General features: G+C 73.0%; 37 protein-coding genes. 18 read left to right on the forward strand and 19 right to left on the reverse strand.

What is annotated here, in order from left to right; translation table 11 throughout:
* Together IEY71_RS10275 and IEY71_RS10280 are read right to left on the reverse strand one after the other, a co-directional pair.
* Positions 1 to 1527, reverse strand: a 1527-nt coding sequence (locus IEY71_RS10275; protein WP_189085254.1) for a glucoamylase family protein, incomplete at its 3' end; no start/stop codon positions are given.
* 132 nt (positions 1528 to 1659) lie between these two features.
* On the reverse strand, positions 1660 to 2325 hold the full coding sequence (locus IEY71_RS10280; RefSeq protein ID WP_189085255.1) for a TetR/AcrR family transcriptional regulator: 666 nt from the start codon (positions 2323 to 2325) through the stop codon (positions 1660 to 1662).
* Between the two features lie 170 nt (positions 2326 to 2495).
* Here IEY71_RS10280 and IEY71_RS10285 point away from each other — a divergent pair, with 170 nt between their 5' ends.
* The 6 genes from IEY71_RS10285 to IEY71_RS10310 all read left to right on the forward strand — a co-directional run bounded on the left by IEY71_RS10285 (position 2496) and on the right by IEY71_RS10310 (position 9250).
* Positions 2496 to 3770 carry a sugar ABC transporter substrate-binding protein gene (locus tag IEY71_RS10285; protein WP_229781665.1) on the forward strand — a complete coding sequence of 425 codons (1275 nt, stop codon included), beginning with the start codon at positions 2496 to 2498 and terminating at the stop codon, positions 3768 to 3770.
* Between the two features lie 7 nt (positions 3771 to 3777).
* Complete coding sequence (locus IEY71_RS10290; protein WP_229781666.1) at positions 3778 to 4701, forward strand: carbohydrate ABC transporter permease; 924 nt, start codon at positions 3778 to 3780, stop codon at positions 4699 to 4701.
* A gap of 1 nt (position 4702) precedes the next feature.
* Positions 4703 to 5632, forward strand: coding sequence for a carbohydrate ABC transporter permease (locus IEY71_RS10295; protein WP_189085257.1), 930 nt, complete (start codon positions 4703 to 4705; stop codon positions 5630 to 5632).
* 89 nt (positions 5633 to 5721) lie between these two features.
* Positions 5722 to 6885 carry a glycoside hydrolase family 1 protein gene (locus IEY71_RS10300; RefSeq protein WP_189085258.1) on the forward strand — a complete coding sequence of 388 codons (1164 nt, stop codon included), beginning with the start codon at positions 5722 to 5724 and terminating at the stop codon, positions 6883 to 6885.
* A gap of 143 nt (positions 6886 to 7028) precedes the next feature.
* Positions 7029 to 8501: a peptide MFS transporter gene (locus tag IEY71_RS10305; RefSeq protein ID WP_189085259.1), complete on the forward strand. Its 1473-nt coding sequence runs from the start codon at positions 7029 to 7031 to the stop codon at positions 8499 to 8501.
* A 29-nt stretch (positions 8502 to 8530) separates the two neighbouring features.
* Positions 8531 to 9250, forward strand: a complete 720-nt coding sequence (locus IEY71_RS10310; RefSeq protein WP_189085260.1) for a polyprenol monophosphomannose synthase — start codon at positions 8531 to 8533, stop codon at positions 9248 to 9250.
* 37 nt (positions 9251 to 9287) lie between these two features.
* On the opposite strand, the gene IEY71_RS10315 is transcribed toward IEY71_RS10310, so the two are convergent.
* Both IEY71_RS10315 and IEY71_RS10320 read right to left on the reverse strand, forming a co-directional pair.
* Entirely contained in the window at positions 9288 to 10898 is a 1611-nt protein-coding gene (locus IEY71_RS10315) for a carboxylesterase/lipase family protein (RefSeq protein ID WP_189085261.1), read from the reverse strand.
* Positions 10899 to 10907: 9 nt separating this feature from the next.
* Positions 10908 to 12218: an MFS transporter gene (locus IEY71_RS10320; protein ID WP_189085262.1), complete on the reverse strand. Its 1311-nt coding sequence runs from the start codon at positions 12216 to 12218 to the stop codon at positions 10908 to 10910.
* 154 nt (positions 12219 to 12372) lie between these two features.
* Between IEY71_RS10320 and IEY71_RS10325 the strand changes: the two genes are divergently transcribed.
* Positions 12373 to 13629: a lipase family protein gene (locus IEY71_RS10325; protein WP_229781667.1), complete on the forward strand. Its 1257-nt coding sequence runs from the start codon at positions 12373 to 12375 to the stop codon at positions 13627 to 13629.
* Between the two features lie 34 nt (positions 13630 to 13663).
* Here IEY71_RS10325 and IEY71_RS10330 read toward each other — a convergent pair whose 3' ends face one another.
* The 5 genes from IEY71_RS10330 to IEY71_RS10350 form a co-directional block, all read right to left on the reverse strand.
* Complete coding sequence (locus tag IEY71_RS10330) at positions 13664 to 14773, reverse strand: FtsX-like permease family protein (protein ID WP_229781668.1); 1110 nt, start codon at positions 14771 to 14773, stop codon at positions 13664 to 13666.
* Complete coding sequence (locus IEY71_RS10335) at positions 14770 to 15417, reverse strand: ABC transporter ATP-binding protein (RefSeq protein ID WP_189085264.1); 648 nt, start codon at positions 15415 to 15417, stop codon at positions 14770 to 14772. Before IEY71_RS10335 ends, IEY71_RS10330 begins: the two co-directional genes overlap by 4 nt.
* Positions 15414 to 16574 (reverse strand): peptidoglycan-binding domain-containing protein, encoded by a 1161-nt coding sequence (locus IEY71_RS10340; RefSeq protein ID WP_189085265.1) that lies wholly within the window; start codon positions 16572 to 16574, stop codon positions 15414 to 15416. Before IEY71_RS10340 ends, IEY71_RS10335 begins: the two co-directional genes overlap by 4 nt.
* A 131-nt stretch (positions 16575 to 16705) precedes the next feature.
* Positions 16706 to 17917, reverse strand: coding sequence for an ROK family transcriptional regulator (locus IEY71_RS10345; RefSeq protein ID WP_189085266.1), 1212 nt, complete (start codon positions 17915 to 17917; stop codon positions 16706 to 16708).
* Positions 17914 to 18510 (reverse strand): TetR/AcrR family transcriptional regulator, encoded by a 597-nt coding sequence (locus IEY71_RS10350; RefSeq protein ID WP_189085267.1) that lies wholly within the window; start codon positions 18508 to 18510, stop codon positions 17914 to 17916. Before IEY71_RS10350 ends, IEY71_RS10345 begins: the two co-directional genes overlap by 4 nt.
* Before the next feature lie 92 nt (positions 18511 to 18602).
* Between IEY71_RS10350 and IEY71_RS10355 the strand changes: the two genes are divergently transcribed.
* From IEY71_RS10355 to IEY71_RS10370, 4 genes are all read left to right on the forward strand, one after another.
* Positions 18603 to 19946 (forward strand): MFS transporter, encoded by a 1344-nt coding sequence (locus IEY71_RS10355; RefSeq protein ID WP_189085268.1) that lies wholly within the window; start codon positions 18603 to 18605, stop codon positions 19944 to 19946.
* A complete protein-coding gene (locus IEY71_RS10360) occupies positions 19943 to 20695 on the forward strand; it encodes a phosphatase PAP2 family protein (RefSeq protein ID WP_189085269.1) in 753 nt (250 codons plus the stop codon). The genes IEY71_RS10355 and IEY71_RS10360 overlap by 4 nt, the downstream gene beginning before the upstream one ends.
* Positions 20692 to 22974, forward strand: a complete 2283-nt coding sequence (locus tag IEY71_RS10365) for a glycoside hydrolase family 3 C-terminal domain-containing protein (RefSeq protein WP_189085270.1) — start codon at positions 20692 to 20694, stop codon at positions 22972 to 22974. The genes IEY71_RS10360 and IEY71_RS10365 overlap by 4 nt, the downstream gene beginning before the upstream one ends.
* Positions 22975 to 23168: 194 nt before the next feature.
* Positions 23169 to 23789: a DUF4190 domain-containing protein gene (locus IEY71_RS10370; RefSeq protein WP_189085271.1), complete on the forward strand. Its 621-nt coding sequence runs from the start codon at positions 23169 to 23171 to the stop codon at positions 23787 to 23789.
* Positions 23790 to 23867: 78 nt separating this feature from the next.
* Here IEY71_RS10370 and IEY71_RS10375 read toward each other — a convergent pair whose 3' ends face one another.
* Positions 23868 to 24902 carry an NAD(P)-dependent alcohol dehydrogenase gene (locus IEY71_RS10375; RefSeq protein ID WP_189085272.1) on the reverse strand — a complete coding sequence of 345 codons (1035 nt, stop codon included), beginning with the start codon at positions 24900 to 24902 and terminating at the stop codon, positions 23868 to 23870.
* A gap of 140 nt (positions 24903 to 25042) precedes the next feature.
* On the opposite strand from IEY71_RS10375, the gene IEY71_RS10380 reads away from it, so the two are divergent.
* The gene (locus IEY71_RS10380; RefSeq protein WP_189085273.1) at positions 25043 to 25681 is read left to right on the forward strand and encodes a VOC family protein; all 639 of its coding nucleotides are present in this window, start codon (positions 25043 to 25045) and stop codon (positions 25679 to 25681) included.
* An 83-nt stretch (positions 25682 to 25764) separates the two neighbouring features.
* Here IEY71_RS10380 and IEY71_RS10385 read toward each other — a convergent pair whose 3' ends face one another.
* Entirely contained in the window at positions 25765 to 26337 is a 573-nt protein-coding gene (locus IEY71_RS10385) for a TetR/AcrR family transcriptional regulator (RefSeq protein ID WP_189085274.1), read from the reverse strand.
* A 72-nt stretch (positions 26338 to 26409) separates the two neighbouring features.
* Between IEY71_RS10385 and IEY71_RS10390 the strand changes: the two genes are divergently transcribed.
* Positions 26410 to 26982, forward strand: a complete 573-nt coding sequence (locus IEY71_RS10390; protein ID WP_189085275.1) for a dihydrofolate reductase family protein — start codon at positions 26410 to 26412, stop codon at positions 26980 to 26982.
* 66 nt (positions 26983 to 27048) lie between these two features.
* Here IEY71_RS10390 and IEY71_RS10395 read toward each other — a convergent pair whose 3' ends face one another.
* The 4 genes from IEY71_RS10395 to IEY71_RS10410 all read right to left on the reverse strand — a co-directional run bounded on the left by IEY71_RS10395 (position 27049) and on the right by IEY71_RS10410 (position 30882).
* Positions 27049 to 27522, reverse strand: a complete 474-nt coding sequence (locus IEY71_RS10395; protein ID WP_189085276.1) for a peptidoglycan-binding domain-containing protein — start codon at positions 27520 to 27522, stop codon at positions 27049 to 27051.
* Positions 27523 to 27639: 117 nt separating this feature from the next.
* On the reverse strand, positions 27640 to 29022 hold the full coding sequence (locus IEY71_RS10400; protein WP_189085277.1) for an alpha-hydroxy acid oxidase: 1383 nt from the start codon (positions 29020 to 29022) through the stop codon (positions 27640 to 27642).
* Between the two features lie 9 nt (positions 29023 to 29031).
* Positions 29032 to 29751, reverse strand: coding sequence for a FadR/GntR family transcriptional regulator (locus IEY71_RS10405; RefSeq protein ID WP_229781669.1), 720 nt, complete (start codon positions 29749 to 29751; stop codon positions 29032 to 29034).
* Positions 29752 to 29829: 78 nt separating this feature from the next.
* Positions 29830 to 30882, reverse strand: a complete 1053-nt coding sequence (locus IEY71_RS10410) for an NYN domain-containing protein (RefSeq protein ID WP_189085278.1) — start codon at positions 30880 to 30882, stop codon at positions 29830 to 29832.
* Positions 30883 to 30948: 66 nt separating this feature from the next.
* Between IEY71_RS10410 and IEY71_RS10415 the strand changes: the two genes are divergently transcribed.
* On the forward strand, positions 30949 to 31944 hold the full coding sequence (locus IEY71_RS10415) for an aldo/keto reductase (protein WP_189085279.1): 996 nt from the start codon (positions 30949 to 30951) through the stop codon (positions 31942 to 31944).
* An 87-nt stretch (positions 31945 to 32031) separates the two neighbouring features.
* Entirely contained in the window at positions 32032 to 33666 is a 1635-nt protein-coding gene (locus tag IEY71_RS10420; RefSeq protein WP_189085280.1) for a serine hydrolase, read from the forward strand.
* Between the two features lie 24 nt (positions 33667 to 33690).
* Here IEY71_RS10420 and IEY71_RS10425 read toward each other — a convergent pair whose 3' ends face one another.
* Both IEY71_RS10425 and IEY71_RS10430 read right to left on the reverse strand, forming a co-directional pair.
* Complete coding sequence (locus IEY71_RS10425) at positions 33691 to 34668, reverse strand: serine hydrolase domain-containing protein (RefSeq protein WP_189085281.1); 978 nt, start codon at positions 34666 to 34668, stop codon at positions 33691 to 33693.
* A gap of 58 nt (positions 34669 to 34726) precedes the next feature.
* Entirely contained in the window at positions 34727 to 35665 is a 939-nt protein-coding gene (locus tag IEY71_RS10430; RefSeq protein WP_189085282.1) for a 2-hydroxyacid dehydrogenase, read from the reverse strand.
* Between the two features lie 74 nt (positions 35666 to 35739).
* Between IEY71_RS10430 and IEY71_RS10435 the strand changes: the two genes are divergently transcribed.
* The gene (locus tag IEY71_RS10435) at positions 35740 to 36246 is read left to right on the forward strand and encodes a hypothetical protein (protein ID WP_189085283.1); all 507 of its coding nucleotides are present in this window, start codon (positions 35740 to 35742) and stop codon (positions 36244 to 36246) included.
* A 151-nt stretch (positions 36247 to 36397) separates the two neighbouring features.
* Positions 36398 to 37759 carry an NADP-specific glutamate dehydrogenase gene (gene gdhA, locus IEY71_RS10440; protein ID WP_189085284.1) on the forward strand — a complete coding sequence of 454 codons (1362 nt, stop codon included), beginning with the start codon at positions 36398 to 36400 and terminating at the stop codon, positions 37757 to 37759.
* A gap of 53 nt (positions 37760 to 37812) precedes the next feature.
* Here the strand turns inward: gdhA and IEY71_RS10445 are convergent, their stop codons facing one another.
* Positions 37813 to 39258, reverse strand: a complete 1446-nt coding sequence (locus IEY71_RS10445) for an MFS transporter (RefSeq protein ID WP_189085285.1) — start codon at positions 39256 to 39258, stop codon at positions 37813 to 37815.
* Between the two features lie 5 nt (positions 39259 to 39263).
* Positions 39264 to 39746 (reverse strand): MarR family winged helix-turn-helix transcriptional regulator, encoded by a 483-nt coding sequence (locus IEY71_RS10450; protein ID WP_189085286.1) that lies wholly within the window; start codon positions 39744 to 39746, stop codon positions 39264 to 39266.
* Between the two features lie 91 nt (positions 39747 to 39837).
* Here IEY71_RS10450 and IEY71_RS10455 point away from each other — a divergent pair, with 91 nt between their 5' ends.
* Positions 39838 to 40686, forward strand: a complete 849-nt coding sequence (locus IEY71_RS10455) for an alpha/beta hydrolase (RefSeq protein ID WP_189085287.1) — start codon at positions 39838 to 39840, stop codon at positions 40684 to 40686.
* Positions 40687 to 40757 lie beyond the last annotated feature (71 nt).

Raw genomic sequence — 40757 nt, forward strand, 5'->3', positions numbered from 1 at the left:
CTCGGAGCCGAACTCCAGCGCCTCGACGAGGGGGCGCACGGCGCGCTCGAACTCGCGGTCGACGAAGTAGTCCTTCAGCCGGTCGCGCTGCAGCTCGTTGCCGATCGCGGCCATGATCATCGACTGGTCGAGGCTCAGGTACCGCTCGGCGACCGTGCCGCTGCCGACCGCGACCGCGTCGTAGAAGCCGCCGGGGCCGTAGGCGCCGAGCTCCTGCTCCAGGCCGGCCAGGTCGGCGAGCGTCTCGTCCTTCGCATAGGGCAGCGCGAGGAACGCCGCGTGCGGCGTGACCACCCCGTCGCCGAAGTCCGGCTCGGGGTTCGTCGCCTCTCGGCATCCCTCGTAGCCGGCGTCGACGTTCGTGCGCTCGACGTCGCTCGCGTAGCCGTCGGCGCTGATGCCGACCGCCTCGACGCCGTACTCGCGGTACTCGCCGAACGGATCCGAGCTGGGCGAGAAGCCCCAGTAGCCGTAGCCGGCCTCGTCCAGGCCGTGCTCGATCTGCGCGCGGACGGTCGCCTCGTGGTTCACCGCCCAGGAGTCCTCGCCCCAGTCGGCCTCGGGGATGAACAGATCGGGCATGAGCGCCTCGAACATGCTGCCGCCCCAGGCCGGCACGAGCTTCATGCCGCGGTACTCGTACACGCCCTCGTAGACGGGCACGCCGAGGTACTCGCGCCACTCGCCGGTGGGCTTCTGCTCCTGCCAGGCGTAGTCGCAGCCGCGCTCGGGCATGGTGCGGAACGTGCCGTAGTACGACTCCGCGGGGATCTGCCCGTTCGCGATGCCGAGGTACGTCGCGATGCGCGCCTCGCTCACGGTCGTGTCGTACCAGTGGCACGTGTAGTACACCTCGGGGCCGTCGTCGCCGTAGTTGCCGGGCACCGAGCAGCCGGGCGGCGGCTCGACCCAGAAGCCGCCGCGGTTGATGCCCGCCTCGGGGGTGGCCTCGAGGTCGTGGAACCAGCCGAAGTCCATGCTCGCGTAGAGCGCGTCGGCCTGCTTCGCGAGGCGCGGCTCGGCGGAGGCGACGACGCGCAGGGCGGCGGCGAGCCAGCCGTTGTCGACGGTGGACAGGAAGGGATGCACCGCGCTGCCGTCCGTGGGCCAGCTGGTGAGCTTCGAGCCGTCGACGGGGGAGTACCAGTTGTAGTACATGCCGCTCGGCTCGTGCCGTTCCATGGTGGCGAGGGTGTCGAGGGTGCGGGCCATCCGCTCGCGCGCCTCACTGCGGGAGACGAGCTTCAGGTCGCGCGCGACGACGGTGGACCAGAGCGAGCCGCCGATGTTCGTCGGGCTCGTGTAGCCGCTCGGCGTGCTCAGCGCGCCGTCGATGTGGTCGGCGACGAGCCCCGTGTCGTCGTCGGTCATCGCCGCCATCGACGTCCAGGTGTCGGCGGCGTAGCGCAGCAGCGTGTCGCGTTCGCCGCCGCCGCGGTCGCCCTGGCCGGCGTTCGCGGCGGTGGCGGGGGCGAGCAGCGCGAGCGCGAGCGCCCCGCCGAGCAGGGCGCGCAGTCTCGTTCGCATGGGAACTCCTTCGTTCGTGCGGATGGGACGAAGGCAGCCTCTCGTTAAAACCGAACAAGTGCAAGGTATTTGAGACGGATGGATGGCTCGGGGTCGCTGCGAGCGCCGATGTGCCGGCGCGGTGACGTGCGCTCAGGCGGTGGGCGGGGCGAGCAGGTAGCCGCGCACGAACTCGTCGAAGAGCGCGGTCATGTCGACCGAGTCGTCGAGCAGCCACTGCTGCTGCAGGCCGTCCATCACGGCCGAGATGAGCCGGGCGGCGCTCGTGGGGTCGATGTCCGCGCGGATCAGTCCGTCGCGCTGCGCGTCGGCGAGCACCCGACTCGAGGAGGCCTCGGACTCGGCGTAGCGGCGGGCGAACTCCTCGTGCGCGGGATGCTCGCTGTCGGTCGCCTCGGCCGAGATGACCGTGTAGAGCGAGGTGAGCCCTCGGGTGGTCTGGTTGTAGGCGACGACCTTGCGCACCTGCTCGAGCAACGTCGACTCCGAGACGTCGCCCGCGGCCGCCTGCACGTGCGCGTCGCGCTGGCGGAGCACCTCGGTGAAGAGCTCCTCCTTGCCGGAGAAGTGGTGCATGAGGCCGGCGGGGGTGAGGTTCACGCGCTTGGCGATCTCGCGGAGCGAGCCGCTGTGGTAGCCGCTGCGGCCGAAGACGACGAGGGCGGCGTCGACGATCTCCTGCCGCTTTGCCTGTCCCTTCGCGTAGCTGCCCCGCGCGCCGCGCGGGCGGGCGGGGGTGCCGGGATGCCCCGGGGTCGCGCCGGCGGCGGCTTCGCGCTGCACTTCGTCGTCCTGCATGGAGCGAATCTATCGCACCTTCATGCGAAAACCTATCGGATGTAAGGTTTTTGGGTTATGGTGGGCCGGTCGCGGCAGCACGCCCGACCGGATCCGGCGGAGCACACCCCCGTGCCGCGCGGACCACGACCGATGGAGGCCGAACGATGAATCGATGGAGATCACACCGGGTGGCGCGCCGCGCCCTGCTCGCGGGCGCCGTCATGGCGGTCGGCGCGACCGTGCTCGCCGGCTGCGGACGCAGCGACGGCGCCGACGGCGGCGCCGAGAGCAAGGGCGCCATCGACGAGCAGCCCGCGAAGGGCACCGTCGAGATCTGGGCGATGGGCAACGAGGGCGAGGTCCTCGGCGAGCTCGCCGAGAAGTTCGAGGAGGAGAACCCCGACGTCACGATCGATGTCACCGCCGTGCCCTGGGAGAGCGCGCACGACCGCATCGCCACTGCCATCGCCGGCGGCGAGACCCCCGACATCTCGATGCTCGGCACGACCTGGGTCGGCGAGTTCGCCGCCACCGGCGCCTTCGAGCCCACGCCCGAGGGCCTCGTCGACGAGGACAGCTTCTTCGACGGCTCCTGGGACACCACCGTCGTCGACGGCACCGCCTACGGCGTGCCCTGGTACGTCGACACCCGCGTGCTCTACTACCGCACCGACCTCGCCGCGGCCGCCGGGGTCGAGGCGCCCACCACCTGGGACGAGTACCACGCCTTCGCGAAGGCCCTGCAGGAGCAGGGCGCCGCTTCGGGCGTCTCGCTGCCGCCCGGCGGATTCGACTCCTGGCAGTACGTCGCACCGCTCGCCTGGCAGCAGGGCGGCGACATCCTCGCCGAGGACGGGGAGACCTTCACCCTCGACAGCCCGGAGTGGAAGGAGGCGTTCGAGTTCTACGCCAGCTTCTTCGAGGACGGCATCTCCGAGCCCGTGCGCCTCGAGGGCGGCGAGATCGAGCAGAAGTTCATCTCCGGCGAGGTCGGCTCCTTCTTCAGCGGGCCGTTCCACGTGAGCCTGCTCCTCGAGCAGGGCGGCGACGCGTTCGCCGAGCAGTTCGCCGTCGCGATGGTGCCCGGCGCCGACAGCCGCACGAGCTTCACCGGCGGCGGCAACCTCGCCGTCTTCGACGACAGCGACAACCGGGATGCCGCGTGGAAGTTCGTGCGCTGGCTGAGCCAGCCCGAGACGCAGATCGCCTGGTACGACGTCTCCACCGACCTGCCGAGCGTCGAGGCCGCCTGGGACGACCCGACCTTCGCCGACGACCCCTACCTGAGCGTCTTCGGCGAGCAGCTCACCGACTCGAAGGCCCCGCCCGCGATCCCCACCTGGGCGCAGGTCTCGGCCGTCATCGACCAGGAGCTCGAGAAGGTCACCCGCGGCGAGACGAGCGTCGACGACGCGCTGAAGTCGGTGCAGCAGCAGGCCGAGTCCATCGGCACGGGGCAGTGATCCGGTCGTGACCGCCCTGCCCACGCCGGCCCCGGCCCGCGCCCGTGCGGCGCGGCGCCGGAGCCGGCGCGCCACGCTCGTCGCCTGGGGCTTCGCCGCGCCGTTCGTCGTGCTCTTCCTCGTGTTCATGGCGGGCCCGATCGTGGCCTCGCTCGGGATGAGCTTCACCGACCTCACCACGCGCGACCTGCAGACCCCGTTCAACGTGAACCTCGTCGGCCTCGACAACTATCTGCGCCTCTTCGAGGACCCGCGCTTCGTGCGCTCGCTGCTGAACACCGGCATCTTCGTGCTCGTCGGGGTGCCCGTGACGATGGCGCTCGCGCTCGCCGTGGCGCTCGCGCTGAACACCGGCATCGCGAAGTTCCGCACGGTGTTCCGGGTCGGCTATTACGCCCCGGTCGTCACGAGCATCGTCGCGATCGCGATCGTCTGGCGGTTCATCCTGCAGCCCGACGGCCTGCTGAACGCCTTCCTCGGCTGGTTCGGCATCGAAGGCCCGAACTGGCTGCAGTCCACGAGCTGGGCGCTGCCCTCGCTCATCATGATGGCGGTCTGGCGCAATATCGGCACGCTCATGGTGATCTTCCTGGCCGGCCTGCAGGGCGTGCCGAAGGAGCACCACGAGGCGGCCATGGTCGACGGCGCGAACGCCTGGCAGCGCTTCGGCTCGATCACGCTGCCGGCGCTCCGGCCGACCCTGCTGTTCGCCGCCGTCATCACCGGCATCGGCTTCCTGCAGTTCTTCGAGGAGCCCTTCGTGATGACCCGCGGCGGCCCGCTCGACTCGACCCTCTCGACCGCGATGTACACGTACCAGCAGTTCGGCTTCGGCAACTACTCCTACGCCTCGGCCGCGAGCTACGTGCTGTTCCTCGCGATCGTCGCGCTCTCGCTCATCCAGTTCCGCTTCCTCGGACGGAAGGACTGACATGACCCAGCTCACCGACCCGCCCGCCGCGGCCGGCGCCGCGGCCGAGGCATCCGTCGTCCCGCCCGTCGGCGCCGCCGCGCCCCGCACGAGCGAGCGACCGCCCCGGCGACGCCGCGGCCCGCGCCGCTGGTGGCTCTACCTCGTGCTCGCCGCAGGCCTCGTCGCGATGGTCATGCCGTTCGTCTGGATGATCCTCGGCTCGTTCAAGACGAACGCCGAGATCCGGCAGCACCCGACGAACTTCTGGCCGATCGATCCGACGCTCGACAACTACGCGCAGCTGTTCGGCCGGCTCGACTTCGCGAACTACTTCGCGAACAGCCTGATCGTCGCGTTCTTCGTGACCGCGGGCAACATCGTGTTCTCGTCGATGGTGGGCTACGCGCTCGCGAAGCTCGAGTTCCGCGGCAAGCGGCTGCTCTTCGGCCTCGTGCTCGCGACCCTCATGGTGCCGGGCGTCGTGACCTTCGTGCCGCTGTTCGTGCTCACCGCGAACCTCGGCCTCGTGAACTCGTACCCGGGGCTCATCCTGCCGTTCCTGATCACCCCGCTCGGGGTGTTCCTGATGCGCCAGTTCATGCTCTCCCTGCCCGACGAGCTGATCGAGGCGGCGCGCATCGACGGGGCGAGCGAGTGGCGCATCTTCCTGCGGGTGATCATGCCGCTCTGCGGGCCGGCGGTCGCGACGCTCACGATCCTCACCTTCCTCGCCAGCTGGAACAACTTCCTCTGGCCGCTCGTCGTCGCCACGAGCGAGGACAAGTACACGCTGCCCGTGGCGCTCGCGCTCTACTCCGTCGGCCAGAACGCCGCGCAGTACGGCCTCATGATGGCCGGCGCCGTCGTGGTCGTCGTGCCCGTGCTCGCCGTCTTCGTGGTGCTGCAGCGCTACTTCGTGCAGGGCATCGCCCTCACCGGCATCAAGTGACCCCCGGTCGCCGACGGGGCATCCGGCGTGCGACCCCATCCGACCGATCCGACTCGACCGACTCGACCGACTGAGGAGACCAGCACCGCATGACAAACCCCGCCTTCCCCGACGGCTTCCTCTGGGGCGCCGCGACCGCGGCCCACCAGGTGGAGGGCAACAACGTGAACTCCGACTGGTGGCAGCGCGAGCACGGGCACCTGCCCGGGCCGCCCGTGGCCGAGCCCTCGGGCGACGCCGCCGACAGCTTCCACCGCTACCCGGAGGACATGGCGCTGCTCGCCGACGCCGGGCTGAACGCCTACCGCTTCAGCATCGAGTGGGCCAGGATCGAGCCCGAGCGTGGCTTCGTCTCGCGCGCCATGCTCGACCACTACCGGCGCATGGTCGACACCGCCCGCTCGCTCGGGCTCGAGCCCTCGGTGACGCTGCACCACTTCACGAACCCGATCTGGTTCGCGCGGGAGGGCGGCTGGCTGACGGATGCCTCGGTCGACCACTTCGCCCGCTTCGTCGAGGCGGCGCTGCCGATCCTCGACGACGTCGAGCACGTCTGCACGATCAACGAGCCGAACATGGTCTCGGTGCTCGCGGATCCCGCGGTCGGCTTCCCCTCGATCGGCCTGCCGCCGGGCGTGCCGGACGTGACCGAGCGGCTCATCGCGGCGCACCGGCGCGCGGTCGAGCTCGTGCGCGGCGCCGGCGCGAAGGCCGGCTGGACGATCGCGACGCAGGCCTACCAGCCAGAGCCCGGGGCGGAGCAGGTGGCCGCGGACTACGGCCGCTCGCGCGAGGACGTGTTCCTCGACGCCGCCGAAGGCGACGACTGGGTCGGCGTGCAGGCGTACACCCGCACCAAGATCGGGCCGGAGGGGCCCCTGCCGATCCCCGAGGGCGCGGAGCGCACCCTCACCGGCTGGGAGTACTACCCGCCCGCGGTGGGCGACGGCATCCGCAACGCCTGGGCGCGCAGCGGCGTGCCGGTCTACGTCACCGAGAACGGCATCGCGACCGCCGACGACGCGCGCCGCATCGGCTACACGCGGGGCGCCCTCGAGACGGTCGCCGGATGCCTCGCCGACGGCGTCGACGTGCGCGGCTACCTGCACTGGTCGGCCCTCGACAACTACGAGTGGGGCAGCTTCGCGCCCACCTTCGGCCTGATCGCCTGGGACCGCGAGACCTTCGAGCGCCGCCCCAAGCCGAGCCTCGCCTGGCTCGGCGAGGTCGCCCGCACCGGCCGCCTCGGCTGACGCGACGGCGCGCCCGCGAACACCCCGCTCTCGACTTGCCCGGCTTTCATGAGAGTCGGGCAAGTCGGAATCCACCCCCAGGGTTGCCCGACTTTCATGAAAGTCGGGCAAGTCGGAAATCGGGGCGGGGTAGGGTGAACGGCATGGGGGATCAGCGCGCGACGAGCGAGCCCGACGCCCGGAACGACCACGGCTTCTTCGGGCAGCCGCGCGCGCTCGCGAACGTCTTCGGCGTCGAGATGTGGGAGCGGTTCAGCTTCTACGGCATGCAGGGCATCCTGCTCATCTACCTCTACTATTCGGTCGCCGACGGCGGCCTCGGCATGCCCGAGGCCGCCGCGGCGGGCATCGTCGGCGCCTACGGCGGCGGGGTCTACCTCTCGACGATCCTCGGCGCCTGGATCGCCGACCGCCTGCTCGGCAGCGAGCGGGTGCTGTTCTTCAGCGCCATCGTCATCATGGCCGGCCACCTCGCGCTCGCCCTGCTCCCGGGCTTCCTCGGCGTGGGCGTCGGGCTCGTGCTCGTCGCCTTCGGCTCCGGCGGCCTGAAGGCGAACGCCACGAGCGTCGTCGGCACCCTCTACGCCCCGGACGACGTGCGCCGCGACGCCGGCTTCTCGCTCTTCTACCTCGGCATCAACCTCGGCGGCTTCCTCGGCCCGATCCTCACCGGGCTACTGCAGTCGACCCTCGGCTTCCACTGGGGCTTCGGGCTCGCCGCGCTCGGCATGGCGATCGGGCTCGTGCAGTACTCCTTCGGCCGCAAGCGGCTGCCGGCCGAGGCATCCGTCGTGCCGAACCCGCTGCCCCGCGGACGCATCGGCCTCGCGATCGGCGTCGGCGTCGCCGGCGTCGTCGTCATCGCGGTGCTCGTGGCGACCGGGCTCATCACCGCGGAGAACCTCGTCGTCTGGGTGATCGGTGCGACGATCGTCGCCGCGATCGCGTACTTCGCGGTCATCCTGTCGAGCCGCCGCATCACCGCGGTGGAGCGCAGCCGGGTCGTCGGCTTCATCCCGCTGTTCGTCGCGAGCGTCGCGTTCTGGTCGCTGTACCAGCAGCAGTTCACCGTGCTCACGATCTACAGCGACAAGCAGCTCGACCGCGACGTCTTCGGCTGGGAGATGCCGGTGTCGTGGGTGCAGTCGATCAACCCGATCTTCATCATCATCCTCTCGGGCGTCTTCGCCGCGATCTGGACGAAGCTCGGCGCCCGGCAGCCCTCGACGCCCGTGAAGTTCGCGCTCGGCACGGCGATCATGGGCGTCGCGTTCCTGCTGTTCATCCCCTTCGCGGGCGGCGGCCCGAACTCGACCCCGCTGCTCGCGATCGTCGGCATCCTGTTCGTGTTCACCGTCGCGGAGCTGCTGCTCTCGCCGGTCGGGCTGTCGGTCACGACGAAGCTCGCACCCGAGGTGTTCCACACCCAGATGGTGGCGCTGTTCTTCCTCTCGGTCGCGCTCGGCACGGCCATCTCGGGCCGGCTCGCGGAGTTCTACTCCGCCGCGACGGAGGTCGCCTACTTCGGCGTGCTGGGCGGCATCGCGATCGTGCTCGGCCTCGCGCTCGCGCTCGGCAGCCGGGGCGTGCTGCGGCTCATGCGCGGCGTGCGCTGAGCGGCCACCGAGCGGTTACGATTCGAGGGATGCCCAGCCCGCTCGTGGTGATCCCCACGTACAACGAACGTGAGAACCTCGCCGCGATCGTCGGCCGGGTGCTCATGGCCGAGCCCGCCGTCGCGGTGCTCGTCGTCGACGACGCCTCGCCCGACGGCACGGGGGCCCTCGCCGATGAGCTCGCCGCGGCCGACGAGCGGGTGCTGGTGCGGCACCGCGCCGGCAAGGAGGGCCTGGGCGCCGCCTACCTCGACGCCTTCGCCTGGGCGCTCGAGGCGGGGTACGACCCGATCGTGCAGATGGATGCCGACGGCTCGCACCTGCCCGAGCAGCTCGGCGGTCTGCTCGCGCCGCTCCGCGAGGGCGCCGACCTCGTCATCGGCTCGCGGTGGATCCCCGGCGGCCGCATCGAGAACTGGCCCAGGTACCGCGAACTGCTCTCCCGCGGCGGCAGCGCCTACGCCCGCTGGGTGCTGCGGTTGCCGACCCGCGACGCGACGGCGGGGTACCGCGCGTTCCGCGCGGAGGGGCTGCGCCGCATGCGCCTCGACGAGGTGCACACCAAGGGCTACGGCTTCCAGGTCGACATGCTGTGGCACGCGCACGAGGCCGGGCTCGACGTCGTCGAGGTGCCCGTGACCTTCGTCGAGCGCGAGCTCGGGCGCTCGAAGATGAGCCTCGGGATCGTGCTCGAGGCGATGCTGCGGGTCACCGGCTGGGGCGTCGCGGCGCGCTTCCGCCGGCGCTGAGCGCGGGCGGGGACGGGCCCAGCGCGGCGGGCGGGGCTCAGCGCAGCGGGCCGACGGAGGCGTAGGCGTCGGGCTGCACGCGCGAGGGCGCGTCCCACACCTTCGCCGCCGGGGCCGGGCCGTGCGCCGTCGGCCACCCCGGCTCGCCCGTGCCGATGAAGGCGACGGCGGCCGTGTGCAACTCGTCGGCGAGCGCCTGCGGCGGGTTCGGACCGGCGAGCGGCACCATCGCGGGCCCGTCGAGGCAGTCGAAGAAGAACGGCACGTCGAGGCAGTGCTCGGCGAAGCCGAAGGTGCCGGAGGGCCACGAGAAGCGGTACAGCCAGGTGCCGGCCGAGGCATCCGCGCGGCCCGAGGCGGCAGCGCCGGCGTCGCGCGCCTCGACGACGCGCAGCAGCGCCGTGCGGAACATCCGGTCGCTGAGGAAGCGTCCGGCGATCCGCGCGGTGCCCTTCGCGGCGACGTCGGCGTTGGCGCGAAGGTACGGCTTCAGCCGGTCCTTCGGCATGCCGAGCTTCTTCAGCAGCAGCGACTTCGGCACCCAGCGCAGCTTCCGCTCGGCCTCCGCGAACGCCATCGTGAACTCGTCGTCGGTCGCGCCGAGCACGAGCGGGATGCCGCGGCCCACCCCCGCGGCCAGCGACTCCAGTGTGGGGCGCTCGAGCAGCTCGCCGTCGATCGTCGGGCCGAGCGGCAGCCCATCGTCGATGATCGAGCCGAGCGAGTCCGGCCCGAGCTCGGTCGCCCGCTTCTGCAGCTCGAGCACGCGCTCCTCGGGCAGGCTGCCGAAGCCCGCCCGGGTCGGCTCGACGCCGGCCTGCTCGGCGAGCGCCCGGCCGAACGCCTCGCTCCGTGCGGCGGCGACGTCGGCGAGCGCCCCCGACAGGGCGTAGACCCCGTGGAACAGGTGCTGCGCCGCCGGCATGCCGAGCAGGGTGAGCACCGCGCCGCCGCCGGCCGACTGCCCGGCGATCGTCACCCGCCCGGGGTCGCCGCCGAACGCGGCGATGTTGCGCTGCACCCACTCCAGGGCCAGCAGCCAGTCGCGCACGCCGCGGTTGGACGGGGCATCCGCGATCCAGCCGAAGCCGTCGAAGCCGAGCCGGTAGGAGATCGTGACGGTGACCACGCCGTCGCGGTTGAAGCTGCGGCCGTCGTACCAGGGGCTCGCGGGGGAGCCGGCGAAGTAGCCGCCGCCGTGGATCCACACGAGCACGGGCAGCCCGGACTCGCCCGCGGCAGGCGTGGCGGGCGACGGGGTGAAGACGTTCACGTTCAGGGTGGACTCGCCCGGCACGCTCGGCTCCGGGATGAGGGTCACCCCGGGGTCGCCGCGCTGCGCCGTCGGCGCGAACTCCAGGGCGCCGAGGGTGCCGGTCCACGGCGCCTTCGGCACGGGCGCCGCGAAGCGCAGCTCGCCGACGGGCGGTTCGGCGAAGGGGATGCCGAGGAACGCCGCCGAGCGCTCGGCGCCCCCGCCGCCGCTCGCGTCGCCCGCGCGCCGCACCGTCGGGCGCCAGCGGCCGCGCACCCGCCCCGCGAGGGTGTCGACCTCGACGAACTCGGCGGCGTCGGCCGGCGTGCGGCCGGCGCCGGGTGCGGCCCCGGCGGCGGTGGCGGATGACTCGGTTGCGGGGGTGTGCGACATGCAGTGCTCCTAACGCACGCTCTTGATGGGGGCGGTGGCGATCGCGGCGATGATGACGAACACGATGCCGAAGACGAAGAGCATCGGGTAGCCCCCGAGCGCGCCGATGATGGTGCCCGCGACCGCGGCGCTCATGGCCTGGGGGATGTTCGTCGCGATGTTCAGGATGCCGAGGTCCTTGCCCGCGGCCGCGCCGTCGCCGGGCAGCACCTCGCTCATGAGGGCCGCGTCGACCGACATGTAGAGGCCGAAGCCGATGCCGTTGATGACGGCCATCGCGATCATGCCGGTCATGTTCGGCAACAGCAGGGGCATCGCGAATCCGGCGACCATGATCAGCGAGGCGACGTAGATGAACACCTTGCGGCGGCCGATCCGGTCGCTCCACCAGCCGGAGAGCGCGATCGCGACGAGCGTCGGCACGAGGGAGACGAGGGTCAGCGTGACCGTCGCCCCGGCCGCGCCCTCGAGGGACATGCCGATGTAGTCGGTGAGGATGTAGAGCTGGAAGGCCGCGACCACGAAGTAGCCGAGCATCAGCAGGAAGCGCGCGGCGAAGGCCCAAGCGAAGTCGGGGTGTCGCCGCGGGCTCACCCAGAAGCCGCCGAGGAAGCGCTTCCAGCTCCACGGCTCGATCGCGGCCTCCTTCGAGGACCAGTCGCGGTCGATGAGCACGTAGACGACGGTGACGACGATGATCGCGACGCCGAACGCCGAGTAGCCGATGCCGAAGTTCGTCGCGAACTGCCCGGCGATCATGACGCCGATCGTCATGCCGAGCTGGGTGCCGATGCCGAACATCGCGCTCGCCGCACCGCGCTTGTCGCGCGGGAAGCGGTCGGGGGTGATCGCCGAGAGCGGCCCCTGCAGGGCGTTCAGCGAGACCTGGATCAGCACCCAGAAGATCGTCACCCAGAGGATCGAGTCGAGCAGGCCGAGGCCGAACAGCAGGATGCCGCCGATGAGCGCGCCGCCGACCATCCACGGGGCGCGCCGGCCGAAACGGGTGCGGGTGCGGTCGCTGATCGCGCCGACGATCGGCTGGGCGAACAGGGTGAAGACGAAGGAGACGGTGGAGACGATCGCGAGGTTCGCGACCTTGTTCGCCTCGTCGATCATGGCGACCTGGATCGGCAGCAGGATGGCGATGAGCCCGCCGTACGTCGCGAAGAGTGTGAGGGCGACGAGCAGGATGCCGGGCAGGGTGCGCCGCGTCGGCGGCGGGCTCGCGGGCGGGTCGCCGGGGACCGGCTTGCTCGCGGAGATCGCGCCCGTGGGGGTGAGCTCGGTGGTGGGGTCGAGCGGGGGCTGCATGGACATGGGGCTCCTCATCGTCGAGTGGGCCGGTGCGTGGGGTGGTGGTGTGAATACCTAGTGCTGTTCGGGATCTGTGTGATCAGTGTGGCGCGGCCATCCTAAAAATTCAAGCCTCGAACTATATGGCGGCGCGGCCATGATCTGCGAGGATCTCGGCGTGAGCGAGGAAACGGCGGCGGGACGAGAGGCAGGGGAGCGGGCGCATCGTCCGCGCCGCGGCCGTCGACTCGTGGCGGCTTACGTGCTCGGCATCGCGGCCACGCTGATCGCCGCGGAGGCGCTGCGCGCGGTGGGCGACGCCGCGGAGCGGCCGGGCCTCGACGCGTTCTACGCCGCTCCCACGGCCGCCGAGCTCGCCGGCGACCCGGGGTCGATCATCCGCAGCGAGCCGCTCGCCGGGGTTCCGCTCGCGAGCCGCGGCTGGCGGATCATGTACCGCTCCACCGACCTCGACGGCGCGCCGGTCGCCGTGACCGGCATCGTGGTCACGCCGCTCAGGCCGGCGGCCGGCGCACGCACGGTGCTCGCGTGGGGGCATCCCACCACGGGGACCGCGCCCGACTGCGCACCCTCGCGGGCCGACGACCCGTTCCTCGGCATCGAGGGGCTGCGGCTCATGCTCGACCGCGGTTACACCGTCGTCGCCACCGACTACGCGGGCATGGGCACCGCGGGCCCGGACTCCTACCTCGTCGGCGTGACGGCCGCGCATTCGGTGCTCGACGGCGTGCGGGCGGCGCGGGGCATCGAGGCTGCGGGCGCCGGGGACCGCGTGGTGCTGTGGGGGCACTCGCAGGGCGGTCAGGCCGTGCTCTTCGCCGCGGAGCAGGCGGCCGCGTACGCTCCGGAGCTCGAGATCGCCGCGGTCGCCGCCGCGGCGCCCGCCGCCGATCTGACGGCGCTCATGGGCTCGCACCTCGACGACGTGTCGGGGGTGACGATCGGCTCGTACGCGTTCCCGGCCTACGCCTCGGTCTACGGGCCCACGGTGCCCGGCGCGGCGCTCGACGACGTGCTCACCCCGGCCGCGATCGCGCGGCTGCCCGAGATGAACCGGCTCTGCCTGCTGTCGAACCTCGACCGGCTGCACGAGCTCGGCGCTCCGCTCATCGGCGACTTCTTCGCCCACGACCCGACGGCGACCGAACCATGGGCGCAGTTGCTGGTGGAGAACTCGGTGGGGAGGGCGGCGATCGCCGCGCCGCTCTTCATCGCGCAGGGGGCCGACGACGCGCTCGTGCTGCCCGCAGACACGGCGGGCTTCGTCGCCCGCGAGCGTGCGCTCGGCATCGACGTCACCGAGACGACGGTGCCGGGGGCGACGCACTCGACGATCGCGTACTTGGCCCTGCCGGCACTCGACGCGTGGCTCGATCGGGTCGACCGGATCGAGCCACGCGCCGGCGCAGGCTGAGCGAGCCCAGCCGCCCGCCGCGACGTGCCGAGCGCTACGGCACGCGCAGCTCGGTGATCGGCTCGCGGCGCGCGGCCGAGAGGGCCGGGAACACCGCGGCCAGCGTCGCGACGAGTACCGCGAGCGTGCCGACGCCGACGACGTAGCGAGCTCCGGGCAGCGGATCGCCGGTGGCGGCGAGGATGCCGACCGCGAGCGCCGAGCCCGCTGCGGCCCCCGCTGCGGCGACGATCGCCGTCTGGATCGTGACCAGGGCGACGATGAGCCGCTGCGACGCGCCGAGCGCCCGGCGGCGGCCGAAGTCCTTGCGCCGGAGCGTGACCATGCCGAACTGCAGCACGCCCACGAGGAGGGCGCTCACCCCGAGGATGCCGAGGGTGAGCGTGCGGCCGAACGCGCCGAGCTGGCCCTCGACGAGCCCCCGGAGCGTGGCGAGCGCTTCGCTGGTGCGCAGTTCCACCCGGCTCGGGTCGCTCACATCGAGCACGGAGCGCACGACGTCGGTGAGCGGGGCGACGAGCTCGGGGCGTGCGGCGATGACGACGAGTGCGCCGACGGCGACCGGCTGCCCGGTGCGCGGCTGCGGGGCGACGACGAGGGGTTCGAGGAAGGCGAGGTGCTCGGGCGTCTCGACCCGGCCGCCGACGGCGTAGCCGCTGCCGTCGTCGAGCGCCACCTCGCCCACGGCGCCGTCGATGCCGAGCCGGTCGAGTGCGGTCGCGGAGGCGAAGGCGACGGCGCCGTCGCCCGGCCCTCCGCCCGGCAGACCGAGGTGCCGCCAGTCCTCGCTCCACGCCCGGCGCAGCGGGACCGGGGTGCCGCCGGTGAACGCGGCGTTCCGCGCGTCTTCGGCGAGGCTGAACGCGCCGACCCACTGGATGCCCTCGACGTCGGCGAGCCGGTCGAGCACCGAGGTGTCGAGCCCGGCGTCGGCCTCGGCCCGCACCACGATCGCGCGGGTGCCGGCCGAGTCGATCGAGGCGACGACCTGCTGCTCGGCCGCGACGGTTCGCCCCGAGGTGAGGAGCACCGCCGCGCACATGCCCGCGACCACCACGAGCGCGATCGCGGAGCCGACCGGCTGCGAGAGCGCCGAGGCGAGCGCCTCCCTGGCGACGGCGAGGAGGCCGCGCACGCCGTTCACAGCGTCAGCTCGCGATCGCAGCGGGCGACGAGCGCCGGATCGTGGGTGACGACGATGACCGCCGCGCCGTGCCGCGCTTGCTCGTGCAGCGCCGTGAGCACGACCTCGGTGGAGGCGGGGTCGAGGTTGCCGGTCGGCTCGTCGGCGAGCAGGATGCGCGGATCGCCGAGCAGTGCGCGGCACAGGGCGATGCGTTGCGCCTGCCCGCCGGACACCTGACCGGGTCTCGCCTCGGCTCGGAGGGCGACGCCGAAGCGCTCCAGCAGCGCGTGCGCCCGGGGCTCGGACTCGCGTCGATCGTCGCCGCGGTAGAGCGCCGTCTCGAGCACGTTGTCGAGCACCGTGCGGGTGGCGTCGAGCGCCGCATCCTGGAAGACGAAGCCGAAGGTCGAGGCCCGGCGGGCGGCGCGCTCGCGATCGGACCGCCCCTGCATCGGCGCGCCGTCGAGCAGCACCTCGCCCGAGCGCGGCCGGAGCATGAGGCCCAGCAGGTAGAGCAGGGTCGACTTGCCGCGCCCGGACGGTCCGGTGACCGCGACGACCTCGCCGGCCTCGAAGCGGGCGGACCAGCCCTCGAGCAGCGGGGTGGCGCGCTCGTAGCGGAACGACAGCGACTCGGCCCGGAGGAGCGCCGGCCGCGTCATCGCTGCGCCGCCGGGCGGGCCCGGCCGTCGCCCTCGCCATCCGAACCGGTGCCGCCGCCGGCGCCCGCGTCGGGCCCGTCGGCCGGCACGCGCACGCGCAGCCCCTCCCGCACCCCGTCGACGACCGCCATGCCGCGCGCCGAGGCGAGCACCGTGACCGGATGGCCGCGACCCTCGCGGTCGACGACGGCGACCGTGCCGTCGGCGGAGGAGCGCAGGGCCGCCGCGGGCACCACGAGCCCGCTCGTCGCGGCCTGCGTGACGATGCTGGAGGGCAGCCGGGCGTCGCCGAGCACCGGGATCGTGCTGCAGGCCGCCGCGCAGATCGGCGCTCCGTCTGCGGCGCCGAGCCGCAGTCGCACCTGGTCGTCGGCCTCGTCGGACGGTTCGTGCGCGACGACCGCCGCGGGCCAGACCGCCCCGTCTGGCGCCGTTATCTCGACCGGGGTGCCGAGCGGCATGATCGCGGCCTGGGCCGCGCTCACCGGGACGGAGAACTCCGGCTCCGGCGGCAGGACCGAGACGAGCCGCTCGCCGCCCGACAGGTTCGCCCCCGGCCGGACGAGCTCGTCGTCGAGGGTGACCCGCACCGGGAGCGCCGGGAGGAAGAGGAGGTCGCCGGGCCGCACGACGCCGTCGTCGGGCAGCTCGAGCGAACGCTGCCAGGCCCGCACCGCGGCCTCGGTGCGGGCGCCGAAGCCGCCGTCGACGAGTCCGTCGTAGTGGCCCAGCTCGGTGAGCAGCTGCTGCAGCTGGCGGACGTCGGGCCCCTCGGCATCGCGCCCGAGCTGGCGGAACGCCGGGACCTCGCCGACGGCCGCCACGACCGGTCGCAGCTCGACGGAGTACAGCACCGAGCCGGCGCGGACCTCGTCGCCGGCGGCGAGCGGCACCGAGGTCACCGTGCCCGCCGCCCGATTGGTGCCGGCCGGCACTCGCCGCCAGGACGCCACCGTGGTGAGCCGCACCGAGGAGCCGACTTCGCCCGCGACGACCTCGACGTAGCTGTAGGGCGCCGCGGCCACCTCGTCGGGCGGGGCGAAGACCGCGGTCGACGCCCACCCCGTTCCCGCGCCCAGCGCGAGCAGCGCGATCGCCGCGATGATGCGCGGCGCCCGCGCGCGTGCCGGCTCGTCTGCCGCCGTCTGGTGTCGCACTCGCACCGACCTCCTTGGTATCCCGATGGCACGAGCGTACGCGACGCCACCGACACCGATCCAGCGAAGTCCAGAGCGTTTCGACCTCGGTCGCGTTCGACGCACCTCGGTCGAGGCATCCCGTCCCCGTGTCAGGGGGCGAGCGCGGCCGGGTCCGCGAGGGCCCTGGCGGCGGCCGTGCGCTCGGCGCCGAGCAGCGCCGCGTCGCCGCCGAGGCGGCTGCCGAGCACCGGCGGCGGCGTGAGGTGCACGCCGTCGATGCCCGGCTGGATGGCGGCGAGCTCCTCGGCGAGCTCGTCGGCGAGCCCGGCGAGGTAGCCGCCCAGCACGATCGCCGCAGGGTCGACCGCCATGATCAGGATCTGCAGCGCCCGCGCCAGTTCGGCGCGGCCCGTGCGCCAGGCGGCCAGGGCGCGCGGTTCGCCGGCGCGGATGCCCGCGACGAAGGCGTCGAGCGCGACCGTGAGCCCGGCCTCCCGGGCGAGTCCGGCGAGCCCGGCTGCGGCGAGCAGGACGTCGGGACCGGCGACGGTGACGAGGCATCCGCGCTGTCCGCAGCCGCAGCGCACGCCGTCGGGGACGACGGGCAGGTGGCCGAGCGCGCCCGCGAGGCCGTGGCTGCCGTCGAGCGGGACGCCGTCGACGACGATCGCCCCGCCGATGCCGGAGTCGCTCTTCAGGTAGACGAGCTCGGCGGGCCGTCCGGTGTCGAGGTGCTCGGCGACCGCGGCGACCGCGGTGTCGGCGAGCAGCTGCAGTCGGCCCGCCCGACCGAGCGCCTCGAGCGACGGCGAGCGCTCCCGCAGCAGGGCGAGGAGGTCGACCCGACCCCAGTCGAGGTCGGTGTCGGCGAGCACGACGGTCGGCTCGCCGCCGACGGGCGCCCAGACGACGACGGAGGCCTCGGCGACGCGACGCCCCTCGCGCCCGAGCTCCGCGAGCAGCCCGTCGGCGAGCTCGGCCGCGACGTCGGCCACGCGCCCAGGGTCGCCCATCGGGCGGCCGTGCCGGCGTTCGGCGCGTGCGAGCCGTTCGCCGCCGAGCGTCGAGGCGACGGCGGTCGCGCGGTCGGCGTCGACCAGCACCGTGAGGACCGCGAGGTGGTCGCCGCTGAGCTTGAGCAGCGTCCGCGGCCGCCCCTTCCCGCTCGGCGCGATCGACGCCGTCTCCCGCACCAGGCCGTCGCGCTCGAGCCGGCGGACGAGCGCCGTCACCGACCCCCGGGCGAGCCCGGTGGCCTGGGCCAGCTCGCTGCGGCTCGCACTGCCGAGGGCGGCGAGGCGTCCGGCGACGAGCGCCAGGTTGTGCCGGCCGACGTCGGCGCTCGCGAGCGATCCGGTCACGCGGCCGCCGGTGGCTTCAGCAGGGTCAGGAGGTACTCGATGTGCTCGGCCATGTCGATCGAGGGGTCCATCAACCATTGGGTCTGGAGCCCGTCGGCGGCGGCGAGCAGGAGGCTCGCGATGCGCTCGGCGTCCAGGTCGGCGCGGACGCTGCCGTCCTGCTGGCCCTCGCGGATGCTCTCGACCGAGAGCTCGCGGAACAGCCGGAAGCGCTCGGTGAAGAAGGGGCGCGCGGCGTGGTCGGCTTCGGTGGCCTCGGCCGAGAGGCGGGCGTAGAGCTGCACGAGGCCGGGGACGTCGGCGTTGTGCCGCATGACCTCGACGAAGCCGTCCATCATGCTGAGCTCGTCGTCGGCGTGCGCGGCGTCGAGGGTCTCGCGGTCGACCTCGTCGCGCTTGCGGAGGATCTCGGCGAAGAGCTCCTCCTTCGAGGCGAAGTAGTGCAGCAGGCCGGCCTGGCTGAGGCCCACGGCGTCGGCGAGCTCGCGCACCGAGGCGCGACCGTAGCCGTTGCGGGCGATGACCTCGAGTGCTGCGGTGAGGATCTCCTCCCGCTTGGCGATGCCCTTCGCGTACGAACCCCTGCGTGCCATAGCTGCATGGTAGTGCTTGCGGACCAAAACCGAGTGCCGTATGGTTTTCGCACCGCCTCGACGATGAGGCCTCCCGGAAGGACTTGCCCCCGATGACGATGTCGTCCGCCCCGCAGCCCGCTGCCGAATCCCGACCCGACGCCCCCCAGCCGTCCGACACCCCCGAGTCGCTCGAAGCCACCGCCGCCTTCGTCGAGGACGCGGCCGGAAACGAGGACCCGCCCGCGCCGATCAAGGGCGTCGGGCGCCTGCTCGGCTGGATCATCCCCGCGAACCTCGGCATCTTCCTGATCTGGGGCGCCGTCCCCGGCATCCTGCTCCCGCGTCAGGTCGAGCTCGCGTTCGGCGAGGCCGACAAGGTCGCGAACCTCGCCATCGTCGCGACCATCGGCGCGTTCTGCGCGATGATCGCGCAGCCCATCGCCGGGCAGATCTCCGACCGCACCCGCTCGCGCTTCGGCCGCCGCGCCCCGTGGATGTTCCTCGGCGCCCTCGCCGGAGGCCTGTCGCTCGTCGGCCTCGCCTTCGCCGACTCCCTCATCGGCGTCGTCATCGCCTGGACCCTCGTGCAGATCACCTACAACTTCGCGCAGGGCCCGCTCAGCGCGGTCATGCCCGACCGGGTGCCCCTGAAGCGCCGCGGCACCTTCGCGGCGCTCTCCGGCATCGGGCTCATGGTCGGCGCCCTCGGCGGCCAGATCGTCGGCTCGCTCTTCTTCGACAGCATCACGGCCGGCTACTTCACCTTCGCCGCGATCGCGATCGTCGTGCTCACGCTCTTCATCGTGTTCAACCCCGACTACTCCTCGAAGGAGCTGCCGGTCGAGCCGTTCAAGCTCGGCGACTTCCTGCGCACCTTCTGGGTGAACCCCATCAAGCACCCCGACTTCTTCTGGGCCTTCACCGGGCGGCTGCTGCTCTACACGGGCTACTTCGCCGTCACCGGCTACCAGCTCTACCTGCTCACCGACTACTTCGGCGTCGAGCGCCCGCAGGACGTCATCCCGGTGCTCGGCCTGATCAGCCTCGCCGGCATCCTCATCGCCACGATCGTCTCGGGGCCGCTCTCCGACAAGCTCGGCCGCCGCAAGATCTTCGTCTTCGCCTCCTCGGTCGTGACCGGACTCGCCTTCCTGCTGCCGTGGGTCTGGCCCGACGTCACCGCGTGGATGATCATGACCTTCATCTCGGGCCTCGGCTTCGGCATGTTCCAGGCTGTCGACACCGCGCTCATGAGCGAGGTGCTGCCCTCGGCGAAGTCCTTCGCGAAGGACCTCGGCGTCGTCAACATCGCCGCGACGCTGCCGCAGACGCTCGCCCCCGGCGTCGCCGGCGCGATCGTGCTCGCCTTCGGCTTCGCAGGCCTGTTCCCGGTCGCGATCGTCCTCTCCGTGCTCGGCGCCTTCGCCGTCTGGCCGATCAAGGCCGTGCGATGACGGCGGATGCCTCGCGGCCCCGCCGCCCGCGCGTGCTCCTCGTCGTCGGGCTCGCCGGCCTGGCCGTGTTCGTCGCCTTCGCCTTCGCGGTGGCCGCGAACGTCGAGCGCCCCTTCACGCAGCCCTTCGACGACGCCTGGCGGGCGTTCGTCGGCCTCGCGCCCGGCACCGGGGGCGAGACGTGGGCGCTGCCGATGTTCTTCCAGTACCTGGGCGAGCTGCCCGGCGCGGTGCTCACGATCCTGCTCATCCCGATCTGGCTCTTCGTCGTGCGGCGCTGGCGCTCGGCCCTGTTCTTCCTCGCGGCGGAGTTCGGCGGCACCCTCCTCGTCTCCCAGCTGGTGAAGAACCTCGTCGACCGTCCCCGCCCGGCCGACGATGTCGCGGCGAACCTCTTCGGGCCGCTGTTCCAGGTCGACCACGGCTCGTTCCCGTCCGGGCACTCCGTGAGCGCCGGCATCCTGCTCGTGGGCGTCGCCGCGCTGCTGCCCGTCGCGAAGCGGCGCTGGTGGTGGCTCGTCGGCGGCCTGATCGCCGTCGGCATGGTGTGGCAGCGCACGCTCATCAACGCGCACTGGTTCTCGGACGCCGTCGTCGGCGTCATCGGCGGCGCCTCCGCGACGCTCGTGCTCTGGTGGGCCTTCGCGACGCTGCTGCAGCGCGACTACGGCAAGCCCCTCTTCCGCCGGACGACCCCGGCACCGCTCGACGCCCGGCCGGCGTCGCCCTACGAAGGAGCATCGGTATGACCGACACCATCGACCAGGCCGCCGAGTTCACCGCGCGCGACGCGGCGGAGCTCGTGGCGGAACTCACGCTCGAGGAGAAGGCGTCGCTCACGAGCGGCGCGAGCTTCTGGAGCACGAAAGCGGTCGAGCGTGCCGGCATCCCCTCCATCGTGCTCACCGACGGCCCGCACGGCGTGCGCCTGCAGCGCGGCTCGAGCGACCACCTCGGCCTCGCCGACAGCGTGCCGGCCACCTGCTTCCCTCCGGCCGTCGCGCTCGGCTCCGCCTGGGACCCCGAGCTCGCCGAACGCGTCGGCCGCGCACTCGGCGAGGAGGCCCGCGCCGAAGGGGTCGGCGTGCTGCTCGGCCCCGGCATCAACATCAAGCGCTCGCCGCTCTGCGGGCGCAACTTCGAGTACCTCTCCGAGGACCCGATCGTCTCGGGCGTGCTCGGCGCGGCGCTCGTGCGCGGCCTGCAGTCGCAGGGCGTCGGCGCCTCGCTGAAGCACTTCGCCGCGAACAACCAGGAGTTCGACCGCATGCGCGCGTCGAGCGACGTCGACCCGCGTCCGCTGCGCGAGATCTACCTGCGCGGCTTCCAGCGGGTGGTCGAGGACGCCCAGCCGTGGACCGTGATGTGCTCCTACAACCGCATCAACGGCGTGTTCGCGAGCGAGGACCCGTGGCTGCTCACGAAGGTGCTGCGCGAGGAGTGGGGCTTCGAGGGGCTCGTCGTCAGCGACTGGGGCGCCGTGAACGACCGGGTCGCCGGCCTGCCCGCCGGCCTCGACCTGGAGATGCCGTCCTCGGACGGCCGCACCGACGCGCAGCTCGTCGAGGCCGTGCGGGCCGGCCGGCTGGCCGAGTCCGCGCTCGACCTCGCCGCCGAGCGGGCCGTGCGGCTCGCGCAGCAGGCGGCCGCGGGGGCCGACGCGGATGCCTCGTACGACGTCGACGCCCACCACGCCCTCGCCCGCGAGGCCGCGGCGCGCGGCGTCGTGCTGCTGAAGAACGACGGCGTGCTGCCGCTCGAGGCCGGGGTGCGCGTCGCCGTCGTCGGCGAGTTCGCCCGCACCCCGCGTTACCAGGGCGCCGGCTCCTCGCTGATCAACCCGACGAGGCTCGACACCGCCCTCGAGGAGATCGGCCGGCTCGCCGGCGCGGCTCCGGCCTTCGCCCCGGGCTTCACGCTCGACACGAAGGCCGTCGCCGACCCCGCGCTCATCGCCGAGGCCGTCGCCGCGGCCGAGGGCGCCGACGTCGTGCTGGCCTTCCTCGGCCTGCCGGCCGCCGCCGAGTCGGAGGGCTTCGACCGCGATCACCTGAGCCTCCCCGAGGCGCAGCTCGAGCTGCTCGCGGCCGTGCGCGGCGCGAACCCGAACGTCGTCGTCGTGCTCGCGAACGGCGGCGTCGTCGAGCTGCCCTTCGCCGAAGAGGTCCCGGCCGTCGTCGAGGGCTGGCTCGGCGGGCAGGCGGGCGGCGGCGGCGTCGCCGACGTGCTCTACGGCGTGGTGAACCCCTCGGGACGGCTGACGGAGACGATCCCGCTGCGGCTCGCGGACACCCCGGCGTACCTCGACTTCCCGGGCGAGTTCGGGCACGTCCGCTACGGCGAGGGCCTGTTCGTCGGCTACCGCTGGTACGACGCGCGCGACGCGGCCGTGCACTTCCCCTTCGGGCACGGCCTCTCCTACACCTCCTTCGCCTACTCGGCGCTCAAGGTGTCGGCCGATGCGAACGGCATCGCCGCCCGCGTCACGGTGACGAACACCGGCGAGCGCGACGGCCGCGAGGTCGTGCAGCTCTACACGGGGCTCACCGGATCGGCCGTGCAGCGGGCGCCGCGCGAGCTGAAGGCCTTCGCCTCGGTCGAGCTCGCCGCCGGGGAGTCCCGGGTGGTCGAGCTCGCGGTGCGCCGCGAGGACCTCGCCTACTGGGATGTCCGCGTGGACCGCTGGGTCGTCGAGGGCGGCGAGTACCTCGTCGCCGTCGGGGCCTCGAGCCGCGACCTCCGGGCCGCGGCCGGGGTCGCCGTCGAGGGCGACGCCGTGCGGCTGCCGCTGACGATGGAGTCCTCGATCGGCGACCTGATGGGCAACCCGGTCGCCGGTCCGATCGTCGCGCAGGCGCTCGGCGGCCTCTTCGGCGGGGACCCGGCGATGGCGGCGATGGCCGACGACGAGGGCATGGCGAAGATGATGGCCTCGTTCCCGATCGGCCGGCTCGTCGGCTTCCCCGGCATCCCGGTGACGCGGGAGCAGATCGAGCAGCTCCTGCAGGCGGCCAACGCGGGCCGCTGAGCCGCGGGGGCGGCGAGCCGGTCGCACGGCTGGCGGATGCCTCGGGCGCGAGTCGCCCGAGGCATCCGCCGTGCGCCGGCCGCACCGCTCGATTCCGGCGCGGAGACTGGCCCGCCGTCACCGGGTGGCGCTACGATCGGCGCGTCGGGGGGCGACACTCCCCGGACCATGTCCGCGACTCGGAGGAGCCCATCATGACCGACCCCAACGCCCCGCAGGGCGAGCCGCAGCAGCCGAGCGAGCCCGCCGTCCCGGCCGAGCCCGTCGCCGCGCCCGCCGAGCCGGCCGCGGCTCCGGCTGAGCCCGCGGCTCCCGCCGCTCCGGCGTACGAGGCCCCGGCGGAGCCCGCGGCTCCTGCCGCTCCGGCCTACGAGGCGCCCGCCGCCCCGGCCGCAGAGCCCGCCGCTCCGGCCTACGCGGCACCGCCCGCGCCGCCGGCCTACGGCGCCCCGCAGGGGCAGCCCGGCTACGGCGCCGCCCCGGGACAGCCGGCCTACGCGCCCGCTCCGGCCGGCGACACCTTCCCGGGCAAGGGCCTCGGCATCGCGGGCCTGATCCTCGCGATCTTCATGCCGCTCATCGGCCTCATCCTGAGCATCGTGGCGAACTCGCAGTCGAAGAAGGCGGGCCACAAGAACGGCCCGGCGAAGGCCGGCATCATCGTCGGCTCGATCCTGCTGGCGCTCGGCATCATCGTGTCGATCATCGCCATCATCATCGCCGTCGCGGCCGCGGGCAGCCTCGGCGCCGCCTGCGCCGAACTCGGCTCGGGCGTGTGGCAGCTCGACGACGGCACCGTCATCACCTGCAACTGATCGCGCAGCAGCGCTCGCACGCGGATGCCCCGGGGCCCATCGGCCCCGGGGCATCCGTCGTTCCGGCGCGAGCCCGGCTCAGGGCACGACGACCGCGCGACCCCTGAGCGTGCCCTCGTGCAGCCGGCGGTACGCCTCCGGCGCCTCGTCGAGCGAGAAGCGCTCCGTCTCGATCTTCACGAGCCCGGCCCGTGCGAGCTCGAAGACCTCGAACAGCTCGGCCCGCGAGCCCCAGTAGGGCGCCCGCACGGTCGAGTCGTAGGGGGCGGCGAGGAGCCCGGCGGGCACCGCGCCCGCGCCGACGCCGACGAGCACCTGGTCGCCCTCGACGGCGAGCATCGCGTGGCCCGCGTCGATGGTCGGCTGGATCGCGACGAAGTCGAAGACGGCCGCCGCGCCCCTGCCGCCGGTGAGCTCCTTCACGCGCTCGGCGGCCTCGGCGTCCGAGGGGAACACGTGGTGCGCGCCGACCTCGGTCGCGAGCCGCAGCTTGTCCTGGCTCACGTCGAGCGCCACCACCGTCGCGGGCGAGAGCGCGCGGAGCAGCTGGATCGCGACGTGCCCGAGGCCGCCCGCGCCGATCACGACGGCGGTCGTGCCGGGCACGAGCTTCGGCAGCGACATCTTGATCGCGTGGTACGGGGTGAGGCCCGCGTCGGTCAGCGCGACGTGCTCGACGGGGTCGAGATCGCCGAGCGGCAGCAGGAAGCGCGCGTCCGGCACCACGAGGTACTCGGCCATCGCGCCGGGCGCACCGAGACCGGGCGGCCGGATGCCGAGCTCCGCGGCGCGCTCGCAGTAGTTCTCCTTGCCCTGCGCGCACTGCACGCAGCGGCCGCAGCCCTGCGGGCCGTAGACGGCGACGGCCTCGCCCACCTCGACGCCGGTGACGCCCTCGCCGAGCTTGTCGACGATGCCCGCGCCCTCGTGGCCGAGGGTGAGCGGGAGGCCGTAGATGTACTGCTCCTCGTTCAGCCCCATGATGAAGCTGTCCGAGTGGCAGGCGCCGGCGGCCGTGACCCGGATCCGCACCTCGCCCGGACCCGGCTCCGGCGTCTCGATCTCGACGATCTCGGGGGCGGCCCCGATCGTGCGGTACTGCAGCGCTCTCATGTGCACGGACTCCTCGACTCGATTCGGCCCGCCCAGCTGCGGGCTCACCGCCAGTCTGCTCCCCGATGCTGAACGCCAGTCGAGCAAGCGAGCAGGAATCGAGAAGCCCGGGGCATCCCCTCGCTCGTAGCGTGGCCGACATGAACACGAAGACGAACCCCACCACCGCCCCGGCGATCGACTCGATCGTCATCCAGGCCGACGACGTCGCCGCCGCCGAACGCTTCCACGCCGCGGCCTTCGGCCTCGGCGACCGCCTCCGGGTGCAGCCGGCAGAGGCCGCGTCGAGCGGCTTCCGCGGCTTCACGCTCTCACTCATCGCCGCCCAGCCCGGCGACGTCGACGCGCTCGTGCGCTCGGCCCTCGACGCCGGCGCCGTCGTCGTCAAGCCGCTCGCGAAGTCCCTCTGGGGCTACGGCGGCACGGTGCAGGCGCCCGACGGCACCATCTGGAAGGTCGCGACCTCGGCGAAGAAGGACGCCCGCCCGGCGGCTGCCGTGTTCGACCGGGTCGTGCTGCTGCTCGGCGCCGAGGACGTCGCGGCGAGCAAGCGCTTCTACACCGAGCACGGGATCGCTGTGGGCAAGAGCTTCGGCAGCTACGTCGAGTTCGAGACCCCCGGCAGCCGGATCGGGCTCGGCCTGTACAAGCGGCGCGCGCTCGCGAAGGACGCCGGGGTGCCCGCCGAGGGCTCGGGCTCGCACCGGCTGGTCATCGCCGGCGCGCTCGGCGCGGTCGCGGACCCGGACGGCTTCGCGTGGGAAGCATCCGCCCGCTGAGCCGGCTCGCATCTCCGAGACACCCGACTCCGACTTGCCCGACTTTCATGAAAGTCGGGCAACTCGGGGTGGGAGGAGCCGCCTCAGCCGCGGGGGAGCAGGCCCGCGACGAGGGCATCGACGACCTCGTCGGTGGAGGTGCCGGGGTCGATCGGGCTCGTGAGCCGGTCGAGGAGGAGCCCGTCGATCGCGTAGTGGAACAGGGCGATCTCGCGGGCGCCGCCGGGCAGCCCGGCCCCGGTGTTGAAGGCCACGTCGGCCTCGAAGCCGGCGCGCTGCCAGGCGCCGAGCACCGCGGCGAGCTCCGGGCGGCGGGTCGATTCGAGGCGCAGCTCGAACAGCGCGAGCGTCACCTCGCGCTCGCTCGTCAGCCGCCGCACGATGTCGCGGAGGTAGTCGGCGAAGAGCTCGGGGCTCGGCTCGGCCCCGGCGCGCGCCGCGAGGTCGGCCTCGCTCGGGGCCAGGCGCTCGCCGATGCGGTCGACGAGTCCGGCGATGAGCGCCTCGCGGCTGCGGAAGTAGTTCGAGGTGGTGCCGGCCGGCACGGCCGCCGCCTCGTCCACCGCCCGGTGCGTGAGCCCGCGTGAGCCCTCGCGGGCCAGCACGTCGAGTCCGGCATCCGCGAGCGCCCGTCGGCGCGCCTCGTTCTTCGCCATGCTGCGACCCTAGCGCAACCACGACAGCTGTTGTAGTCTCTCAATCACTACAAATGTTGTGAATGGAGCACGATGCGAGAACTCAGCTACTACGTCGCCGTCACCCTCGACGGGTTCATCGCCGGGCCGAACGGCGAGTACGACGCCTTCCCGGTCGAGGGCGCCCACATGGACGCCATCAACGAGCGGTTCGCCGACACCGTCCCCACCGACGCGGCCGCGGCGCTCGGCCTCGCGCAGGACCGCAGCACCTTCGACACCGTGCTGATGGGCTGGAACACCTACGCCGTCGGGCTGCCCTCCGGCGTCGACAGCCCCTACCGGCACCTGCGCCAGTTCGTGGTCAGCCGCGAGCACGAGGCGACGGGCGAGGGCGTCGAGACCGTGCGGCACGACCCGGTCGGGCTCGTGCGCGAGCTCAAGACCCAGGATGGCTCGGGCATCTGGCTGTGCGGCGGCGGCTCCCTCGCGGCGCAGCTCACCGACGAGATCGACCGCCTGGTGCTGAAGCGGTATCCGCTGCTGTTCGGCGGCGGCATCCCGCTGTTCGGGCCGCGCCCCTACGCGCCCGTCGGCTTCACCGAGGTCTCGACGCAGGTCTTCGACACCGGCGTCGTGTTCTCCGAGTACGTGCGAGCGCGCTGAGCGAGGACGGCCCGGCCCGCGATCGGGCCGGGCCGTCTCGGCATCGGTCTCGTCAGACGACGCGGATCAGGGAATCGAGCGGCAGGTGCCGGCCGTCGTCTTCCACTTGAAGGCGCGCGCGGTGTTCGGACCGTAGATCCCGTCGGCGGTGACCCCGAACTTCTGCTGCGCGCGGATCAGGGCGGCGCGCGTCGCCGGCCCGAAGACGCCGTCGACCGCGAGCCCGGCGCTCACCGCGCAGGAGCTGTTCAGGCCGCCCTGCAGCGCCTTGACCGCGATGGAGTTCGCCCCGCTGTCGAGACGGCACAGCACGTTGAAGTTGGAATCCGCCGGCACGACGAAGTAGGTGCCCGCCGACGGATAGTAGATCACCTGCTTCGAGCAGTACCCGCCGTTGGCCGCCTGTGCTGGCGCGGGCGCCGCGGCGACCACCGAACCGGCGGCGAGGCCGAACGCGATGGCGAGCGCCGCCGCGATCCGAGGCCAACGGGCCCGGCCTGGCTCGGCGGACGCGCTGGTCATGAACTTGCTGAACGTCATCGTTCCTCCCGAATCGACGCCCGATGGTGCGACGATCGCCCCCCGGCGTCACTTGGGGAGTTTCCAGCAGGGCCGAGAACGTTACCCCTCGGGCGGAAATTCGTGGAACTCCGCCGGCTAGCCCGCCTTCGCAGCGGGGGCGGGCTTCTTCGCGGCGGGCGTCTTGCCGGCGGCGGTCGCCGGTGCCGGCTTCTTCGCCGCGGCCCGCGGCGAGCGGACCGTCTTCGGCTTCGATGCGGTGGCGAGCTCGGCCGCGGCCTGCACCGGGCGGGCGATCGGCTGCAGGCGGGCGAGCTGCGTCACGTGCTGCGGGCCGAGCTCGTCGAGCGTGGACACCTCGAGCAGCTTCATGGTGCGTTCGATCTGCGTACGGAGGATCGCGATCGTCTGGTCCACGCCGCGCCGCCCGCCGGCCATCAGGCCGTAGAGGTAGGCGCGGCCGATCAGCGTGAAGCGCGCGCCGAGCGCGATCGAGGCCACGATGTCGGCGCCCGACATGATGCCGGTGTCGACGTGCACCTCGAGGTCGCCGCCGACCTCGCGCGCCACGTCCGGCAGCAGGTGGAACGGGATCGGCGCGCGGTCGAGCTGGCGCCCGCCGTGGTTGGAGAGCACGATGCCGTCGATGCCGAGGCCCGCGAGCTTCTTCGCGTCCTCGAGGGTCTGCACGCCCTTCACGACGATCTTGCCGGGCCACATGGCGCGGATGATCTCGAGGTCGTCGAAGGAGATCGTCGGGTCCATCGCGGCATCCAGCAGTTCGCCGACCGTGCCGCCGGTCGTCGACAGCGAGGCGAACTCGAGCGGCGGGGTGGTGAGGAAGTTGATCCACCAGGCCGGGCGCGGGATCGCGTTCACGATCGTGCCGAGGGTGAGCTGCGGCGGGATCGAGAAGCCGTTGCGCTTGTCGCGGAGCCGCGCCCCGGCGACCGGGGTGTCGACGGTGAAGAAGAGCGTGTCGAAGCCGGCTGCGGCGGCGCGCCGGGTGAGCTCGTACGAGATCTCGCGGTCGCGCATGACGTACAGCTGGAACCAGTTGCGCCCGGTGGGGTTCGCCGCCTTCACGCCCTCGATCGAGGTGGTGCCGAGCGTCGACAGGGTGAATGGGATGCCCGCGGCGCCCGCGGCTCCGGCGCCGGCGACCTCGCCCTCGGTCTGCATCAGCCGGGTGAAGCCCGTCGGCGCGATGCCGAAGGGGAGGGCGCTCGGCCCGCCGAGCACCTCGCGGCTCGTGTCGACCACCGGCACGTTCCGCAGGATCGAGGGGTGGAACTCGACGTCCTGGAACGCCTGCCGCGCCCGGGCGAGCGACAGCTCGTCCTCGGCGGCGCCCTCGGTGTAGTCGAAGGGCGCCTTCGGGGTGCGGCGTTGGGCGATGTCGCGGAGGTCCCAGATCGTGAGGGCGCGTTCGAGCCGGCGATCGGTGGGGTTCATCGTCGGCGTCTTGAACTTCATGAGCTGGAAGAGCTCGCGCGGGTTCGGCAGCTGGCGTTGCACCATTTCGTGGTCCTATCGTGCGGGGTCGGAGATCGCGGCGTAGTAGCCGGCGATGTGGTCGTGGATGCCTCGACGGGCCGCCGCGGCATCCCCGTCGGTGATCGAACGGATGACGCCGCGGTGCTCGGCGCGCAGGCGCTCGGCCATGGCGGGCCAGTCGGCGATGCGCTGCATGCCGGCGACGACGTACCCCTCGATGCCGCTGCGCAGGCCCGCCATCGTCGCGAGGGTGACCTGGTTGCCGGCGGCCTCGGCGAGGGCGAGGTGGAACGCGGCGTCGAGCGCGAGGAACTCCTCGGGCGCGAGCGTCGGATCGTCCATGGCGTCGAGCAGGCGCGCGGCCGCGGTGAGGTCGGGGCCGGTGGATGCCTCGCCGGCGGATGCCTCGGCGAGGCGCGCCGCGACGGCGCCCTCGAGCAGCAGGCGGGTGTCGACGAGGTCGGCGACGGGGAGCCCGCGCGCCGCGACCTGGAGGCGCATGAGGGTGCGCATGCCGCCGTCGGGGGTCGCGACGATCACCGCGCCCGCGCTCGGGCCGGAGCCCGACGCGGTGCGGACGAGGCCCATCGCCTCGAGCACCCGCAGCGCCTCGCGCACGCTCGAACGGCCGACGCCGAGCTCGGCGGAGAGGGCGCGCTCGCCGGGGAGGCGGTCGCCGGGGGTGAGTTCGCCCGCGAGCAGGCGCGCCTCGACGTGCTCGAGCACGTGCTGCCAGGCGCGGGTGTCGCTCACGGAACCTCCTGTGGTCAGACCACAGGCTAGCAGATGTGGTCAGACCACAGGTGCGGCACCTCGATGGGCCGGGTCGGCTCAGCCCTTCTTCGGGCGGATGCGCACGCGGCCCCGGCCCGACTCATCCAGCTCGACGACGCCGCCCCGCGACTTCAGGAACTCCGTGAACGAGGCGAAACCGAGCCGGCGCTCCTGGAACGTCGGGTCCATGCGCATCATCTGGTTCTTCACGGCGCTGGAGCTCTGCCACTCCTCGTCGTTCTTCGAGCGCAGCAGCTCGATCGCCTTCAGCAGCAGCCGACCCGGGTTGCGGGGACTGCCGGATGCCTCCGCCGCCGGCTCGACCGGCGGCATGAACTGCAGCGTGCGCGCCGAGGGGCGCTCGGCGGGCGGGGTCTCGGCCTCGGCATCCGCCTGCTCCTCGGGGCTCGGCTCGGCCGCGGCGTCCTGCTGCTTGCCTCCGCCGCGCCGCCGGCGCGAGCCGGAACCGCTCGTCGCGGCCGGCGCGGCCTCGGCTGCGGGAGCCGGCGCCGGCGCTGCCTCCTCGTCCTCGTCGTCGCCGACCGCGGCGTCGGTCGCGAGCAGCGCGTCGTAGTCCGCGTACTCGTCGCACGCCGCGGTGAGCGCCCGGCTCGTGCCGCCCGCGACGCCGATGCCGACGACGTAGCGGCCGAGCCGCTTCGCCTTCTGCGCGAGCGCCACGTAGTCGGAGTCGCCCGCGACGATCACGATGTGGGTGAGGTCGTCGAGGCGGAACATGTCCTCCACCGCGTCGACCGCGAGCCGGATGTCCGCCCCGTTCTTCGTCGAGGAGAGCGGGAACAGCTGCACCAGATCGACCGCCCGGTCGATGAGCTGGCCGCGGTAGCTCGCGTTCACATGCCCCGACCAGTCGGCGTAGGCGCGGGCGATCGCGATCGTGCCGAACGTCGCCGCGAAGTCGAGCACGGCGTCGACGTCGACGGTCGCCGCACGCAGCCGCTCGGCCGTCTTCGTGCCCGCCGCGGGCGCCTTCGTGCGCGAGGTGTCGCGACGGTACGAGCTGTCGCCGTGCAGCTGGTCGTACCTGGAGATCACGATGTTGTCGAAGTCGAAGTAGAGGGCCACGCGGGGTTCGCTGGATGCCGGCATGACGCGAGCCTACGCCGCGCGCCTGTACGGGGAATACCCGCGCGCGGGGCGCCGTTGGCCGGAGGCATGACCGAATCCAGTGCCATCGCCGCCACCAGCCCCGCCCTCGCCCGCCTCGCCGAGACGCTCGGGGTGCGCCCGTTCCCGCTCGCCCTCGGCGGCAACGTCTTCGGCTGGACGGCCGACGAGGCCGGCTCCTTCGAGGTGCTCGACGCCTTCGTCGCGGGCGGCGGCACCCTCCTCGACACCGCCGACGGGTACTCGCACTGGGTGCCCGGGCACACCGGCGGCGAGAGCGAGACGATCATCGGCCGCTGGCTCGCCGGCCGCTCCGACCGCGACGAGCTCGCCATCGCGAGCAAGGTCAGCACGCACCCCGAGTTCGCCGGGCTCTCGGCCGCGAACATCCGGGCCGCGGCGGATGCCTCGCTGACCCGACTCGGCACCGACCGCATCGACCTCTACTACGCGCACTTCGACGACGAGTCGGTGCCGCTCGAGGAGACCGTCGGCGCCCTCTCCGCGCTCGTGGACGCGGGCAAGGTGCGGGCCATCGCGATCTCGAACTACACGCCCGAGCGCATCGACGAGTGGTTCCGCGTGACCGCCGAGAACGGCTTCCACCGCGCCGTCGCGCTGCAGCCGCACTACAACCTCGTCGAGCGCGAGTTCGAGGGCGCCCTGCGCGAGCGCGCCGAGCGGGAGGGGCTGGCCGTGCTGCCGTACTTCTCGCTCGCGAAGGGCTTCCTCGCCGGCAAGTACCGCGCCGCCGCCGACCTCGAGGCCCCGGGGGCGAGCGTCCGCGCGGGCGGTGCGGCCGAGTACCTCGACGACCGGGGGCGGGCCGTGCTGTCGGCGCTCGACGAGATCGCCGCCGCGCACGGGGTCGAGGTCGCGACGGTGTCGCTCGCCTGGCTGCGCAGCCGGCCGACCGTCGCCGCGCCCATCGCGAGCGCCCGTACCACGGCGCAGCTGCCCGCCCTGCTCGCCTCCGCGGAGCTCGAGCTCACCCCGGCCGAGCTCGCGGCGCTCGACGCGGCATCCGCCCCCGCTTCCGCGTAGCCCGATCGTGCGGTGTCGACGGGGCACGCCTCGGCGACACCGCACGCCCGCGCCGCTAGGCTGCACGCAGGACCGGGGGAGGACCGCATGCGGCGACAGGCATCCATCGGCAGGATCGCGACGCTCGCCGTCGCGTTCACCGCACTGACCGCATTGACCGCGTGCACGACCGCGCCGCCCTACGCGCCGCGCGCCGCACTCGGCGAGATTCCGCCGCAGGACGCGGTCCAGCTCGCCGACGGGGCGTTCGACGCCGCGCTCGAGCAGCTGCCCGAGGAGGTCGAACGGATCCTCGAGGCATCCGGCGTTCCGGGCGCCGCCGTCGCCGTCGTGCAGGGCGGGGAGCTGCGCTTCGCGCAGGGCTTCGGCGTCCGCACGCTCGGCGAGGAGGCGGCGGTCGACGAGGAGACCGTGTTCCAGATCGCCTCGATGTCGAAGCCGATCGGGGCGACGGTCGTCGCCTCGCAGGTCTCCGCCGGCGTCGTCGACTGGTCGACCCCGGTCGCGCCGCTGCTCCCGGGCTTCGCGCTCGCCGACCCCTGGGTGACGGACCACCTCACCGTCGCCGACCTCTACGCGCACCGCTCCGGCCTGCCGATGGCCGCCGGCGACGAGCTCGAAGACCTCGGCTACGACCGCGCGTACATCCTCGACCACCTGCGGTACCAGCCGCTGCAGCCCTTCCGCATCTCGTACAACTACGCGAACTTCGGCATGACGACGGGCGCGCAGGCCGTGGCGAACGCCGCCGGCGTCGACTGGGCGACGCTCTCCGAGCGCGAGCTCTACGAGCCCCTGCACATGGACTCGACGAGCTCGCGCTACGAGGACTTCCTCGCCCGCGACAACCGGGCGACGCTGCACGCGAAGACCGGCGACGGCGCGTTCGCGCCGCTCTACGAACGCAGGCCCGACGCCCAGTCGCCGGCCGGCGGCGTCAGCTCCAACGTCGTCGACCTGGCGAAGTGGATGTCGCTCGTGCTCGACGACGGCACCTTCGCGGGGGAGGAGCTCATCGCGCCGTCCGCGCTCGCTCCGGCGATCGCGCCCGAGATCGCGACCGGCCTGCCGCCCGTGCCCGATGCCCGCGCCGGCTTCTACGGCTACGGCTTCAACGTGGGCACGCAGCCGAGCGGACGGGTGACGCTCGGGCACTCGGGCGCCTTCATCCTCGGCGCGGGCACGAACTTCCAACTGGTGCCCGCGCTCGACCTCGGCGTCGTCGCGCTCACGAACGGCGCGCCGGTCGGCGCGGCGGAGGCGATCGTGTCGGAGTTCCTCGACCGGGTGCAGTACGGCGAGGCGACGCGCGACTGGCTCGCGGCGTACGGGGCGGCGCTCGGCCACTACTTCGAGCCGGCGGGGGATCTGGCGGGGGAGCGCCGTCCCGCCGACCCGGCGCCGCCGCGCCCGCTCGCCGACTACGCCGGCACGTGGCAGAACCCGTACTACGGCGAGGCCGTGGTCGCCGTCGACGAGGCGGGCGGCGGGCTCATCGTACGGCTCGGCAACGGGGGCGCGACCGAGCTCGAGCTGGAGCCCTGGGACGGCGACGTCTTCGCCTTCGAACCCGACGGCGAGAACGCCCCGGCCGGGTCGCGGTCCTCGGCCGCGTTCGTGCTCGGCGGCGGGAGCGCGGATGCCTCGGGCGCGGGCGCCGCGGGCGACACGATGACGCTGAACTTCTACGACACGAGCGGCCTCGGTACCTGGACCCGCTAGGCGCCGCTCAGCCGAGCGCGCCGCTCAGCCGAGCGCGCGCCGCGAAGCGGCCGCGACGACGGCGTTCTGCAGCTCGTCGACCACGATGCCGAACTGCGCCGGATCCGGGCGGTTCGTCAGCAGCACGACGCAGACGTCCCGCGACGGCGTGATCCAGAACTGCGTGCCCGCCCAGCCGGCGTGCCCGTACGTGTCGCGCGCGAGCAGCCCCGGCGCGCGCACGAGCAGGTTCCAGGCGAAGCCCCACTCCTGCCCGCGGTCCTCGGTGAACGGCTCGAGCTTGCGCAGCCCCTCGGTGAGCGGCCGGCGCATCGCCTCGACGGCGGCGGGGGAGACGACGCGGCCGTCGTTCCGCAGCAGCGCCGAGCCGAGGGCGAGCAGGTCGCTCGCGCGGGCGAAGGCGCCGGCGCCCGGATGCCGCAGCGTCGAGAAGCGGTCCCAGTCGAGTCCGAACGACGCGGCGTCGACGGGGGCGTGCCGCGTGGACTCACGGTCGAAGGTCACCCCGTCGGCCCCCGCTCGGCGCGCGAGCTCGAGCACGCGGCCCTCCCACGGCTCGCCGCTCGCGTGCTCGATGAGCGCGGCGACGCCCTCGAACGCGAGCGTCGAGTAGCGGGTCGCCGTGCCCGGGGCGAAGTCGGAGTCGGCCGCGAGCAGCGTGCGCCGCAGCTCCGGCTGGTCCATGGGCGATTCGAGGATGCCCGAGCTGTGGCTCACGAGGTGGCGCAGCTGCACCTCCTCGGCGCGGCGGAACCCGGGCAGCGCCGCGCCGAGCGTCGTCGTGGGCGCGAGCCGGCCCTGCTCGACGAGTTCGAGCGCGGCGAGGCCGACGAGCGGCTTCGTGATCGAGAACAGCGGGTAGTGGTCGTCGGCGGATGCCTCGCCGAACGCCTCGATCGCGATGACGCCCGAGGCGTCGGCGACGCCGAGCACCGCGGTGGGCAGCGCGCCGCTCGCCACGTGGCGACGGGTCCAGTCGAAGGCATGGTCGAAGGCGGGCATGCGATCCTCTCGGGTCGGTCGGTCGGTCGGTCGGAAGCGGGTGGATGCCGCGGCGCGCTCAGCTGCGGAACACGATGTTGCGCGGCTCCTCGCCGGCGAGCATCCGCTCGATCTGCTCGCGCAGCAGCCGGGCCATGCGCGGCATCATCGCCGAGGAGGCCCCGCCGACGTGCGGCGTGATCAGCACGTTCGGCAGCGCGAAGAGGGGATGCCCCTCGGGCAGCGGCTCCGGGTCGACCACGTCGAGCGCGAAGCGGAGCCGCCCGCTGCGGGCCTCGGCGAGCACCGCCTCGGGGTCGGCGACCTTGCCGCGGGCGACGTTGACGACGAGCGCCCCATCAGGCAGCGCGGCGAGGAACTCGGCGTCCACGAGGCCCGTCGTCGCCTCGGTGAGGGGCACGCCGACGACGACGATCTCGGCCGCGGGCAGCAGCTCGGGCAGCTCGTCGATGCCGTGCACGTGACCGCGCTCGTCGTCGCGGGCGCGGCTCGCGACGCGGGTGAGCTCGACCTCGAAGGGGGCCAGGCGCTCCTCGATCGCCCGGCCGACGCCGCCGACGCCGAGGAGCAGCACCCGCCGGTCGGCGAGGCTGGCCCGGCGCACGGGCGCCCAGCGGCCCTCGTCGGCGGCGCGAACGAACTCGGGGATGCCGCGTTGCGCGGCGATCATCAGGCCGACGGCGAGCTCGGCCGTGGAGGGCTCGTGCACGCTCGCGGCGTTCGCGAGCACGTGGCCGGCGGGCAGCACCTCGACGAGGTCGTCGTAGCCGATCGACTGCGACTGCACGAGGCGGCACTCGACGCCGGCGAGCGCGCCCACCTTGTCGGCCGCGTCCATGTAGGGCGGCACGACGAGGTCGAGCTGCGGTGCGGGCGGAGGCGAATCGAGCCCCCAGACGAGCACTTCGGCTCCGTCTGGCACGCCGCCCGGCGTGGCCTCGAGGGCCCGCAGCAGGGTCTCGCCGGGCACGGTCACCGTGAGTCGCGCGTCGCTCATGCCGCCATCCTTCCAGAGCCGCCGTGCACCCGCCGGGACGGGCGCGACGCGGGCGCCGCTGCTAGCTTGGGCGCATGGCCAGGTCCGATCGGGCGAGCGAGGAACGGGCGGATGCGCTGAAAGAGCGCGTGTACGCGACCTTCACCGGGCTCGCCATCGTGCTGGTGCAGCACTCCAACGTCGCGCACATCGACGCGGCGCGCGCGACGGTCACCCTCCTCGTCGGCATCGTCGCGATCACCGCGGCGGGCCTCGTGGCCGACGTGATCGCCCATCTCGCGGTGCACGAGGCGTTCCCGGACCGCGCCGAGGCGGGCCGGATGGTGCGGGTGTCGGGCACCGCGCTCGCCTCGGCGGCCCTGCCGCTCGTGCTGCTCGCGCTCGCCTGGGCCGGCGTGCTGGAGCTCGAGCCCGCGCTGCGCATCTCGAGCATCGTGTACCTCGCGACCCTCGGCGTGATCGGCTACGCCGCCGTGCGGCGCACCCGCATCGCCTGGTGGAAGCAGCTCCTCGCCCTCGGCATCCTCGTCGCCCTCGGCGCGATCGTCGTGCTGCTGCAGCAGCTCGCCCACGGCCACTGAGCCGTCGGGCGGGCGGCCGTCACAGTTGCGGAGTCTCCGCTCCGGCTGGCTATGGTGGACCCAGCCCGCACGCAACGGCGCGTCGCTCGGCGACCCCGCACCGGCCCCGGCCCTTGCGCTTCCCGTCCGCCAAGTCCCGAAGGAGTTCCGCGTGCCCGCGACCCCGAATCTGATCGACGACGTCTACGACGAGATCCTGTCCCGGAACCCCGGTGAGCCCGAGTTCCACCAGGCCGTCCGCGAGGTCTTCGGCTCCCTCGACCGGGTGCTCGAGCGGAACCCGCAGTACGTGCAGGCGTCGATCCTCGAGCGCATCTGCGAGCCCGAGCGGCAGATCATCTTCCGGGTGCCGTGGGTCGACGACGCGAACCGGGTGCGCATCAACCGCGGCTTCCGCGTGCAGTTCAACTCGGCGCTCGGCCCGTACAAGGGCGGCCTGCGCTTCCACCCGACCGTCGGCCTCGGCACGGTCAAGTTCCTCGGCTTCGAGCAGATCTTCAAGAACGCCCTCACCGGCATGCCGATCGGCGGCGGCAAGGGCGGCAGCGACTTCGACCCCAAGGGCAAGTCCGAGGGCGAGATCATGCGCTTCTGCCAGTCGTTCATGACCGAGCTGTCGCGCCACGTCGGCGAGTACCGCGACGTGCCGGCCGGTGACATCGGCGTCGGCGGCCGCGAGATCGGCTACCTGTTCGGCCAGTACAAGCGGATGACGAACCAGTACGAGTCCGGCGTGCTCACCGGCAAGGGCCTGACCTGGGGCGGTTCGCTCGTGCGCACCGAGGCGACGGGCTACGGCGCCGTGTACTTCACCCAGCACATGCTCGCGACCCGTAGCCGCTCCTTCGACGGCGCCCGCGCGCTCGTCTCGGGGTCCGGCAACGTCGCGATCTACGCGATCGAGAAGGTCGTCGAGCTCGGCGGCGTCGTGGTCGGCGCGTCCGACTCGTCCGGCGCCATCCACGACCCCGACGGCATCGACCTCGCCCTGCTCCGCGATGTGAAGGAGCGCCGCCGCGAGCGCATCGCCGTCTACGCGGAGGAGCGCGGCGGCCGCGCCCGCTTCCTGCCCGGGGCGTCCGTGTGGGACATCGAGAGCGACGAGCCGATCCACGTCGCCCTGCCCTGCGCGACTCAGAACGAGCTCAGCGAGGCGCAGGCCGCGAAGCTCGTCGCGAACGGGCTCGTCGCCGTCGCCGAGGGCGCGAACATGCCCGCGACGCCGGGCGCCGTGCGCGTGTTCCGCGAGGCGGGCGTGCTGTTCGGACCGGGCAAGGCCGCCAACGCCGGCGGCGTCGCGACGAGCGCGCTCGAGATGCAGCAGAACGCCTCGCGCGACTCGTGGAGCTTCGAGCACACCGAGCAGCGCCTCGCCGAGATCATGGAAGCGATCCACGAGCGCACCGCGGCCACCGCCGAGGAGTACGGCGCCCCCGGCGACTACGTCGTCGGCGCGAACATCGCGGGCTTCACCCGGGTGGCCGACGCGATGCTCTCGCTCGGCGTCATCTAGGCGTCACGGCCGGGCGGGCCCGGCCCGGCACGGCCCTCCCTCGGGCGGCAGCCCTACCTCAGGCGGGCGGCCCGGGCCCGGCGGGCGCCGCCGAAGCGGCCCCGGCGCGGCGGGACGGCCGTGTCCGACGCATCCGCGATGGGGCTCGCCTCGGTCGGCACCTGCAGCGCCTCCGCGGGGATGACCGGCACGGCTTCGGTGCGCACCGCGGGGATGGCCGAGGTCGGCACGACGGCGATCGCGGCGGTCGGCGGCTCCTCGAAGCGCACCGCGGCGGCCCAGCGGCGCTCGGGATGCCGCACCAGGCGCATGCCGCGCGACACCACGAGCCAGCCGAGGCCGATCAGGGCGGCGACGCCCGCGGCGATCGCGGCGACGCCGAGGCCCCAGCGCGGGCCCCAGCTGTTCGCCACGGCGCCGACGATCGGAGCGCCGATGGGCGTGCCGCCCGACAGGATCGCGAAGTACAGCGCCAGCACGCGCCCGCGCAGCACCGGCTCGGTGGTCGTCTGCACGTAGCCGTTCGCCGTCGTGAGCAGCGTCACCGCGGTGAAGCCGATGAGCACGGTCGAGGCGGCGAACCAGCCGAACTCCGGCATGATCGCCGAGACCAGCGCGGCGACGCCGAATCCGGCCGCCGCGAGGATGATGATGCGCATGCGGGCGCGCTCGCGCCGGGCGGCGAGCAGGGCGCCCGCGAGCGAGCCGATCGCGAGGATCGAGTTGAGCAGGCCGTACTCGCCGGCGCCGCGGCCGAACTCGACCGCCATCGTCGAGGAGAAGATCGGGAAGTTCATGCCGAACGCGCCCACGAGGAACACGATCACGAAGACGACGACGAGGTCGGGGCGGCTCCACACGTAGCGGAAGCCCGCGATGAAGGCGCCGCGCTCGCGCGGGGCCCGAGGCATCCGCTTGAGCTTGCGTCCGCGCAGCATGGCGAGCGCGGCGAGCACCGCGACGAAGGTGGCCGCGTTGATCACGAACACCCAGCCGGAGCCGACGACGACGATGAGCAGGCCCGCGACGGCCGGGCCGATGAGCCGGGCGGTGTTGAACGAGGCGGAGTTCAGGGCGACGGCGTTCGACATGTCGGAGCTCGCGACGAGGTCGGTGACGAAGGTCTGCCTGGCCGGGTTGTCGACGGCGTTCACGATGCCGAGGAGCCCGGCGAAGATGTAGAGGTGCCAGAGCTCGGCGTGGCCGAAGATCAGCAGCATGCCGAGCGCGAGGCCGAGCAGCATCATCGAGGACTGCGTCACGACGAGGATCTTGCGACGGTCGAAGCGGTCGGCGATGAGCCCGGTGACGGGCACGAGGAGGAGCTGCGGGGCGAACTGCAGCGCCATCGTGATGCCGACGGCGAGGGCGTCGTTGTCGCTGAGCTCGGTGAGGACGACCCAGTTCTGGGCGGTGGCCTGCATCCACGCGCCGATGTTCGACACGAGGGCCCCGATGAACCAGATGCGGTAGTTGACGTGGGCGAGGGAACGGAACATGGCACTCACTGGTCGATGAGCCTCCCGAGGATCGTGGTGGCGCGGGCGAGCGTCTCGCGCTCGTCGGGGGAGAGGGCGGCGTAGCGCTTCGCGATCCACGCGTCGCGCCGCTTGCGGGTCTCGAGCACGACGCGCGAGCCCGCCTCGGTCGCGGTGACGAGCACCTTGCGGCCGTCGTCGGGGGAGCTCGAGCGCACCGCGTAGCCGGCGTCGACGAGGCAGTTCACCGTGCGGTTCATCGACGGGGCGGTGACCCGCTCGAGCTCGGCGAGCCGGCCGATGGTGAGCGGGCCTTCGCTGTGGATCCAGCCGAGGGTGGAGAACTGCGAGCCGCTGATCTCGGTGTCGCTGCGCTCCTGACGGAGCCGCCGCGACAGCCGCATGATCGCGATGCGCAGCTCGGTGGACTGCTCGGCGAGGGTACGACGGCGGGATGCCTCGGGGCGGCGTGCGTCGGTCGAGGCGGTGCTGGTCGCGGCATCCGTCATGATCGTTAGTCTAACAAATTAGTGTGGCTAAGTAAATCGAGCGAGCCCGCCGGGCCGTGCGCGCCCGGAGTCCGCCTGCCATGATGAGCGCATGGCGACCTTCACCGACTCGCACGGCGTCCGGATCCACTACGAGTCGTGGCGGGTGCCCGACGCCCACGCGGTGATCCAGCTCGCCCACGGCGTCGGCGAGCACATCGGCCGCTACGGCGAGCTCATCGCGGCGCTGAACGCGGCCGGCTACTCGGTCTGGGCCGACGACCACCGCGGCCACGGCAAGACGGGCTTCGAGCAGCACGGCGGCGACCTCACCCGGATGGGCAAGCTCGGGCCCGGCGGGCTCGTCGCGACGATCGCGGCGGTCGAGCAGTTCACCGAGGTGATCCGCGAGACCGAGGGCTACGAACTGCCGCTCGTCTACCTCGGCCACTCCTGGGGCTCGCTCATGGGGCAGATCATCGTGAACCGGCACGCCGAACGCTACGACGGCGTGGTGCTCACCGGCACCGCCTACCGCACCCTCCGGCACATGAACGGTGGCGACCTCAACAAGCGGCACGCGCACCTCGGCGCGACGACGGTCGAGTGGCTCTCCCGCGACCGCGCCGTCGCCGAGGCGTTCATGGCCGACCCGTACACGACCGACGTCTCGCTGCAGAAGCTCTTCGGCCTGGTCGACGCCGCGCGCCTCCTCGGCCGACCGGCGCGGAACCTGCCGAAGGAGCTGCCGCTGCTGATCATGGTCGGTGACGACGATCCGCTCGGCGGTGAGGAGAGCGCGCGCCGGCTCGCCGAGGCGTATGTGCGCCGATCGGGCCTCGTCGACGTCGAGCTGATCGTGTACGCGGGTGCGCGGCACGAGATCTTCAACGAGACGAACCGCGAGGAGGTGCGCGCCGACCTCGTCGCCTGGCTCGACGAGCGCTTCGCCGTCGACTGATCCCCGCGTTCCCCTGTTCCGACTTGCCCGACTTTCATGAAAGTCGGGCAAGTCGGAACAGGGGCGGCTCA

Source organism: Agromyces mediolanus (genome assembly GCF_014648575.1).
Lineage (GTDB): Bacteria > Actinomycetota > Actinomycetes > Actinomycetales > Microbacteriaceae > Agromyces > Agromyces mediolanus.

Excerpts from the sequence above, each read along its gene's own strand:
- IEY71_RS10280 (WP_189085255.1), bottom strand. The coding sequence starts at position 2,325 with ATGCAGGACGACGAAGTGCAGCGCGAAGCCGCCGCCGGCGCGACCCCG.
- IEY71_RS10295 (WP_189085257.1), top strand. The coding sequence starts at position 4,703 with ATGACCCAGCTCACCGACCCGCCCGCCGCGGCCGGCGCCGCGGCCGAG.
- IEY71_RS10300 (WP_189085258.1), top strand. The coding sequence starts at position 5,722 with ATGACAAACCCCGCCTTCCCCGACGGCTTCCTCTGGGGCGCCGCGACC.
- IEY71_RS10305 (WP_189085259.1), top strand. The coding sequence starts at position 7,029 with ATGGGGGATCAGCGCGCGACGAGCGAGCCCGACGCCCGGAACGACCAC.
- IEY71_RS10310 (WP_189085260.1), top strand. The coding sequence starts at position 8,531 with ATGCCCAGCCCGCTCGTGGTGATCCCCACGTACAACGAACGTGAGAAC.
- IEY71_RS10315 (WP_189085261.1), bottom strand. The coding sequence starts at position 10,898 with ATGTCGCACACCCCCGCAACCGAGTCATCCGCCACCGCCGCCGGGGCC.
- IEY71_RS10320 (WP_189085262.1), bottom strand. The coding sequence starts at position 12,218 with ATGTCCATGCAGCCCCCGCTCGACCCCACCACCGAGCTCACCCCCACG.
- IEY71_RS10335 (WP_189085264.1), bottom strand. The coding sequence starts at position 15,417 with ATGACGCGGCCGGCGCTCCTCCGGGCCGAGTCGCTGTCGTTCCGCTAC.
- IEY71_RS10350 (WP_189085267.1), bottom strand. The coding sequence starts at position 18,510 with ATGGCACGCAGGGGTTCGTACGCGAAGGGCATCGCCAAGCGGGAGGAG.
- IEY71_RS10355 (WP_189085268.1), top strand. The coding sequence starts at position 18,603 with ATGACGATGTCGTCCGCCCCGCAGCCCGCTGCCGAATCCCGACCCGAC.
- IEY71_RS10360 (WP_189085269.1), top strand. The coding sequence starts at position 19,943 with ATGACGGCGGATGCCTCGCGGCCCCGCCGCCCGCGCGTGCTCCTCGTC.
- IEY71_RS10365 (WP_189085270.1), top strand. The coding sequence starts at position 20,692 with ATGACCGACACCATCGACCAGGCCGCCGAGTTCACCGCGCGCGACGCG.
- IEY71_RS10370 (WP_189085271.1), top strand. The coding sequence starts at position 23,169 with ATGACCGACCCCAACGCCCCGCAGGGCGAGCCGCAGCAGCCGAGCGAG.
- IEY71_RS10375 (WP_189085272.1), bottom strand. The coding sequence starts at position 24,902 with ATGAGAGCGCTGCAGTACCGCACGATCGGGGCCGCCCCCGAGATCGTC.
- IEY71_RS10380 (WP_189085273.1), top strand. The coding sequence starts at position 25,043 with ATGAACACGAAGACGAACCCCACCACCGCCCCGGCGATCGACTCGATC.
- IEY71_RS10385 (WP_189085274.1), bottom strand. The coding sequence starts at position 26,337 with ATGGCGAAGAACGAGGCGCGCCGACGGGCGCTCGCGGATGCCGGACTC.
- IEY71_RS10390 (WP_189085275.1), top strand. The coding sequence starts at position 26,410 with ATGCGAGAACTCAGCTACTACGTCGCCGTCACCCTCGACGGGTTCATC.
- IEY71_RS10395 (WP_189085276.1), bottom strand. The coding sequence starts at position 27,522 with ATGACGTTCAGCAAGTTCATGACCAGCGCGTCCGCCGAGCCAGGCCGG.
- IEY71_RS10400 (WP_189085277.1), bottom strand. The coding sequence starts at position 29,022 with ATGGTGCAACGCCAGCTGCCGAACCCGCGCGAGCTCTTCCAGCTCATG.
- IEY71_RS10410 (WP_189085278.1), bottom strand. The coding sequence starts at position 30,882 with ATGCCGGCATCCAGCGAACCCCGCGTGGCCCTCTACTTCGACTTCGAC.
- IEY71_RS10415 (WP_189085279.1), top strand. The coding sequence starts at position 30,949 with ATGACCGAATCCAGTGCCATCGCCGCCACCAGCCCCGCCCTCGCCCGC.
- IEY71_RS10420 (WP_189085280.1), top strand. The coding sequence starts at position 32,032 with ATGCGGCGACAGGCATCCATCGGCAGGATCGCGACGCTCGCCGTCGCG.
- IEY71_RS10425 (WP_189085281.1), bottom strand. The coding sequence starts at position 34,668 with ATGCCCGCCTTCGACCATGCCTTCGACTGGACCCGTCGCCACGTGGCG.
- IEY71_RS10430 (WP_189085282.1), bottom strand. The coding sequence starts at position 35,665 with ATGAGCGACGCGCGACTCACGGTGACCGTGCCCGGCGAGACCCTGCTG.
- IEY71_RS10435 (WP_189085283.1), top strand. The coding sequence starts at position 35,740 with ATGGCCAGGTCCGATCGGGCGAGCGAGGAACGGGCGGATGCGCTGAAA.
- IEY71_RS10445 (WP_189085285.1), bottom strand. The coding sequence starts at position 39,258 with ATGTTCCGTTCCCTCGCCCACGTCAACTACCGCATCTGGTTCATCGGG.
- IEY71_RS10450 (WP_189085286.1), bottom strand. The coding sequence starts at position 39,746 with ATGACGGATGCCGCGACCAGCACCGCCTCGACCGACGCACGCCGCCCC.
- IEY71_RS10455 (WP_189085287.1), top strand. The coding sequence starts at position 39,838 with ATGGCGACCTTCACCGACTCGCACGGCGTCCGGATCCACTACGAGTCG.